This is a genomic window from Zobellia sp. 1_MG-2023 (genome assembly GCF_030549125.1).
Taxonomy (GTDB): Bacteria; Bacteroidota; Bacteroidia; order Flavobacteriales; family Flavobacteriaceae; genus Zobellia; species Zobellia russellii.
Genome location: NZ_JAUOSY010000007.1, coordinates 1 through 57671 on the forward strand (window position 1 = coordinate 1; position 57671 = coordinate 57671).

At 38.3% G+C, this 57671-nt stretch carries 33 protein-coding genes and 2 tRNA genes (1 of these 35 running past the window's edge); 19 read left to right on the forward strand and 16 right to left on the reverse strand.

Features of this window, described 5'->3' with window-relative positions:
* Positions 1-139 precede the first annotated feature (139 nt).
* From Q4597_RS14480 to Q4597_RS14530, 11 genes are all read left to right on the forward strand, one after another.
* Complete coding sequence (locus tag Q4597_RS14480) at positions 140-1555, forward strand: cytosine permease (RefSeq protein ID WP_215441578.1); 1416 nt, start codon at positions 140-142, stop codon at positions 1553-1555.
* Positions 1556-2110: 555 nt separating this feature from the next.
* Positions 2111-5161 carry a TonB-dependent receptor gene (locus Q4597_RS14485; protein WP_303406804.1) on the forward strand — a complete coding sequence of 1017 codons (3051 nt, stop codon included), beginning with the start codon at positions 2111-2113 and terminating at the stop codon, positions 5159-5161.
* Between the two features lie 11 nt (positions 5162-5172).
* Complete coding sequence (locus Q4597_RS14490) at positions 5173-6756, forward strand: RagB/SusD family nutrient uptake outer membrane protein (RefSeq protein WP_215441580.1); 1584 nt, start codon at positions 5173-5175, stop codon at positions 6754-6756.
* Between the two features lie 678 nt (positions 6757-7434).
* Positions 7435-10527, forward strand: coding sequence for a TonB-dependent receptor (locus Q4597_RS14495; protein ID WP_303406805.1), 3093 nt, complete (start codon positions 7435-7437; stop codon positions 10525-10527).
* Positions 10528-10539: 12 nt separating this feature from the next.
* The gene (locus Q4597_RS14500; RefSeq protein WP_303406806.1) at positions 10540-12138 is read left to right on the forward strand and encodes a RagB/SusD family nutrient uptake outer membrane protein; all 1599 of its coding nucleotides are present in this window, start codon (positions 10540-10542) and stop codon (positions 12136-12138) included.
* Positions 12139-12161: 23 nt separating this feature from the next.
* Positions 12162-12875, forward strand: a complete 714-nt coding sequence (locus tag Q4597_RS14505) for a hypothetical protein (RefSeq protein ID WP_303406807.1) — start codon at positions 12162-12164, stop codon at positions 12873-12875.
* A gap of 234 nt (positions 12876-13109) precedes the next feature.
* A complete protein-coding gene (locus tag Q4597_RS14510; protein WP_303406808.1) occupies positions 13110-14846 on the forward strand; it encodes a sulfatase in 1737 nt (578 codons plus the stop codon).
* A gap of 87 nt (positions 14847-14933) precedes the next feature.
* Complete coding sequence (locus Q4597_RS14515; RefSeq protein WP_303406809.1) at positions 14934-16370, forward strand: cellulase family glycosylhydrolase; 1437 nt, start codon at positions 14934-14936, stop codon at positions 16368-16370.
* Position 16371: 1 nt separating this feature from the next.
* Positions 16372-19257 carry a glycoside hydrolase family 2 TIM barrel-domain containing protein gene (locus Q4597_RS14520; protein WP_303406810.1) on the forward strand — a complete coding sequence of 962 codons (2886 nt, stop codon included), beginning with the start codon at positions 16372-16374 and terminating at the stop codon, positions 19255-19257.
* A gap of 47 nt (positions 19258-19304) precedes the next feature.
* A complete protein-coding gene (locus Q4597_RS14525) occupies positions 19305-21104 on the forward strand; it encodes a family 78 glycoside hydrolase catalytic domain (RefSeq protein WP_303406811.1) in 1800 nt (599 codons plus the stop codon).
* Positions 21085-22068, forward strand: coding sequence for an alpha-L-rhamnosidase C-terminal domain-containing protein (locus tag Q4597_RS14530; RefSeq protein WP_303406812.1), 984 nt, complete (start codon positions 21085-21087; stop codon positions 22066-22068). The genes Q4597_RS14525 and Q4597_RS14530 overlap by 20 nt, the downstream gene beginning before the upstream one ends.
* A gap of 131 nt (positions 22069-22199) precedes the next feature.
* On the opposite strand, the gene Q4597_RS14535 is transcribed toward Q4597_RS14530, so the two are convergent.
* The 7 genes from Q4597_RS14535 to Q4597_RS14565 all read right to left on the reverse strand — a co-directional run bounded on the left by Q4597_RS14535 (position 22200) and on the right by Q4597_RS14565 (position 33006).
* A complete protein-coding gene (locus tag Q4597_RS14535) occupies positions 22200-22838 on the reverse strand; it encodes a gluconate 2-dehydrogenase subunit 3 family protein (protein ID WP_303406813.1) in 639 nt (212 codons plus the stop codon).
* A 9-nt stretch (positions 22839-22847) separates the two neighbouring features.
* The gene (locus Q4597_RS14540) at positions 22848-24548 is read right to left on the reverse strand and encodes a GMC oxidoreductase (protein WP_303406814.1); all 1701 of its coding nucleotides are present in this window, start codon (positions 24546-24548) and stop codon (positions 22848-22850) included.
* A 413-nt stretch (positions 24549-24961) separates the two neighbouring features.
* Positions 24962-26356, reverse strand: a complete 1395-nt coding sequence (locus Q4597_RS14545; RefSeq protein ID WP_303406815.1) for a sulfatase — start codon at positions 26354-26356, stop codon at positions 24962-24964.
* Positions 26357-26379: 23 nt separating this feature from the next.
* Positions 26380-27831, reverse strand: a complete 1452-nt coding sequence (locus Q4597_RS14550) for a sulfatase (protein ID WP_303406816.1) — start codon at positions 27829-27831, stop codon at positions 26380-26382.
* Positions 27831-29234, reverse strand: coding sequence for a sulfatase (locus Q4597_RS14555; RefSeq protein WP_303406817.1), 1404 nt, complete (start codon positions 29232-29234; stop codon positions 27831-27833). Before Q4597_RS14555 ends, Q4597_RS14550 begins: the two co-directional genes overlap by 1 nt.
* Positions 29235-29639: 405 nt before the next feature.
* Complete coding sequence (locus Q4597_RS14560) at positions 29640-32159, reverse strand: hypothetical protein (RefSeq protein WP_303406818.1); 2520 nt, start codon at positions 32157-32159, stop codon at positions 29640-29642.
* Positions 32160-32187: 28 nt separating this feature from the next.
* Entirely contained in the window at positions 32188-33006 is an 819-nt protein-coding gene (locus Q4597_RS14565; RefSeq protein WP_303406819.1) for a hypothetical protein, read from the reverse strand.
* A 372-nt stretch (positions 33007-33378) separates the two neighbouring features.
* On the opposite strand from Q4597_RS14565, the gene Q4597_RS14570 reads away from it, so the two are divergent.
* Positions 33379-37464 (forward strand): two-component regulator propeller domain-containing protein, encoded by a 4086-nt coding sequence (locus Q4597_RS14570; protein WP_303406820.1) that lies wholly within the window; start codon positions 33379-33381, stop codon positions 37462-37464.
* 124 nt (positions 37465-37588) lie between these two features.
* Here Q4597_RS14570 and Q4597_RS14575 read toward each other — a convergent pair whose 3' ends face one another.
* The 6 genes from Q4597_RS14575 to Q4597_RS14600 form a co-directional block, all read right to left on the reverse strand.
* The gene (locus Q4597_RS14575; protein WP_215912359.1) at positions 37589-38098 is read right to left on the reverse strand and encodes a hypothetical protein; all 510 of its coding nucleotides are present in this window, start codon (positions 38096-38098) and stop codon (positions 37589-37591) included.
* Between the two features lie 89 nt (positions 38099-38187).
* Positions 38188-38664, reverse strand: coding sequence for an Hsp20/alpha crystallin family protein (locus Q4597_RS14580; RefSeq protein WP_215912360.1), 477 nt, complete (start codon positions 38662-38664; stop codon positions 38188-38190).
* A 412-nt stretch (positions 38665-39076) separates the two neighbouring features.
* Positions 39077-39442, reverse strand: a complete 366-nt coding sequence (locus tag Q4597_RS14585; protein WP_215912361.1) for a hypothetical protein — start codon at positions 39440-39442, stop codon at positions 39077-39079.
* Between the two features lie 511 nt (positions 39443-39953).
* Positions 39954-40028, reverse strand: a tRNA-Pro gene (locus tag Q4597_RS14590).
* A gap of 70 nt (positions 40029-40098) precedes the next feature.
* Positions 40099-40187: transfer RNA gene (locus Q4597_RS14595), tRNA-Ser, on the reverse strand.
* 184 nt (positions 40188-40371) lie between these two features.
* On the reverse strand, positions 40372-42420 hold the full coding sequence (locus tag Q4597_RS14600; protein ID WP_303406821.1) for an HD family phosphohydrolase: 2049 nt from the start codon (positions 42418-42420) through the stop codon (positions 40372-40374).
* A gap of 121 nt (positions 42421-42541) precedes the next feature.
* On the opposite strand from Q4597_RS14600, the gene Q4597_RS14605 reads away from it, so the two are divergent.
* Positions 42542-43714: an acetyl-CoA C-acyltransferase gene (locus tag Q4597_RS14605; protein WP_303406822.1), complete on the forward strand. Its 1173-nt coding sequence runs from the start codon at positions 42542-42544 to the stop codon at positions 43712-43714.
* Positions 43715-43739: 25 nt separating this feature from the next.
* Complete coding sequence (locus Q4597_RS14610; RefSeq protein ID WP_215912364.1) at positions 43740-44492, forward strand: C40 family peptidase; 753 nt, start codon at positions 43740-43742, stop codon at positions 44490-44492.
* Between the two features lie 74 nt (positions 44493-44566).
* Here the strand turns inward: Q4597_RS14610 and Q4597_RS14615 are convergent, their stop codons facing one another.
* Both Q4597_RS14615 and gyrA read right to left on the reverse strand, forming a co-directional pair.
* Positions 44567-45829: a tetratricopeptide repeat protein gene (locus Q4597_RS14615; protein WP_215440821.1), complete on the reverse strand. Its 1263-nt coding sequence runs from the start codon at positions 45827-45829 to the stop codon at positions 44567-44569.
* Positions 45830-45873: 44 nt separating this feature from the next.
* Positions 45874-48414: a DNA gyrase subunit A gene (gene gyrA, locus Q4597_RS14620; protein WP_289040758.1), complete on the reverse strand. Its 2541-nt coding sequence runs from the start codon at positions 48412-48414 to the stop codon at positions 45874-45876.
* 256 nt (positions 48415-48670) lie between these two features.
* Between gyrA and Q4597_RS14625 the strand changes: the two genes are divergently transcribed.
* Together Q4597_RS14625 and Q4597_RS14630 are read left to right on the forward strand one after the other, a co-directional pair.
* Positions 48671-51217 (forward strand): ATP-dependent Clp protease ATP-binding subunit, encoded by a 2547-nt coding sequence (locus Q4597_RS14625; RefSeq protein WP_289040759.1) that lies wholly within the window; start codon positions 48671-48673, stop codon positions 51215-51217.
* Between the two features lie 202 nt (positions 51218-51419).
* On the forward strand, positions 51420-51821 hold the full coding sequence (locus Q4597_RS14630) for an STAS/SEC14 domain-containing protein (protein ID WP_215912367.1): 402 nt from the start codon (positions 51420-51422) through the stop codon (positions 51819-51821).
* 77 nt (positions 51822-51898) lie between these two features.
* On the opposite strand, the gene Q4597_RS14635 is transcribed toward Q4597_RS14630, so the two are convergent.
* Positions 51899-53452 (reverse strand): NAD(P)H-hydrate dehydratase, encoded by a 1554-nt coding sequence (locus tag Q4597_RS14635; protein ID WP_303406823.1) that lies wholly within the window; start codon positions 53450-53452, stop codon positions 51899-51901.
* A gap of 379 nt (positions 53453-53831) precedes the next feature.
* Here Q4597_RS14635 and thrA point away from each other — a divergent pair, with 379 nt between their 5' ends.
* The 3 genes in view from thrA to thrC are tightly spaced (at most 2 nt apart) and all read left to right on the forward strand, a layout consistent with a single transcriptional unit that may run on beyond the window.
* Entirely contained in the window at positions 53832-56276 is a 2445-nt protein-coding gene (gene thrA / locus Q4597_RS14640; RefSeq protein ID WP_303406824.1) for a bifunctional aspartate kinase/homoserine dehydrogenase I, read from the forward strand.
* 2 nt (positions 56277-56278) lie between these two features.
* On the forward strand, positions 56279-57202 hold the full coding sequence (locus Q4597_RS14645) for a homoserine kinase (RefSeq protein ID WP_303406825.1): 924 nt from the start codon (positions 56279-56281) through the stop codon (positions 57200-57202).
* A protein-coding gene (gene thrC / locus Q4597_RS14650; protein WP_303406826.1) for a threonine synthase crosses the window boundary here: on the forward strand, positions 57202-57671 show its 5' portion. It continues 826 nt past the right edge of the window; only the first 470 of its 1296 coding nucleotides appear in the window; it begins with the start codon at positions 57202-57204; its stop codon lies off the right edge, out of view. Before Q4597_RS14645 ends, thrC begins: the two co-directional genes overlap by 1 nt.

A 57671-nucleotide genomic window follows, 5' to 3' on the forward strand; every position in this document is an offset into this window, starting at 1 on the left:
TGCGGGGCACTGGGAAACAAAGGCGGCGACCACACCATTGCCATGTTAAGGACGCAGTTCAAACAGGTCATGGACCAACTATGCTGCGAACGCGTAGAGGACTTACCTAAACATCTTATTCAACTAAACAACCAATAGTATGAGCCAAAACCATCACGAGGAAGAAATAATTGAGGAAATAGCAGGGGGAGAATTTGAAAGAGAGCCCGTACCCACCTCCAAACTAAAGGGGTGGAAGAGCTTTTTGGGAATGTATGCGGGAGAACATGCCGCAGGTACCGAATTTATGATTGGCCCACTGTTCTTAACTGCAGGTGTCAGTGCTTTTGACTTGATTGTAGGGCTTCTTATAGGTAACCTGCTAGCCGTACTGAGCTGGAGGTTTCTTACTGCAAAGATTGCCGTGGCAAACAGGCTAACCCTCTACTATCAATTCGAAAAAATATGCGGTAAAAAACTGGTCATAGGTTATAACCTGGCCAACGGTATCTTATTCTGTTTTCTTGCTGGTGCCATGATAACCGTTTCGGCCACCGCTGTGGGAATCCCCTTTGATATGGAAATGCCAAAATTGACGGATACCACACCTAATGGCGCTACATGGGTCATTATCGTAATCCTTATTGGAGCTGTAATCTCGCTCATTGCCTCAAAAGGATACGATACCGTATCCAAGGCCGCCAATTATATGTCGCCCATAATTGTACTGGCCTTCTTGGCTTCAGGTATTGTAGCCTTAAATCAATTGGGAGTAAAGAGTTTCGCCGATTTCTGGAATATATGGGGAGAAGGTTCAGAACCCTTCCCCGGACAGCTTAAGTACACCTTCTGGCACGTTGTTATCTGGTCTTGGTTTGCCAATGCCGCCATGCATGTGGGCATGTCCGATCTATCTGTATTCAGGTTTGCAAAGAATGCTAATGCGGGATGGACCACTGCTGCAGGTATGTATGTGGGCCATTACATGGCATGGATTGCGGCCGCACTACTCTATGCAGTCTACCTAAAATCCCCAGAAGCACAAGCATTTCTCTCCAATGGAGAGGCTCCACCGGTGGCACCAGGTCCTTTAGCCAACAACGCCATAGGCATATTCGGTATCATAGCGGTGGTACTTGCCGGATGGACCACTGCTAACCCTACAATATATAGAGCAGGCTTGGCTTTCCAGGCCATCTTACCTAAACTGTCTACCTTCTGGGTAACCATCATTGCCGGCACCATTGCAACCATAGCCGGGTTATTCCCCGCTTTTGCTATGAAACTCCTAGGATTTGTAGCTCTGTACGGCTTTATACTCGCACCCTTTGGCGCCGTTATTGTTTTTGAGCACTTCTTCCACAAGCAGGCCGGAATAGTTAAAAACTATGCTGAGATTGCCAATATCAAGTTCAACAGATCCGTATTTCTAGCATGGGCCATCAGCTTTGGATTATTTTATTTTATTTCAATTCAATTTGATGTGTTCCTTTCATTCGTGACCCTTCCTGCATGGCTACTCTGTGGGCTACTCTTCTTACTATTTAGCAAGAAGTTTCAGAAGACAAATCTTTAGGCATACCCGGATAGAATTCTTCAATACAATTTTAAAAAATAGCAGCTACATTAGAATCATGTAGCTGCTATTTTTTTGCTTTGTCACTCGTTTTACATCTCCTATTCTAATACATAAAATAGCCCTCAATATACTTTAGCATAGCCCTATATTTCCACATTAATTTCCTCTCTATTCTGGCATACGGAAAATCAAAAATAACTCAATTAAATCCATAGAACAGTTTTTCCAATACATACTACCATTCAACTTTTCAGGCTTTCCATGTACTTGTACACAACTACGTATTTCTTAAATTCTACACCATAATTCCTCATCCTTTAATACGGCAAACGAAGGAGGTATACATTCGTTCAGAAAAAGAGTAAAAAAGTACAAAACACCTTATTTACAGCATAGTACAGGTAAGTTAACTCATCCCGTTAACATAATATTGTCATGTTGTTAACAAAAGATTAAGAGTCATATTTTACCTCCAAATCAGCTCTAATATACGAGCCTTCTATTGCTTAAAAAACTTAACACCAATCGATTTAAACTCAAAAGGGAAAAGAAATGAAAGAACCTAATTTAAAGAAAATGAAATGGTTGTTGACACTGTTTCTATTGAACATTGCTAGCTTTTACGCTACTGCACAACAAACTAATGTAACCGGAACGGTAACCGATGTACAAGGCGTACCTATTCCCGGAGTAAATATTGTGCAAAAAGGGACAACAAACGGTGTTGTATCCGATTTTGATGGTAACTATACGATTAACCTTAATGATGGGTCCGATATTTTAATATTCACCTACATAGGATACCGGAGCACGGAAGAAGAAGTTGGTAGCAAAACTATAGTAAACGTAACCTTGAGCGAAGATACCCAAGCCTTGGACGAAGTTGTGGTTATTGGATACGGTACACAGCGAAAATCGGATTTGACCGGTTCCGTTGCATCCGTAAGTTCCGCAGACATTACCCAAGTACCATCTTCACGTGTAGACCAAGTACTTCAAGGTAGAGCCGCCGGTGTACAAGTTACGCAAACTAGTGGTGCGCCTGGGGCAGGTACCGTAATTAGGGTTCGTGGAGGAAATTCAATCACAGGAAGTAACGAGCCTCTTTGGGTAATAGATGGTATTGTAGTAGGAACCAATTTTAACCTCAACAATATTAATGCAAATGACATTAAATCCATAGAAATTCTAAAAGATGCATCTTCTATTGCCATTTATGGCTCAAGAGGAGCAAATGGTGTGGTGTTGGTAACTACTAAAAATGGTGCTGGAGCCGGATCAGGAAAACCTCAGGTTAGTGTAGGCTTATATACCAGTATGCAAATGGTACCTGAACAACCTGATATGCTTACCCAAGCAGAACAAATAGCGTTTACAAATGAAAGTGCCCGGTTTAGATCGGCCGCAGAGCCATTTCCTAACGCCCCATCTAGTTATCCGGATAATGACTGGTACGATTTGCTAATGGACCCATCTCCTATCTACAATGCGGATATTTCTATTGCCGGATCATCTGAAAATGGGAACGTAAACTATTACAACTCACTAAATTTTTTCGATCAAGATGGTATTATAAAGAGTTCTGGAATACAGAAATATATTTTCCGCTCAAATTTAGACATTAAGCTAAATGATAAACTAAAAACAGGATTTCGTATTAACTATTCTAGGATAAGTCAAGATAACGGAGTGGTAAGTTTTGGAAACGCCTTTGCCATATTACCCACTCAACCTATTTATAATGATGACGGAACTTTTAACGGTTTTGATGAAGTTATTGGTACCCCTTTCTCCAACCCAATAGCAAATATTGCTTTGAATACAAATGAAACCTTTACCAATAATCTATTGGCCACGGCCTATTTGGAATACAAACCATGGGAAAATTGGATGATCAGATCTACATTTAGTCCAGAATTCAATAACACCAAGCAAAATAGGTTTATCTCTAGCCAAAGTCCGGATTTACTTATAGTAGATGATTTGGGTAGAGCAAGTGTACGCACTGTTGCCAGTAACGGTTGGAACAATGAGAACACAATTCAATACCAATCAGATTTTAGTGAAAACCACAACTTAACCTTACTTGGTGGCGCTTCGTTTCAAAAAGTATCGACCGAAGTTACCGAAGCAGAAGCATTTGGTATTACTAGTGATGCTGTTGGATTCAACAATTTAGGTTTCTCCGATCCTACGAGATCTGTAATTAACAGTGACTATACTGGATTTCAGATTGCATCATTTTTTGGAAGAATCAACTATTCTTATAAGGATAAATACCTTTTCACCTTAGTGGGAAGAACAGATGGTAGCTCTGTATTTGCTTCAGGAAACAAGTATGAATTTTACCCTTCTGTGGCAGGAGCCTGGAAAATAAGTGAAGAAGGCTTCATGCAAAACCAAAGCTTTTTTAAGGATTTAAAGCTGAGAACAAGTTATGGCAAGTCTGGTAATCAAGCTATTGGCCCATATAGAACACTAGGGTTATTGACCGAAGCGAATACGACCCTGAACGGTTCCGAAATTCCTGGATTGACCCTAGGAAGACCTTCCAACCCCAGTTTAAAATGGGAAACTACCACTTCTTTTGATATTGCCTTGGAAGCATCAATGTTCGGTGGTGCTCTATTTACGGAGTTTAACTATTATCAGAAAGAAACAAACGACTTACTGTTAGACGTTACCATTCCTAGACAGACCGGTTTTACCAGCCAATTGCAAAATGTTGGATCATTGGAAAATAAAGGATGGGAACTTCTTGTAAACTCCAAAAATATCCAAAATGATAACTTTAGCTGGAACTCTACCTTAACATTGTCATCCAACAAAAACAAAATATTGGATCTTGGCGGCGTTGATTTTATAGATGTTACAGTCGATGAAATTTTGGGGTCAGGAAATACACGACTTATAGTAGGCCAACCGGTTCCAGTATTTACGGGAGTAAGGTATTTGGGAACCTGGAAAAGTCAGGAAGAAATTGATGCTTCGGGCTTGACTTCTCCACAAGTGGTTGGTGGATCCAGATTTGAAGATTTAAATGGAGATGGTATAATTTCAACCGAAGATAATGTTGTCTTGGGAGACCCTACCCCAGACCTGATTTTTGGACTACAAAATACATTTACCTATAAGAATTTGGACTTTTCCTTTCATTTTCAAGGAACTAAAGGCAATGAAGTATTTAACCTAAGAACACGTAACCACTACTTTAACCGTGGAGAAACCACAAAATTTGGAGACTTACGTAATCGTTGGACAGAAAGCAATACTACCTCAGATATTCCAAGAGCTGGTGCGGACTCTGTAACCAATACCCCTAGTAACTCGGAATATGTAGAAGACGGATCGCATGTACGACTTAAAACGGCAAGATTGGCATATAATTTTCCAATGGATAAAATGGGATGGGGAGACACAGTCAAAAACATGAGTCTTTATGTTTCCGGAAGTAACCTATTACTGTTTTCCGATTTTAGATTAATAGACCCTGAGACCAGTAGTTTTGGGAGAAACGGTCTGGGTAATATAGCCCAAGGATACTCTAATGGAGAATATCCTAATCCGCGAGTTGTAACACTTGGTCTAAACGTAACATTTTAACAACAACACAGATGAAAACAAAAACTATAATTTTATATGTCTTAGTAATCTTCTCAGGATTTAGCTGTGAGAAGTTTTTAGAAGAGGAGCCAAGAGCCCTTATTGCCCCCGAAACATTCTTTGCTTCGGAAAACGACGCAAGACAGGCTGTGAACGGTATATACGCAATTCTAAAGAACAACTCTATCTACGGGCAAGTAGGTCTAGATCATTTTTATGACAATGGCGCAGATATAATTGAGCCTAACCGTGCCGCTGATTTTGTAGAGCCTATTGGCAATTACTCCATGAATGAGGCATTGGCAGATGTTTCCGTTCAAAAAATGAGTGTTTCGGATACTTGGAAAGATTTGTACAGAGTTATTTTCAATACGAATATCATAATTGAAAGAGTAACGGGTAACGATGCAATATCCCAAGAAGCACAGACCAATATAATTGCCGAAACTACATTAATACGCGCTTTATGTTATTGGCATATTACCAATCTTTGGGGAGACGCACCATATTATACCGAAGCATTACCGTTGGACGAGGTTAGAGTTTTAGGAAGAACAGATGAGGCTACGATTATTAGTGGAGTCATGGCTGATTTAGAGTTTGCACAAGCAAACTTACCCAGTTCCTATAGCGGTGACGATAGCGGGAGAGCCTCTAAGTGGGTAGCAGCCATTATAGCTGCAAAAATCTACATGAAACAAAAAGACTGGAGACCTGCGTTGGATAAGTGTTTAGAGATCATTAACCAGTCCGGCCATTCATTATTGCCTACTTATGAAGAAGTTTTTGACCCCTCAAATGAGTACAATGCAGAGATTATTTGGTCCTTGGATTTTGCCAAAGATATTAGAGGCCAATTTGAAGAAGGTACGGTAAGGGCCGATGGTAGTTTACCTAGTGTTTTTGGTAACGGAAACTGGAGGCCAAGTATGTTTAGTCCACGTCTTAGAGACGAACCAAAGAACTCTAGTGAACGTGCCGCATTGGCGAGTGCTCTTTCTGCCAATGGCGAAGCTTTTAACGGAACTGGTTTACAAGTTGCATCAAAAGATTTTGCCGAAAAATTTCCTCTTAACGATTTAAGACGGCCTTTAAATGTGATGGACAATTATTTAGGGTTTGAACTTAACTTCCCTTACATGCCAAAAATCTGGAATTTAAACACATCTGATTCTCCTAGGTTTAATCACAAAGACAATAGGTTAATATTTAGGTTGGCCGATGTCTACCTTATGGCGGCCGAATGTGAAAATGAACTAAACGGCCCTGCAAATGCATATCAATACATTCATGCAGTTAGAGAGCGGGCTTATGCTACACAAGCTGAATGGGAGCTTGTAGGACTCAGCCAACAAGAATTTAGGGAGGCCATTTATGATGAGCGTAAGTGGGAGTTAGCGGGTGAGGCCCATAGACGGTACGATTTGATAAGATGGGGAATTTTAATGGATGTAGTCCAAAATTTGGAATACCGTTTCTGGCAACCTAATCTGAATATTAAACCTTACCATGTATTATTACCTATTCCATTACAAGAATTACAAATAAATCCTGCGTTATTGGAGTCAGATCCAACCAACAATGGGTACCGATAAAACATGAGCACTGTTTTACATTGTTGACAATTTTTTTTTTGAGTTGTTTTGAGTTAGTTGGTAAGAGGGGCAAATTCATTTTGTCCCTCTTTTTTATGCGCCTTTTTTACTGTATTTACACACTTTAAAACTCGAAAAGAGCATTTTATATCTATTGGCAAGCGAAAATATAATCCGCAACATTTTGAGATTAATGTGTAGAAGAAATGCAACGGCTCCATACCCATTCCAAAAAGGAACTGCACAACTCTATTCTTACGCTTTGGAGAACATTTTCATCAATCTTGGGATACCCAGCAATCAAACGTTATCACTCAGACCACAATCGGGAAAAGCACCAATTCCTCCTACAATACACTTGGCCTAAATTTGTATTAGACTATATCCACCCCCAAATCAATAACTTAAATTTTACCTTAAACATAAAAATTATTTTCTCGCTGTTATAGATGGTACACAATAATACTTCAAAGGGGTAAAAACGTACAAAACTACTGAATTTCAGCATGGTACAGGTAAGTACTTTTAATCCAAATAAGTATCATTGGTCAAGCGAATTTAATGGGAAAGGGAATATAGTTCTCTCTTAATAGGCGCCTAAGACCTGGTAGTAAAACTAAGACTGCTTCCTCCCCTGTTCGATTCAAACAAATACTCAACAAAACTAAATTTAACGAGATGAAAAGAAACTTTCACGAACATTTTAAACGCTTTTTGGCTCTGTCCATAATGTTCTTGGCCAGTTACTATGCCAGTGCCCAGCAAAAGACGGTCACTGGAACGGTAATTGCTGCGGACGGCCTGCCCATACCAGGTGTGAACATTGTACAAAAAGGCACTAACAACGGAGCGGTATCCGACTTTGATGGTAATTACAGTATTAAACTTTCCGACGGCAGTAAAACTCTAGTATTTTCCTACATAGGTTATAAAACCGTAGAACGATCTTTTAGTAAAAAAACGGTAATAGATGTTACTCTTGAAGAAGATTCACAAGCTTTAGATGAAGTAGTTGTAATTGGTTACGCTGCAGTTTCTCGCGAAAAAGTACTAGGTGCATTGTCTTCTGTAAAGTCTGAAGATATTGCCCAAGTCACCCCTACCAACGCTTTTGAAGGGGTACAAGGTCGTTTAGCGGGAGTTCAAATCGCATCAAACAGTGGCCCTGGTGGTTCTTTTGATATTAGAGTAAGGGGAACTTCTACCTTTAGCGCTGGCGGTACGGGTCCTCTTTATGTGGTAGATGGGCAGCAACTAGATAACATAGATAACATTGACCCAAATGATATTGCCTCCTTAGAAGTGCTAAAAGATGGAGCTACTACAGCTATTTATGGAACAAGAGGAGCAAATGGTGTAGTACTTATAACAACCAAGTCGGGAAAATCGGGGGAAGTAAACGTAGACGTAAATGTTGTAACAGGAATCAATACCTTAAACGGTGCAATTCCGGTATCCAATACAAGACAGCGCTTATTTTATGAAGATGTACGAAGAACACCCCAACAAAGGGAAACCCCTGCCGGTCGTGATAGGGATTCACTAAGCCTATTGGTGAGAAATTCTGCTGATTTGCAAGATTTAATTACAAAAGCCGGCATCCGTAATCAAATAAATGTTTCACTAAGTTCTGGCAGCGATAAATTAAAAGCCTATTGGAATACAGGATATTTAGAAGAGGACGGTATTGTCCTTAACAGTGATTTTAAAAGAATCAACACTAGATTTAAATTAGACTTTACACCAAGTAAAAAACTGACGGTGAGTACTTCATTTAATGGGTCTTTTGAAGAGCTTAACGGTTTAAGCGAATTTCAGGTTTTTACACAACTGGTGCAGCGTATTCCATACTACCCCCTCTTTCAGCCTGATGGCACTTACACACCTGATTTGTTCAGTAGACAAAACCCACTGGCAGAAGCTGAACTACGTACCCAGAAACTAAGAACTTGGCGAGGTCAAAGTTTTAATTCCATACAATATAAAATTACCCCTTCATTTTCCCTAAAATCTACACTGGGTCTAAACTTTAGGCTAAGAAGAGATAATATATTTTCTCCATTATTGGTATTGAGTAGAAGAGCAGTAAATGCAGAGGGAAGTTTTCGAGATCGAATAGATTACGACATCCAGCAAGAAAATTTCATGAACTACAACAACACTTTTGGAAAACATAGTGTATCAGGGTTCGCAGGTATGCAGATTCAGCGTCGTTTTGGAGAGAATTTTGGTCTTAACAGTACTGAATTTGTCTCTGAAGACATTAGGACATTTAATAATGCCATACCGGAAGACCTTGCAATCAATGCTGGGCAAACCTTCAACTCCCGAAGTAATCTGTTCTCTTTGTTCGGAGGGTTTAATTACGATTTTGACAACCGCTATCTCATAAGTGGTACTATAAGACGTGATGGTTCATCTCGTTTTGGTGACAATAAAGAATTTGGTTATTTCCCATCGGGTTCAGTAGGCTGGCGTGTTAGTAACGAGCCTTTCCTTAAGAATAGCGGTGTTGTTAATAATTTACTTATAAGAGCTAGTTATGGTGAGACCGGTAACGACAGGATTGGAGATTACGATTTTGTTTCGGCATTTTTACCAGGAGCCATTTATAACGACGTAAGTGGAGTTTCTCCTACTAGGCTCGGTAACCCGGAGTTAAGCTGGGAAAGCACCAACCAAACCAACCTTGGTTTTGATCTTGGTATGTTCAAGAACAGGTTAACGTTTACATTTGAAGCTTGGAGAAAAGATACCGAAGATTTGTTGGCAACCGTTCAATTACCGGAAGAATCTGGCTTTAACGGTATTCGCCAAAATGTTGGAGCCGTAAGGAACCAAGGGCTTGAGTTTAATCTTAGCGGTACCATATTAAGAACAAAAGACTTCAGTTGGAACAGTAACTTTAATATCACTATCCAAGAAAATGAAGTTACCAAATTAGCAGGAGGCACTCCTTTTAGAAGCGGTGATTACTTAATTGAGGAGGGACAGCCAATTGGTAACATTTCAGGATACAAAAACCTTGGTGTTTACCAATATGACGAGTCTAATGCGTATACCGATGCCGGCGTACAGCTTACACCTAATTTTAATGCATCCGGAGATTTTGAGAATTATACCCTAAACGGCCAGAACTATACGGGTAATGTTAACCAAATGAAAAATGGAGGAGCTACCCCACAAGGTGGAGACATCATATGGGAAGACCTAGACGGAGATTTTAATATTACTACCGAAGATCGCCAGACCATTGGAAATGGACTACCTACAACCTTTGGTGGTTTCTCCAATGATTTTAAGTACAAAGAACTGAGTTTAAGCTTCCTTTTGGATTACACCTTTGGTAATGACGTTTGGAAAAGATGGGACGAAGAACGTGATGATTTAAACAATAGTGTAGAAACTCCTGGTCCTTTTCGTATTGACGGTGCTTGGCAGAACCCAGGAGATGTTACCGTTTATCCTAGATTGACCCGAGTGGCACAGAACCGGGAAAGACCCAATAGCTTTTTTGTTGAAGATGGAAGTTTCATAAAACTAAGATTTGTTCGTCTTGGGTACGAGTTACCAAAATCAGTTTTGGACAAAATGAACATCTTTAAAAAGTGCGCATTCTACATATCTGCCAATAATCTGGTTACTTGGACAAATTACACAGGATTTAATCCAGAATTGGGAACACGCGGTAATCCACTGCAACCAGGTAATGATGGATTAAGATTTCCAAACGACCGTGAAGTAATATTAGGCTTAAATCTTAAATTTTAAAATTAAGAAATAATGAAATCTATATACACACATAAACATATACTAAAAATAGCCTTGGCTACTTTGGTTGTTTCATTTGCACTATCGTGCGACGATTTGGTAGACGAATCACCAATAAGTGAAATTAACCCAAATGGTTTTTTCAGGACCAACAAAGACGCTTTAGGCTCGGTAATAGGTACGTATGACGCCATGCAAGGTGCCGTGAGGCTCCAACATTTTTATTGGGGCGAGTTCAGGGCTGACAATTATGATCTTAATGAAGCCGCCAATCCAAATAACGCGGAACTTGCCAATAACAATGTAACCCAAGGAAATAATCAAGCTTTGGACTGGGGCAACTGGTACGATATGATCAATAGAGCAAATTTTGCCATTTCACAAATTCCAACTATACCAAATTTTGACGCCAACTTATTAGCGGAGGCACAAGCCCTTAGAGCTTTTGCCTATTTTCAAGCCATACGTGTTTGGGGCGATGTTCCTTTATTTATGGAGCCCACAGCAAGTGCCGAAGACATAGAGGCATTGGCCAAACCTAGAACGGATGCCAACACTATACTAAATGAGGTTATTATACCGGACATGTTGGCCGCTGAAGAAAATTTCACCATAAACAGATTAACCGACCCCTATAGGTTTTCCTTAACGAGCCTGTGGTCTCTACAAGCTGAAGTTTATGGTTATCTGGGCAACGATGAAGCCGCTCGTGAAGCACTTTTAAAAGTAGTGAACAGCAATAGGTTCAGTTTGACCAACACCCCGGAAGATTGGCAAAACCTTTTCCTGAACGACAATGGTCTAGAAGGCGATCAAGCAGGGCCGTTAAAATTCCAAACCGGTCCGGAATTGATTATGTCAGTTAATTATAACATTACAGAACCTGCCGGTGGAGGCAATGTAAACAGATCTGGAATTTTCAGCCTCTTTTTTGCAGGTGTACCCTCTTATTTAATGTCCACAAATTTAGAGAACAAATGGCGTGAAAAATTCCCTGTAGATTCTTTAGAGTGGGTTACAAAATATCCGGACACAGAACCCGCATTAGCAGAAACTATCATTATTACAGATGAAAACGGTACAGAAAGAGACTCTCTTGTTCCAATATATGGAGACTATCGCTTCTATTTTTCTAGAGAGGGAGGAACAGATTTAAGTGTGAGAGAAATTGGAGAGGCCAGAATGGCCAAATACAATAAGTCCAATTATAATGTTCAGTTTGATGATACGGATATTGTTCTATATAGATATTCCGGAACACTTCTGTATTTAGCCGAGCTGGAAAACAGGTTGGGCAATGATGCCAGGGCCTTAGAGTTGGTAAACGAAATCAGGACCGCCCGACAGCTTCCTCTTGTAGATGCAATGGAATTTGGAGTTTCCGTTGAAGAAAGGGAGCTTTTCATTCTAGATGAGCGTCAATTGGAGTTGTTTGGAGAGGCCCACAGATGGTGGGACCTTATACGAACAGGAAGAGCTATCGAAATTATGAACCCTATTTTAAGTAGTTCCGAAGAAGGAGTGCCATTAACAGAGGAGCGTTTGTTTCTACCAGTTTTTGAAGAACACTTGCTAGAAAATGAAAATCTGGAGCAAACTCCTGGCTATTAAACTGAAAACATAAAATTAAAAAAATGAAAAGTATACATATTCTTAAAACTTGGAGCATTCTAAGCATATTTTGCCTGTTCATAGGTTGCGACCTTCCTGTTCAAGAACGCTTCGTTTTTGAACCCGAAGTGGATATAGTAGATCCGTTTGCAGAAATTACAGCTTGGGAATTCATAAATTCTGGCCGAGCATTGGAATTGGATGATGAAGGTGAGTTAATAGGTGATAATTTCAACTATCTAAAGGCCGCAATTGAAGCTGCCGATATGGTTGATGAATACAATTCAGCCAATAATGAACGAACCTACCTTCTTCTCAATAACAACGCCTTCTTAGGAAATGGAGACGTTATAGATCTTATAACCGGTTCCGAAGAAATTGAGGAAGGAGAGACTCCTGAAGAAATAATGGCAAGGGCAGACTTAGATGTCTTACGATTAATTCTAAAGTATCATATCGTTACTACCTACATTACCCAGACCAATGTCTTATTAGAAACGGATGTTAGCGTTAAATTCCAAACCCTTATACCCGGGGAAGACGGTGTGATCTATATGAGACGTAACGCCCTGTGGAGCATTCAAATAAACCAAAACCCCGTTCCTTTACCCAACTCGGCGTTTGGAGGAGGCAACAACGAAACGGTAAGGAACCATAATTACGTATTCAATAATGGAATAGGTCACAGCCTTAACGACCCAGTTAGGAATAGGCCCTACCCTGCTCCAAATAACTAAACACTATCCATTAAGCACCCCACTATTCAAAAAATATCCTCTGGTCTATTTGTATGTATTCCGGAGGGTATTTATCCTAATAAAGATCTTTAAGGAGTTTTATTGACAGACGGGTACAAACCATATTTACCCTTAAATCAGCAGGACTTCTCTCTTTTACAAAAAGAAGCCAATAAAAAATTAAACAATTTTTTTCCTAGACTGGGGCTGATTTCTTAAAACCAAAAAATCCAAATGAAAATAGAAAAAAACAAAATAGGCCTGATTATTTTAGTTCTATCCATGGTGCATTCCATAAACTTTTGGGGACAAAAATCAGCAGACCAAAATCATGACAAACCTAATATTATTTTCATATTAACGGACGATCAGCGGTTTGATGCTTTGGGTTACGCAGGTAATGAACTCATTTCCACCCCGGAAATGGACAAATTGGCCAAAGAAGGCACCTATTTTAAGAACGCTATGGTCACCACGCCTATTTGTGCGGCAAGCCGGGCCAGTATCCTTACTGGGCTTTACGAACGTTCACACAACTACAATTTTAGTACAAAGAAAATTCGTGATGTATATATGCAAAATTCCTATCCTAAAATTTTAAAGGATAACGGATACTATACTGCCTTTTACGGAAAATATGGTGTACGTTATGATAAACTCAAAAACCAATTTAACGAGTTTGAATCTTATGACCGTAAAGATAAATACCCGGACAAACGTGGGTATTACTACAAAACTATAGGTAAGGACACAGTACACCTTACCAGATATACGGGTCAAAAAGCAATTGATTTTATAGATTCAAAAAATAGCTCTCAACCCTTTTGCCTGTCACTTAGTTTTAGTGCGCCCCATGCGCACGACTCAGCCAAAGACCAATATTTTTGGCAAGACGAATCGGATAAACTTCTTAAAAACACAATCATACCACCAGCAAAACTCTCTGATGACCTATACTTTAAATCACAGCCAGATTTTGTTAAATCCGGTTTTAACAGATTAAGATGGAGATGGCGTTACGACACACCTGAGAAATACCAGTATAGTGTTAAAGGATATTACCGCATGATTTCCGGCATTGACCGAGAAATAAAAAAAATTAGAAAAGAACTAAAAAAGAAAGGGCTTGATAAGAACACAGTCATCATTCTAATGGGTGATAACGGATACTTTTTAGGAGAGCGCCAAATGGCCGGTAAATGGTTGTTATATGATAATTCACTAAGAGTTCCACTGATTGTTTTTGACCCACGTGTAAAAAACCAGGAGGACAGTAAAGAAATGGTCCTTAACATAGACATTGCGCCTACAATTTTGGATTTAGCAGGAATTCAAATTCCACAAAATTGGCACGGTAAAAGTCTTATGCCCGTTGCCACAAAAGAACAAACCAGTTTGAAAAGAGATACCGTTCTGTTTGAACATCTCTGGGAATTTGAACATATACCACCCAGTGAAGGGGTACGCACCAAAGAATGGAAATATTTCAGGTATGTAAATAATATGTCGCTCGAAGAACTGTATCATATAAAAAACGACCCACAAGAAACAAAGAACCTAGCTAAAGACCCAGAATTTAAATCCGTTTTAGAGAAGCTAAGGACCAAGTGCAATGCACTTATAAATGAAAAAAGTGATACTTATTTCAATGGTCCTACAGCATTAAAGGTCAACATTACAGAAGCACCACAATCTATACCCGAATTTCAATGGCAGGTACCCACTAAAAACTTTGAACAAACCTCCTATCAAATTTTATTGGCTACCTCAAAGAAAAAATTAGACCAAAATATAGGTGATTTATGGAACAGTGGCCAAGTAATCCAAAAGGTTGCCAAAGCTTATAAAGATGGAAGAATATATCTAAAAGATGGCCAAACGTACTTTTGGAAAGTGAGGGTTTGGGATCAAGAAAATAGGTTCTCCAAATATTCAGAATGTCAAACCATTCAGCTTAATGGCTCCAAATAAACACGTGGCTATTGGCATAAGAACATTTATTAAACAGGATAGTACAAGATAGATATCACTATCCAAGAACGTATATTACCTCCGAAAATGAAAAATAAATTCCAAGCTATTATATCAAATAAAAAAATTGTTGGGTTACTAGCATTGCTCTTAACCTCTATGACCGCAATATCTCAAATTAAACACGGACTTAGAGATGATTCCGGCAGGCACGTTATTACACGGGGTTTTGTAATTAACACTAACGACCATAAAGGAGAAGTTTTTTTTGATTCTGACGATTATAAAAGAATGGTGCGTATGGGCGCCAACGCTCAGGTCATCCGTTTAGAGTTGGGCAAGTTAAGTTCCTTTCCTGGTGGAAGCCTAGACCAAACGTACTTAAAAAAACTAGACTCACTTGTTTCCCTAGGAAGAAACTCTGGCATGAAAACTGTCTTTAAGCTAACGGTCTACGGGGTTACCAGATTTTCATGGGAAGAGTTTTGGACAAACAAGAAAAATGAACACCAAACCTATATTAACGCTTGGAAAGTAATTTGGAAAAGATATGCGAACGATACCTCTGTTCTTGGCTATGACATTGTAAACGAGCCACGAAAATTGACCATGAATATTTCCTATGAGGATTTGACCAATACGTACTTAATACCATTATATCAAAAAATTATAGACGAAAGCCATAATATAAATCCTGATAAAAAGATATTGCTCCAATCCATTTTCATGAACAAAGGAGAAGGAATTGACAATAATCAATATGCAGAGATAACGGCACCCGTAAATCGGAAAAATATCATTTTCGCACCGCACATTTACCAAAACAAAATAGATTTCATCAAGCCTGTTATGAATAGGTTTGATAGGGAATCTGACATGCTTGAAGCGCCAATTTTAGTAGGCGAATGGGGCTTTCCCACCTTTGCTACTACAGACACTCTTACATCTGGTCACCTTGGCCAATTAGAGTACAGGGAGCTTTACATAAAAACAGCGGAGGTTTTTGACCGCATGGGAATAGGTTCTATAAAAGCTTGGTTTTTAGGAAACCGAAGCATGCAAAACTTCCTTCCTGGCGGCCCATCTACATGGGCGATTTTTAGTGATGAAACGGATGCGGGAACAGTAGAACGAAAATATATTACTGACATTATATCAAGACCTTTCCCCCAAGTAATTGCCGGAGATATACAATCTTTCTTATACAATTTTGCGACGCGTACACTCAATTTAAAGATAAAATCCAATAATAGTAAAGGAGCCTCTAAAATTTTCATTGGAGCAGACCGGCATTACCCTGATGGTTTCTCCATTATTATCAACGATGATTTTATACTGTATCACAACCCATTAAAAAACATAGGTCTTGAAGTCTACAAATCTCCTGAAAACGGAAATCCATCCGATTTTATTTGGGACGACTATAGCCAACAATTGGTAGTGCTAAAATGGCCTGTGGATAATTCCATGCTGAACATTAAAATTGTACCGGGTCTTCGGAATTTTGAACTTGTAAAAAAATAAGATGCAGCCAGCTCATTTCAACATACAAAAGTTAAGATGGCTAATTGCTTTTTCTTTATATCTTTTTTTTAACCCACAAATTAGCACTGCACAACAGACGCATCGGATATGGTTGTCCGGACAAGATGAAGCTACGGCGGTAAACTGGAATTTTATGATTTCAGGAGGTCGAAATAGCGGGTATTGGACCCAAATACCGGTTCCTGCCAACTGGGAATTTCACGGTTTTGGAAACTATACTTATGGCTATGGAGGAGATTTTGACAAAATGAATAAGAATCCTGAGATAGGATTTTACAAACAGAAATTTAATATTGAAGATAGCGACCGTGTGAATACACACATACGACTCGTATTTGAGGGGGCCATGACCGACACCCAAGTCAAATTAAATGGAAAAATAGTAGGAAAAATTCACCAAGGAGGTTACACTAAATTTAGCTACGATGTTACCGAATTTCTTCAGACCGGAATTAATGTAATAGAAGTTACAGTTCATAAAAACTCAAATAATGCCTCCATTCAAAATTCGGAACGCATTGGCGACTTTTGGATGTTTGGCGGTATTTACCGTCCGGTATATTTAGAGATTTTACCTCAAAAACATGTAAAGAGAGTGGCTATTGACGCTGATATGAACGGAGATTTAAAAATGGATGTCTATACCTCCCCCCTATCAAACGGAGATCAGATTGTAATAACAGTCTTAAACGATGAAAAACAAATAATCGGTAAACCTGTTTATACGAAAGTAAAAACTTCCAAAGATCAATTTTTGGTTAGAGCTAAATTCAACGCCCCAAAGCAGTGGTCTCATGAATTCCCCAACCTCTATTCTGCTAAAATTCAATTACAGAAAGGGACTAAAATTCTGCATGAATATTACCAGAAATTTGGATTTCGAACCTTCGAAATCAGAGACCATGATGGTTTTTACCTGAACGGTAAAAAGCTATTGCTCAAAGGTGCCTCCATACATAGTTTTCGTCCGGATTCGGGTAGAGCACTTTCAAAAGACGATATACTACAAAACGTTCTTTTGATGAAAGAAATGAATTTCAACACAGCACGTCCTTGCCATTACCCTCCCGACGATTACTTCTTTGATGTATGTGATTCTTTAGGCCTTTTGGCTTTTGATGAGTTACCAGGCTGGAAAATTCCTCTAAACAACAAAGAAGGAACACGTCTTGTCAAAGAACTGGTGGTGCGTGATGTAAATCATCCTTCAATAGTTTTGTGGAGCAATGGAAATCACATGTCTCACAATCCTGAGTTGGATAGTGTTTTTTTTACTTGGGATATTCAAAAAAGAAGGCCGTTGAAAAACGCTGCAAAAAATGAAGATATTTTTGCAAATTATTCACCAAACTTTGATATCGTAGACACAAGATATTATCCTTCATATGATTCATTAAAAAGACGATTAAAAGGAAAACATATTGTTTTGCCCAATGAAGCACTACATGCCTTGTATGATGGGGGTGGCGCTGCCGGACTTAAAGAGTATTACGATGCATTGGAAGCATCTAAAGTTGGTGGTGGATTAATGATATGGGCTCTGTTCGACGAAGGTATTGTCAATACAGACAAAGGAGGGGCTATTGATTTAAACGGTAACAGCGCAGCCGACGGTATCGTAGGCCCTTACGGTGAAAAGGAAGGGAGTTTTTACGCCATTCGCGAGATTTGGTCACCGATTCGACTTCTGGAGCTCAATGAAAGCATCAATTTTAACGGAACCGTACAGCTACAAAATAAATTTATCTTTACAAATCTCAACCAGTGCAAATTTAAATGGAAATTACAGAATTTCACTGGTCCGAACGAAGCCTCTGCAGGTCATAGAACTATCGTTTCCAATAAAGTAAATGTTCCTGATACTCCCCCAGGAAAAACAACTTCTTTAAAGTTAGAACTCCCAAAAAATTGGAAAGGTTATGAAGCTCTCGAAATCGAGGCCGTAAGCCCGAAAGGTGATGTAGTACTATCTTGGAGATTTCCCCTTAAAAAGAAAAGTCATTTTGCAAAAAAACTATCTCCTCCTATCAAATTACAACTAAGTAGAGATAAAAACAACCCATATACCTTCATAGCTGGCCGAATAAAATATAAATTCAACGAAAACACCGGAAGTTTGAAAGAGGTAAGTGTCGATAATAAAACACTTCCAATAAGTGACTTACCGTCAATTTTTGCTTCAAACACAAAAGACAGTCTCTCACTTTTCTCTTTGGGAAAGGTTTCCGTTCAAAAACACGAAAATTTTTATACGATTAAAAGTATTGGAGCCAATGGTTTCGATTCTTTCACTTGGATAATTGACCAAAACGGAACCTTGAGACTAGACTACAGCTATACACTTCCTACAGGAAACTATCATTATGCCGGCATCGGTATGAAAACCAATGCCAAGGCTATCATCTCTAAAAAGTGGTTAGGCGAAGGTCCATTCAGAATATATAACAACCGAACCAACGGAGGTCTATTGGATGTTTGGGATATAAAGAATACAGTTAATACTCCTGGAAAAATATGGGACGGACCAGAATTTGAAGGTTTTTTTGCTCCATGGTATTGGGCTGTATTTAGAACCACAAATGGTCAAAAATTTAGTGTAGCCTCCATATCCCAACAACTTGTATTGGGCGTTTTAAATCCAAAAAATGGAAATGACCCTAAAAATGCGGTGTGGCAGTACCCAAAAGATGAAGGTATCTTCTTCTTCAACCGTATTTCAAGTGTTGGGGAGAAATGGAAACCAGCAAAAGAGTTAGGATCATCAGGACAACCACATTACATTTCCAGTACCCTTACTGGTAGTTTACTGTTTAATTTTAATAATGATTCCTCTCAATCTTCTAATTTCAAATTAGAAATCGAATAAAACAAAACAATAGTCAACTCAACAAGAACAACTCAAACTCGCCGAAAATGAAACACAAGACAAAAATCAACTCTTTACTCCTTATTATTCTAACCATGGGACTAACGGCCTTCAGCATAAAAAAGGTCCAGGTGTTCCAGCTAGTTACAGAATATAAAACCAACCCTATTGGTATTGACGTCCTCAAACCCAGATTAAGTTGGCAATTGAACTCAGACGAGAGAAGTGTGACCCAGACCGCTTATGAAATTCGCGTAGCGGACTCAAAGGTTAATCTGCAAGAAGGTGAAAATCTTATTTGGACTTCAGGAAAAGTTGAAAGTGACCAATCCGTAAACGTAATCTATGAAGGACCTAAACTGCAATCTATGCAGCGAGTATATTGGCAAGTGCGGGTTTGGGACAACAAAAACAGAGCTTCGGTGTGGAGTACTCCCGCCTATTGGGAAATGGGTATTTTGGACAAAGCCCTATGGACTGCATCGTACATTGCTATGAACGACATTACTACAGAAAAAAAATCACATCCGTCGCAGTACTTTAGAACGGAGTTCCAAACGAATAAAACCATAGTTTCGGCCAAGGTACAAGCCACTTCTTTGGGAGTCTATGAACTTTACCTGAACGGGAAAAAAGTAGGTAATGACCTTTTTACGCCAGGCTACACTACCTATAACAAAAGGTTGCAGTACCAGACCTACGATGTAACGAATATGCTGAAAGACAATAATGCCATAGGTGCTATTGTAGGCGATGGTTGGTATAGAGGAAACATAGGCTGGAAAGGCGATTATGCCTTTTACGGAAACCAACTTGCCCTTTTAGTACAATTACATATAAACTATGCCGATGGAAGTAGTGAAACTATAGTAAGTAATGGTGATTGGAAAGTATCTTACGGCCCTATACTTGAATCTGATATGTACAATGGTGAAAAATACGATGCCCGACTAGAGATGGACGGTTGGAATCAAAACGGATTTGATGATAGTAATTGGAAAAAAGTGGATATCTTAAACCATTCCAAAGATATTCTGGTCGCACCACAAGGACCTCCGGTAAGAGCAACTGAAGAAATAAAAACCAAAAAGCTCATTACCACCCCCAAAGGAGAGTTGGTATTGGATTTAGGACAGAACATAGTGGGCTGGGCCAGAATGAAGGTTAAAGGTCCTAAAGGCCATAAGGTGACCCTTAAATTTGCGGAAGTCCTTGATAAAGATGGTAATTTTTACACCAAAAACCTACGAGCAGCTGAGGCAACAGACAGCTATATTTTAAAAGGTGAAGGAGAAGAAATTTTTGAACCACATTTTACCTCCCATGGTTTTAGATACATACAGGTCATAGATTACCCAGGCAACTTAAATCCTGACGCTATTATAGGAATTGTGATTCATTCGGATATCTCACCTACCGGAAGTTTTACAACTTCAGACCCAATGATCAATCAATTACAGAGTAATATTCAATGGGGACAACGAGACAACTTTTTAGATATTCCTACGGACTGTCCACAGCGCGATGAACGAGCGGGTTGGACAGGTGATGCTCAAGTTTTTAGCATGACTGCTGCTTTTAATTTTGACGTAGCTACATTTTATACAAAATGGTTAAAAGATTTAGCATTGGACCAGCACGATAACGGATCCGTGACCAACGTAGTGCCCGACATTTTAACGGGAGGAGAAGGCGTTAGTGCCAAAGGAGGCGCCACAGGCTGGGCAGATGCTGCGGTAATCATTCCTTGGACGGTATACCAGTCTTATGGTGACAAACGTGTTTTAAAAGAGCAATATGCCAGTATGAAAGGTTGGGTAGGATTTTATGGCTCAGAAATCAGGTGAGGACTATTTATGGAACGACCCCAAGCATTGGCATTGGGGAGACTGGTTAGCCTATAATGCGGACAAACCCGATTACAATGGTTCCGTAACCGAAAAAGATTTAATTGCTACCGCCTATGCTTATCATTCCACATCACTCTTTAGCAAAATAGCCGAAGTATTAGGAAAAACCGAAGACATTGAGAAATATGCTCAGCAAGCCAAAAACATAAAAAAAGCTTTTGTACAGGAGTATGTTACCCCAAACGGGCGTTTGGTCTCTCACACGCAAACAGCTTATGCAATGGCCCTTTCCTTTAATCTGATTCCTGAAAATTTAAAGAAAAAATCCGCTGAATACTTCACTCAGGACGTGAAAAAATTCGGGCATTTGACTACAGGGTTTTTAGGGACTCCCCTACTCTGCACAACCCTTTCCAAAATAGGACGCGATGATTTGGCCTTTATGTTACTCAACAGAAAGGAATTTCCATCCTGGCTTTATCCAATAACCATGGGAGCCACTACTATTTGGGAACGATGGGACACGCAAAAACCCGATGGGACTATTATTGAAGGTATGAACAGTTTTAATCACTATTCGTACGGTGCCATTGGAGAATGGCTTTATACCCATGTAGGAGGATTGAGAATAGACCCTAAAAAACCAGGTTATAAACACATCATATTTGACCCTCACCCAGGTGGAGGGTTGACAGCTGCAAAGGCTGAATTCATATCCCTTTATGGAAAAATAAAATCTGACTGGGAGATAAAAGATGGCGAATTTCATTATGAAGTAACCATACCCGCTAATACTACCGCATCTGTAACGTTATCGGGAGCTACACTAGAAAACATTAAGCTAAACAGCGCTAAGTTAAAAGCCGAAATGCAAAAAAACTTAAAGCAAACACAGCAAGGTGTACAGCTTGAACTGGGTTCAGGAACTTACCGCTTTTCGTATCCTCAACCGGCTAAATAAAATTACCCATTACTATTTGGGAAGAACAACAAAGCCCAGCTTTAAAAGCTGGGCTTTGTTGTTCTCGGATAAATGTGGCAATAAGTTGGTACTAAAAATGTAATTGACCAAGATATGGAGCATAAAAAAAGCTACAAAGACCAAGCTCTGCCTCCCGATACTTCCTGTAAATCTACACATCCTTTTTGCGCGCCCGGAATAGGGTCATAGGCCAAGACCTCTTCCCCAATAATTTTACTGACTTTAAAAGCTTCTATTCCCCTGTTTCGTAGTGAATTCAAAACAAAAAAATTAAAGGCATCATCGGATGGTAGTTGAGCTCCCTCCTTTTTGGAGGCAACTACCTCCATATTCCATTTCTTTTTATTCTCGGCATCAGCCTTAAAATAATGGGCCACCCTTTTTTCTATATCACCTTCCGTTAAATCAGTTGAAACGTTCTTTCCAGATTTTTCAAGGGTTGTAGACAAATACTGCCCTACACCTGCTTTAAATACAGTCTTTTCTTTTTCCGTAGATATAACATCTAGATAGCCATCTATAAATTGGGCCAAGTTCAAATCTGTTGCTCCAGGCACATCTGGAGTCTTAGGTATCATTACCTCTAAGGTCTTTGAAACAATATCAGCTTCATCGAGCGAAAAAAATACAGGGTTCCATGAAACCTTTTTTTCTTGGGTACAACTTTGAATAAGTGTGACTACGGCAGATGACATGGTTAAGGAACCTAGCGATAACCCAATGTTCTTTAGTGCTTTTCTTCTTTCCAAAACAGTTGTTTAAATATTCATTTTCTTTAATTCCTCTACAGCATGATTGGCTGCTCTTGCCGTTAGAGCCATGTATGTTAGTGAAGGATTTTGACATCCTGCAGAGGTCATACAAGCCCCATCGGTAACATATACATTAGGCACTTCATGCAGCTGGTTGTATTTATTCAAAACCGAAGTTTTTGGGTCCTTACCCATTCTAGCCGTACCCATTTCGTGAATACCGCCTCCCATGTACGATTCCCTTTTGTTGGCCCTGACATCTTTAAAGCCTGAATTTTCCAACATTTCTTGGGCCTGCTCTATCCAATCTTTTTTCATCCGTTTCTCGTTATCTTTGAACTCGGCATCAAAAACAATTGTAGGTAAACCGTAGTCATCAAGCTTATCATAATTTAATGACATATGGTTTTCATGATACGGCAATACTTCTCCAAAACCGCCTAAGTTAATTCGCCAACCTCCAGGTTCCAGCATGGCTGCTTTCAATTCTTCTCCGTAGGCATACTCAGGAATCAAAGTACTAAAGTCATTACGCCCGGCACTACCTTGGTATCCGTAACCCCGTATAAAATCTACTTTTTTAGAGGTGGAATCTACATTTCTAAACCTTGGTATATAAAACCCGTTAGGTCTTCGTCCTTTATAGTACTTATCATCATAGCCATCTATTTTTCCGCTTGCACCACCACCTAATTGGTGATCCATGATATTGTGTCCCAATTCACCACTGGCATTGCCCATACCGTTTGGAAAAACATCTGACCTTGATTGCATCAAAATTGCCGTAGAAGCCATGGACGAAGCACACAAGAAGACTATTTTAGATTTAAACTCTATTACTTCCTTAGTATTGGCGTCTACAATCTTGACTCCTGTAGCTTTTTTTGTTTCCTTGTCGTACAATACCTCGCAAACAATAGAATCTGGTCTTAGCGTCATATTTCCTGTAGCCTCTGCCATGGGAAGTGTTGATGAATTTGAGCTAAAATAACCACCGTACGGACACCCGCGTTTGCAACGGTTCCTGTATTGGCAGGTTCCTCTTCCTGCCCCCGGTTTTGACCCTTCCGTAATATGAGCAACCCTACCTATGGTTAGTACACGATCATCATATTTTTCAGAAATACCATTCTTTAAATGCTCTTCAACGCAATTGAGCTCCATAGGTTTTAAAAACACGCTGTCCGGTAAATGGGATAACCCTAGGGCCTCTCCACTAATACCTACATGTTTTTCCACATGCTCATACCATGGCTTTAAATCTTTATATCGAATAGGCCAGTCTACACCAATATCATCTTTGACATTGGCTTCGAAATCCAAATCTGACCAACGATAGGTTTGCTTGCCCCATATGAGGGAACGGCCACCAACCTGTGTACCTCGAATCCAATCAAATCTTTTTGTTTCATCATAATCATATTTTGAATCGTCATTAAAAAAATGACGTGTGGTTTCATCAAAACCCCAACGCGATTGTTTTGGATATTTTTCCTTTATTTTAGCTGGGGTCTCACCTCCATTTGGTAAGTCCCACGGATCAAGGTTCATAGTTGGATAATCAACTACATGTTGTACCATTCTTCCACGTTCCAGAACTAAAGTTTTAAGCCCGTTCTCGCAAAGCTCTTTTGCTGCCCATCCTCCACTGACTCCGGTACCCACTACAATAGCATCAAAAGTTGTTGTTTCTGGTTTAATTGACATTTATCTTTTTATTAGATTATTTTAATTCTAACCACAAATAGTTTTGCTTGACTATTTTTATCGGTAATCAATCCAAAGCATTTTTTTTAAGTCATCAAAAAAATTGCTTAGAAAAGAATTTAAAATTAGGCTTTTGCATAAAAAAAGGTGTCCTGCACTGTACTGTAAAGCTCGTTTGAGATATGTTATACACGCCCTTTATAAAAACTCCTTATTAAAAAACCACGGCTGTGTAGAACAAAAATTATTGCCGTTAAAAAAGAAAATCCTACTATAAAAACAGACATCATATTTACATTACTCTTTCCCATAGCAAAGAGCCGTTACTAGGTATTGAACGTGATACATTAAACTATTTCCTTAATTACTCTATCACTTATAAAACGAATAATCAGTTCTAGGGAAACGTTCTCTCAGCAAGGTTTTAATTTTTTTTCAACCCTTTTATGCGCTGTCTTGCCCGCAAGATTTTCCACAGCTATTGGATTGCCATCACTATGATTGTAAAGTTCTACTGATTTAACCTGTTGCGTTTGGCTATCTCGCCACTCCGTGTACCGCCATAAACCATCCGTAACGGTACAACCCATAATTTTCTCTCCTCTTGGATATAAACTATATGCACCATCATTCCACGTTACATCTGGATTTTTAAGTAACGGTAATAAACTCTTTCCGTCCAAATAAGGCATTTTTAGATTGCAGGCTTCCACAAGAGTGGGAAACAAATCAACATTTTCAACCAAGGCTTTTGACACCTGCATTTCTTGAGGGGCGCTACCATCGTAATTGTTGCTAATTATCAAAGGTACCCGTACATCCAATTCAAAATTGGTATGCTTACACCATGCTCCATACTCACCGATTTTATAGCCATGGTCACTCATAAAAACAACAAGGGTATTTTTTCTCAAATCTAAATCATTCAGCGTTGTCATTATCTTACCAACTTGAGCATCCATATAACTAATTGATGCATAATAGCCATGTATTAAATCTCTTGTAAGATTATCGTCTAAAGTACCTTCCTGGGGAATACCATAATAGGCACGTAGTTCGTTCCAATTCGTAAGGGCATTAGTGTACATATTTATAGGCTCATTCCGAGATGGTACTACGAACAAATCTTTATCATATAAATCCCAGTACTTTTTAGGTGCATTAAATGGTAAGTGAGGCTTTGTAAGTCCTACGAACATTACAAAATCATCATTCTTCAGTTCTTTTAAAGTTTGTATGGCATGTTGGGTTGCCCTGCCATCCTTATAACCTTCATCAGGTACATCTGCATTTTCAAAAGCAGGGCCTCTTGTGTTTTCTCGACCTTCCTTTTGAAATTTTTCGATAAGCTCTAGATTGGATTGGCTTGCCCATGAGTTGGGTTCTTTTTGAGTAAAATTGGTCCAGCTTTCTATATCGTCCCTCCCATGATGGTAGACTTTACCAATACTTACGGTTTTATAACCATGCTCTTTAAAATATTTAGGCACCGTTAACATCTCCTTATGTACTGACCTAAGCGGGGTAAACAAATCATAAATACCAACGGTTTCGGGACGTAACCCAGTTAATATACTTATTCGTGATGGAGCGCAGATTCCTTGCTGGCTATAGGCACGGGTAAATAGTGTACCCTCACTGGCCAACTTATCAATATTAGGGCTTTTAACCATATCGTTTCCATAACAGCCCAATTCTGTTCTTAAATCGTCTATTAAAAATACTAGCACATTTTGCTTCTCCTGAGCCTTTATACTATGTAGGGTCATTATTAACAATAGAACACTCCAAATCGTGTTATTTTTCATTTTTGTAAACTTCAGTTAATTTGTCATTCGCTTAAAAAATCTTTGCCCCATTTTTCCCTTAAGTCTTTTGAAAGCGCCTTCACCTTTTCCCTATATTCGGGTTTCTCTGCCAAATTATCAAGTTCTAAAGAATCTGTTGAATGGTCAGATAACATTCTTGCGTAGGCAGTACCATCATCTTTGATCCATTCAGTATAAAATAAATCGCCTTTGATATATGTAACGGCATCTTTGAATTTACTTACTGCCCAATCTTTACTAGATTTTTCACCTTTTAAAAGAGGGACAAAACTTTTGCCTTGTACGGTTTTTGGAACATTTTCAATATCAACAAGTTCTGCAATACTTGGGTAAATATCTATATATTCTGTTATAGCATCTGTTGTTTGACCACTGGTTTTTCCTGGAACTTTTAGTAGTAAGGGTGTTCTTAAAGCCGTTTCAAATGTGACATGTTTACACCATAATTTATGATCTCCTAAATTCCAACCATGATCTCCCCAAAGAACAACTATTGTATCATCTTCTAAATCTAAGCGTTTTAACTCGTCTAATACCAAACCAATTTGCGCATCAACATAACTTACGCAAGCATAATAACCATGTATGAGTTCTTTTGCTAAATCATCAGGGATTTCCCCACTTTTAGGAATGTTGCCATAGTTACGCAATTCTCCAAAATTATGAAAGGCTTCTTTAGGGGTTGTTTCTGGTTGCTCATAATTTTGAGGTAATTCTATGTTGTTTCTATCATAAAGGTCCCAATATTTCTTTGGTGCAGTAAACGGTAGGTGTGGCTTCATAAAACCTAGAGCCAAGAAAAAAGGTTTTTTCTCGTTTTTCAGCAATTTTAGGTCGGCAATACCTTTTTGGGCAATTTTACCATCAAAATAAGCGGTGTCATTAACTTCTGCCATTTCAAATGCGGTAGCTCCTGCAACAGCTAGATTGGCATTTCCGTTTTCTTCAATATTTTTTTTAAGTTGATAATTACGAATATTACCGTCAGGAAACCAAATGGCATCCCAAGCTAAACTATCATCATCTATTTGATGATAAATTTTACCGTTTGATCGTGTTGTATAACCATTTTGTTTAAGAAACTTAGGTAATGAAGTAGCAAAGGGTACGTCTACATCTGCTCTAGTGCTATAATCAATGAAACGATTTCTTGTAGGTCTCATACCGGTAAGCAAGCTCGCTCTTGATGCCCCGCATACCGGTATATTACAATATGCGCGGTTAAAGACTAAACTTTCACTGGCCAATTTGTTCAAGTTTGGTGAAATTATGTGTTTGGCACCATAAAAATTTAATTCTGGGCGCAAATCATCCACAGCAATGAACAATATGTTTTTCGGTTTTTTTTCATGGGTTACAATAGGTTTATTATTTTCATTTTTACATGAAAGCAACAAGGTTGCTACAAATAATATGTTATATGAAAATCTATTCATTTTAAATACTTTTATCATTACCAATGCTCAATTATTGTATAGTCTTCTTTTTGCAATGTATTTTTTAGTGAATCGGCAATTTGTCGTGTTGGCGTATCTTGATCTAACTTAAATCCTTTATTACCACTAGGGGTTATAATGGGCATATTACCGGCGATTTTATTAAGAATATCGCCTTGAGAATCCATCCAATTGAACATTTTCTTTGAAAGGGTGTCTTTTACGGGTTTTAGTTCTTGAACGTTGGCCAAGTTGTGCTGTTCAAATGGATCGTTCTGAATATCATATAACTCTTCAAAAGGTTCATTTTTAAACGTATTTGCCCCTCTTTTAATAAAGTAATCTACATATGTTTTTCCCGTGAGATTGTTCTCTACTACTTCTAGAGAATTAAAGTTTCTAATGTATTTGTATTTCTTGTTACGAATCATTCTTGAGGGGAAAATTTCTGAATTCAGTATATTTTGATTGGTTCTAACACCGTATACATATTCGTTTATTTCAACATCCTTACCTTGAAGTATTGGTAGAAAACTTTTACCATCCATATCTGGCATAGCTTTTCCGCCTGCAATATCCAAAAAGGTGGGTAGTACATCTGTGTAATGAACAAGTTGATCAGAGACTGATCCGGCCTTTATTACCTTTGGCCAACGTACAACAAAGGGTACTTTAAGGCCAATATCCTTAACAGTGAATTTGCCCGAAACACCATGATCTGCACTATAAATAAAAAGTGTATTGTTACTTAAATACGTGTCAACTAAATTTAAAACATCTTCTAGTTGCGTATTATCTTCTTTTATACTTCTATAGTAACCTGCTTTAGACTTTACATATTCTGGGTTTGTCTTTTTATCCTCATTAAAGGGATAAAATTTAATATCCTCTGCTTTAGGGTTATCAACTTCAAAATATTTTCCGTGCGGATATTTTGAGGTTATGAACATACAAAATGGTTTAGTCGTATTTTTTAAATAATTTTCTATGCTATCTAAGGGAATGTAATCTCTTGGTACGTTTTCCTTAGGCACTGGTTCCCATTCTCTATCCCATTGATAAACATTAGAGGGTTTTACATGACTTTTTCCGGCCAATACTACTTCATATCCCAATTTTTTCATGTGGTCGGTAACACTTTCAATAGTTGGTCTTGTAGCCGTATGATTGGCAAAACACCCATTTTTTAATGGATATTTTCCTGTAAAGAGTTGAGATCTACTTGGTGCACAAATTGCTTGACCGGTAAACGCGTTTGTGAACAATAAACCTTCTTGAGCTAAACGGTCTACGGCAGGTGTATGTACTTTTTCATTACCATAGCAACCATAATCATATACATCTTGGTCATCTGCCAAATAGAAAATGATATTGGGTGCTTGTTCATTATTTGTTTCAGTTTTTTTTAAACGATTAGTCATATTCTTAGCGTTACTGCCACAAGAAAAAGAATAAAGAATTAGACAAAAAAGACTAGTTTTTAGAATTAGGTTCATCTTATATTTTTAGTACACAACAATTCTTATTTGTAAATAGAAATCAAATTATTTTTCTATATCTGCTTTTTTCAATTTAAACTTGAGGGGTTTAACGATCCTATGACAATTAAGTTCTGACTAAAGACTGGAAATTTTACTTTTCTCTGCTTATCTTGTTACGAACCTTCGCTCTAAATTCTACTTAAAAAGCCGTTGGCTTCAGTTTTTCCTTTAGAAATTTTACTAGTTTTCCAAATCCTGTCTAACATATCATTAGGTCTAGTGATTTTCTTGATAACTTAAAATTGAATCTATTACAAGTCATACCAGAAACATGCTCGATGTTTATTACTCCGCGTCAAATTGTATTACCCCTCTCTTTAAAGAGTTTGACTTTAATTCTTTAGAACCCAATTTTAACACCTCTCCTTCTCCTATGTATAATACTATATTAGCACCATGAGCTTTAGCCGTCTTACGAACTACACCAAATCGCCCTTTGAAATACAGGTTCAATTCATCATTTTTATAAATGGCATTGTTCCTGTCCTGTACAATGATAATGTCGGTTATAAGCGAATCTTCAACTTTGGAGATTACAATGGCACCTACAATCTTATCTTCGTCCCATAATGGTTCTACCTTTTGAATACTAGCTTCTTTTTGAGTTGAAGGTTCAAATATTCCAATATAGGGTCTATCCCAAGCTTCGCCCTGTTGCCTAACGGCCAATACTTGCGTCTTTTTATCTATATACCCGTTTTTTGCTTCGCGAGTTGGAGGTGCCAATGCTTTGGTGTATTCCCTAGAAACTCCTTCTGGAATAAAAAGGTGCATGTAAGTATTGTCAAATTCAATATCAAACCTAACCTTTATTCCTTTTTTAGTAGCCTTAGTTGATTGTGTGTCCTCATAATAACGCCATCCGGGAGACTTCACTACGTCACCAATGTCATTTTGATAGCGGTCTGTTTTTTTTAGTGCCAATTCCTGATTTTCCAAAGTAAAAATTTGAGTTCTATCGCCTATATTATGATAGACATAATCATGGAATTTATTCTCATCATTGGATTTAGAGCGAAACATATCAAAATAATATCCCGTAGTTGCGCTAGTTCTTATAATACTTAAGGTACGTTCCTGTTTTGCATTGTTTACGGTATCATCCAAGAATTGAGTAGCAAAATTGAACTCTTTGGATATTCTTTCTTCCAAATGCTTGGGTTCCGCTGCGATATTTACCGTTTTATTCTGCCAAACATTAGCCTTGCCCTTCCATGAACCCTCGTCCCGCCCATGGGAAGAACCGTTCACGATTACTGTATTATTTCCCGCGTATAATCTGAAATAGTGTTCGTGCAAAGGAATTTTTCGCTCAGGAACAGAAGCCGGCAGACCCGCATTGGGCGCCATTATATAGCCCGCTCCATACAATTCCATACTTATTCCCGTAAGGTGACTATGTACGTAGTGAGCTCCGCCTATAATACCGCATAATCCATACGTTTCATTATTTTCATCAACATAATTTCGTTGAAGAGCTATACCCGCATGGTCTACAATAACGGTGGCTTTATCCAAGTTAACCGAGTCTTTTATTTTTTTGGGTACGGACTGCCCCCAAAATAGCTCCAACAAATTAAAATTATCAAAGACACTACCCGTGGATAGGTTTGGTCTATGACCTCCATTGGCCTCATAAGAATTTTTAAGAGCTAATTCCGCTTTATTCTGCAATGTCTTATATCCTTTTCTTGATGCAAGGTTCAATGTGTATCTATACAAATCCCCTGTAAAGTCATTATACCGTTTTGAATCTCCGTATCTAACAAAGGTCCTGTTGGGGTGCCGTAAATAATCGAATAGAAAGTTTCCTTCAAGAACATGTTTATAATCTGCCGCTACGTTCATTTCCGGTTTTACACTATCTACAATATTCAACACCATCATAATAATGGGCATAAAACTGTAGCTAAGTGATTCCGGCCAAATTCCTTGCCCCGAGAACATAGGCAAGATGGTGTTCTTGAACGAGTTTTGATGCGCTGTACCCTTCTCCCAAAAAGTTTTGAACAAACGCTCACGTTCCATGTCATCTTCAATACATAAAATTCCAAATAGTGCTCCAGGTGCGGTAAGTATAGGATGGTTGGAAACTCTCTTACCATGTACATCCGGCTTTCCATATTCTTGCAGAACATTGCCTACCATATTGGCAATTGCCTTTTGTGCTTTAGTATTATCAAAAGCAACTAAGTGACCCTTGTCTTTATCAAAGACCTTTACATTTTTTTGCTTTAAATAATTGTAGATAAAATCGTAGGCTACGGCAAATGGGGCATATGTAGTTCTTGGATCAAAAAAAGCATACCCGCATATAGTAGTGGTTTCGGGCGTTTTAATAAACAAAACATCTGTGTACACGGCTAAAATATCAGCTGCAAACTGTGCATATTTTTCATCTTGTGTTATGAAATATAGCGCTCCTGCATTAGCCGCTAGAGACAATACCTCGTTATGCGCAGCTGCTATTGGGCCGGCTTCTCTTTCTTTGTTCTCATGGTCATGAACCGCAAACGCGGGTATTCTATTTAAAATAATCAACGGATGGGTCTGATGAACTTCCAAAGCTCCATCTACATGTTCATGCAATTGAGAGACGACACTTTCTGCCCAATCATATTTTTTAATTTTCTCTAAAACAAAATCTCTTTCCTGTTGTGTTGTATAAATTATGGGATGTTGCAATGACTGCCCCTTAACCGTAATTGCCGTTAAAAAGAGAACTATAGAAATCCCTTTAAGAAATAGTTGATTTATCAAATAACATCCTGTAAGAGATTCTATACTAGATTTTCCATGCTCCATATTAAGTTTAGTTCAAAAATTTTTGATTTTAATTCTTATCTATGAAATCCAACAAAAGTGCTTTTACATTTTTTACAGTTCCCAACTCCAGTCCTCCGTTCGTTGCTCCAGTTATCCAGTACAAAATCATACCTGCATCCGAACAATCCCATTTTCCCTTTTGAAACTTAACAACATCATCAACTTCGGCAATTTTCCCCTGAAGCCAGATTTGTTGCAGTCTAGAATCCGGGTGGTTTTTGGCCCAATCCCATTCTGGCAATGCTACTTTTAAATGAGTGTTTTGATCCGGAATACGAACTTCTTCCACTCCAAAATCCAATATTCGCTGCCATGTGTAAAAGTCTCCCGCATTATCATTAGCTGGATGATGCGTTACTACTTTTACATATTTATGTTTTGGTTTTTCCGATGCATCTAGGGCCATTCCAATAATATCGGGCTCCCCTGCCTCGATAATCCAAAGCGGATCCTTTTCGGATGAAGCGTTAATTGCAGTTTTTAAATCGTTCACCGTTTTTTCTTTTTGCCAACTAGCATCTAAAAAAGTTAAGCCCGAAAAACCACCCCACCTTCTTGCCGTAACATCGCACGAACTCTGCATTAATGCATGTCTTTCATTTTCCGCTCGCTCAGAAATTCGGTCATCCCTAACCAAATCACAACTATGGGAATAATGCACAAGTCTATTATCTAGATTTGCAGCTCTTAATAGTGCCAAAGAAACAGCAGTACCCCCTAAATCATCAGGATCAGGGGAATTCCCATCTGCAACAATAGCAATGCGCCCCGCTGGTGGTTGAATCTCCGGAAACGTTTTTGACTCCTTTATATTAGTTTGCCCCATTAAGGTTCCACACAAAACCATGCAAAAAAGGAACAAGTAAACAACAATGCATTTTTTCATTTCCATTTGAAATCAATAGATATCTCTCAAAATTAACTTTCAAATAAAATGATAGCATCCTGTACTGTCCCGATGTAGTCATTTCTAAAACAGAATTAGCACTTCACCAAAAAAATAATTTTGGTAATTCCTTCTTTTCATTAATTTTGAAAACCGACATTGCTCCATTGTTAAAATTGCCCACTCCGTTTTTTGCATCATTTTAGGTTCCAAGGGTTTCCATAAAACCATATGGTTACCAAGAAAGATTAAATCATTTTTTTATAATACTTGCTTCATATCAAAACTGTGTCAAGAAACTAAAAATCACTCATGTCAACACTGAATCGTAACCGGTTTATGATTTTTTTTCTCCTCCTAGGAGAATGCCTTCTTGCGCAAGAAAATGATTTCCATTTTCGCCATTTATCAGTAGAGAATGGGCTTTCAAACAATTCGGTAATTGCTATTGAACAAGACCGTTTGGGGCAAATGTGGTTTGGCACCCGAAATGGCTTAAACAGATATAATGGCACCAACATTGACATTTTTAAACATGTTCCTGGAGATTCGACCAGTTTAAGCAATAGCGACATTTTATCTATAAATGAAGATAGTGATGGATACATTTGGGTAGGAACCTATAATGGGCTTAACCGGTACGATCCCGTTAAAAATACTTTTAAGAGCTTCTATAAAAGAAACGGTCCTGATGGTTTATGCAACGCTGTAGTTATTTGCAGTAAAGAAATAGGGAATGGAGAAATTTGGTTCGGTACGGCAAATGGAATATCAATCTTTAACAAATCTAAAAACAACTTTACCCATATACTGCACAAAGAAGGTGATGCCAATGGCCTGCCAGGCGAGAACATACAACGTATTTTTATTGATGAAAACAAACGGATCTGGATAGCGACTACAAAGGGCTTGGCCAGATTGGAGAGTAGGGACAATGATAGATTTACCTTTAAACAGTTTAACAACAATGATGGGACTGAAAACCTTTTCATTCAAGATATAAACCAAATAGATTCTACCACCTTAGGTATAGCAACCAAATACAACGGCTATATGCTGTTCAACACTGAGAATGAAAAATTTCTTTTACACAACGAACAGATTATTCCCCTCTCTGCAGATGTGCGCGTTGTTCAATCTTCCAATGATGGATCCGTTTGGCTAGGAACCTCACATGGGGTACGGGTCATAGGGCCCGAAAAAAAAATATGGGATTTAAAAAGTAACAATAGGGCAAAAAACTCATTAAGTCAAAATTTTATTAAATCTGCTTTTAAGGATAAAAATGGAACCATCTGGTTGGGCACATATAGTGGTGGTGTTAATATATGGACAGAGTCTAATGAAAACTTCGTGAATTTCGTCAATCATGATATTGATAATAATATAGTTAACTCAATTGTTTCAGATGATTCCTCTAATATATACTTTGGTACGGAAGGAGGAGATATTACCATCCTGAATCCAAAAAACAAAAAACTTGAGACCCTTAATTTATCGGATGCTGAAGAACTTAGACCTAACAACATTCAAACTTTATATCTTTCTAAAAAAAACATACTATGGGCGGGGGTTTTAAACTATGGTATTCTCGTGTATGATGTCCATTCAAAAAGAATGTTGCAAGATGTCATATCCAATGAACTTAAAGACTATCTCAAGAATACGGGTGTATACGTAATAAAAGAAGCAAAAGACCAAGTATACTGGATAGGTACGTTTGGCAAAGGGTTGGTCAGGTATGATTTAAAAACCAAAACTTTTAGAACCTATGGAAAAAAAGAGAAAACAGGGCCGGTACTCTCGTCAAACGTTATAAAGACCTTATGTATAGATAGTATGGGTAGGATATGGGCTGGCGGTTTGGGAGGCTTAAACCTAATTACATTTAAAGATGAGGAAGAAAACCAGTATGAAGTATCTCAATTCTTTAGAAGTACACTTTACGGAAATGATATTAAGACGGTAATCGAAGACGGTAAACAACAAATTTATGTTGGCACAAAAACCGAAGGTTTATTTAAGTTTAACGGTTTAGATTTTGAACAAATACCATTAAATAAAGAAAACTCCGTTTCTTCAGTATTCACTATTATTGAAAATGCCAAAGATGAATTTTGGCTGAGTACTGATAAAGGAATAGTTAAATACAATGCTAGCTCCAAAGAGTCTGTGGTTTACGACCAACGCTATTCATTAAATAGTAATGAGTTTAGCCCAAACGCAGGTTTGCGATTAAATGATGAAAAAATCTATTTTGGAGGTAACGAAGGGGTCACATTTTTTAATCCTAAAAAACTAATTACCAATACCTATGCTCCAAAAATTATCCTCTCGGATTTGCAAATAAAGAACAAATCCATACCCATAAATGATGAACGGAAAATATTAACGAGCACCATAACCTATTCCGATGAAATTACCCTGAATCATCAGAACTCTCATTTTTCCATTAATTATTCCATGCCAAGTTATATAAGCCCCAATAACAATAGTTATGCCTACAGGCTGGTTGGTTTAGATGACACATGGACATTCACAAAAAATACTGAAGCTTTTTATACACTTCAAAAACCAGGAGATTACCTATTTGAGGTAAAAGGTGCAAATAATGATGGTATTTGGAATGAAAGCGCAACACAGCTAAAAATCACCATTAAACCTGCCCCATGGAAAAGCAATTGGGCTTTTGCCCTATATGGTCTACTAATTGCTATTGGCTCTTTCAGTTTATACCTCATTGTAAAATCTCAGGCGCGGTTGAAACAGGATTTACGATGGGAGCAGTTGGAAAATAAGAGACAGGAAGAAAATCATTTAGCCAAACTGCAGTTTTTCACCAATATATCACATGACTTTAGAACTCCCCTAACCCTAATTTTAGGTCCCTTACAACAAATACTTGCAGATTATAAAGGTAGTAGCCTAATGTATAAAAAATTGTTGGTCATAGAAAGTAGTGCCAATCACCTACTTCAATTAATCAATAGGTTAATGGACTTTAGAAAATTAGAAGACCGCCAATCCAAACTGCAAGCCGCCGAAGGAAATATCATAAAATTTCTACGGGAAATATATTTGTCCTTTACAGAATATGCCAAGGATAAAAAATACACTTATACTTTTGAGAGTTCCCACGAAGAAATCTTAGTTTTCTACGATAGATATAAACTAGAGCAAGTTTTTTATAACCTCATCTCCAATGCATTTAAGTATACGCCAAACGGTGGCAAAATTGGTATCTATGTTTACAAAAACCATGAAAACATTTTTATAGATGTAAAAGATACAGGAATTGGTATTCCCTACCCCTATCTTAAGCAGGTTTTTGATAGGTTTTTTGAAGTACCCGAAGAAAAAAACGTAGGCCCCAATTATACAAAAGGAACAGGCATAGGGCTTGCCATTGCCAAAAACACCGTTGAGTTGCACCATGGATCTATAAAGGCTCTCAATAATGAAGGAAAGGGAGCCATTTTTAAAGTAAGTTTACCGCTAGGAAAAGAACATCTTTCAGAAGAGGAAATCATTCCTGATTTTAAGTTCAGTGATGATATTGCACAATACACCTCTCAATTAACCCATGGGGATAAAGAGTTAATTTTTGATGACCCAATTGAAAACCTTCGCCCAAACAATGAATTGCCCTTAATCTTAATTGTTGAGGACAATGACCAGTTACGATCATTTTTTAAAAATTTCCTAGGTAAAGAATATGCAATTAAAGAGGCTAAAAATGGAAAAGAAGGGTTGAAAAAAGCACTGAAATTTAATCCTGACTTGGTTATAAGCGATGTAATGATGCCTAAAATGTTCGGAACAGAATTATGTGTGCACCTTAAGCAAAATATTAAAACAAGCCATATACCCGTAATTTTACTTACAGCTCGTACCTCCTTAATATATAAATTTGAAGGTCTGGAAAGTGGTGCAGATGACTACATTAGCAAGCCCTTTAATATTAAAGAATTTAAATTAAGAGTACGAAACCTGTTGGAATCTTCAAGACGTTTGAGAGAAAAATTCTCAAGTGAAACCCATCTCTTGGCCAGTGAGCTAACCGTAACTTCCTTAGATGAAAAATTACTGGAAAAAGCCATGACAATTGTAGAATCCAACATTTCCAACGCCGAGTTTGATGTTGCTACATTTTGTAAAGAATTAGGAGTAAGCCGTACAATGTTATTCTCTAAAATAAAAGCATGGACTAATTTTACTCCAAAAGAATTTATTAGCGAAATAAGGCTAAAACGGGCGGCTCTTTACTTTGAACAAAGTAAAATGAATATTTCCGAAGTAAGTTATGAAGTAGGCTTTCGAAACCCTAAGTATTTTAGCAAATGTTTTCGTAAAAAATATGGGAAAACCCCTTCTGAATATATTAAGAAGTTTTCTTGATAGTTAAAGAAATAAGGTATCAAAGGGAAAATCAAATTACTAAAAAATGACGCTTTTAATTTTCAATTAAAAAAGTCCAGCAAAGAAATGCCGGACTTTTCAACTTAATTGTTCTTCCGTTTATCTACTGCCGTTTCGTTGAATCCTTATCGTCATCAGCCTCTATTAATGGTTTATACCGATTTAAAAAGTGTTTCTGCATCGCTTCCATTTGTTCGTGCATTTCGTCAATTCTCATAAAATCTTTGCCAAAATCACTTTCAAAAAAATCATCGCTAAAGAAACGTCTGGTAAAAAGTGAATCTTCTTTAAAGAAATCACCAAACCCTTCTTGGTCAAAGTTGAAGCTTGAGAAGTTCTTATAAAATCTTGATTGCATTGACTTTAGAACACTATCTCGGTCAAATGAGGCAAGCTCATCCAGATTGCTGCCAGACGAATAAGAGTAGATAGAATCATAACGAATTAAGTTTCCCGCTTCATCAAATTCCTTATTAATTTTCCAGCTACCCATAGGTGTATATGTCGTATTTTCTTTATTTTGAGCTATATGTTTATCTCTGCTCTCTTTCTCTTGACTATTGCAAGCGGTGCATAAGAAAGCTGCCAATAGCATCACAGTGTATTTTTTCATCTTTATAATATTTACGGTTATACAATCCTATTTTAAATATAAAAGATAAGAAAGGCCGGCATTGCCGACCTTGAATAAGCCATTTTAGGTTATGAAATTCTAATACTTCGTGGCGGTTTTTGTATAGCTTCTTCCTTTTTCGGAAGGTGAATCGTAAGTACTCCTTCTTTATAACCTGCCTTGATTTTATCTTCTTTTACCGTTTCAGGCAATGTGAAAGAACGTTTAAATGAAGAATATCCAAACTCACGTTGTATATAATTGTCATCTTTATGTTCATTACTTTTTTCAACTTCACTGGTAATTGAAAGTACCTTATTGTCAATATCAATTTCAAAGTCGGATTTTTTGAGACCTGGAACGGCCATATCCACAACATAAGCATCTTTAGTTTCTCTAATGTTTACCTTAGGCAAGGTCATTCCTAAGTTAAAATTAGAGGTAAAAACCAAAGGAAAATCTCTATTGAACACTTCATCTATCCAAGAAGACCAACTTGGGAGGCTAAGGTTGTTATAATTTGAATTAGCAAAACCTCCATTTTTTACATTCACTAGATTACTCATAGCTTTAATTTTTTTTAGTTAAACTTCATCCAAATGTGTGTACGGTAAGAGGCAAAATGAATGCCAAATAAAATGTATTCTGTCAAAATTTCAAAAACTGAAAAAATGACATATTACACTGATATTTAAACAATTAAACTTTCTATAGATAATAAATAGTATTTTATAAATGCAGAAATCAAAATCTGATGTTCTACTTGAATTATTTTGAAAACCTATCTAAAAAACTATTCTCCCTAGGAATAAGCAATACCATTAAGACGAGCATGCTAATCAACCCTAGAAGCAAAAAGAAATTTCCATAAGGGTAGTACCAAAGCTTTAGGGATGCCCCAAAAACAGTAGTAAAAAAACAAAACACCCCCAACCCTATTTGATATTTGGTTTTTTTCATAACAAAGCATATTAAGGGTTAAGCCGTATGTAAAGCCAATATTCGCTGCAACTCTGGCTTAAGAGTAGATTTAAATAAAGTCAGAGTCAACACTTCGTTCTTAAAAATTTGCTTTCCTATTTCATTGTATCCAGATTTGGGAAGATAGAAATCACAGACTAGAGGAAGCGCCAATGGCTTACTGCCGTCATCATTGCCGATGAGTTTGAGTCTAAGCTTATCATTCTTGATTTCAACGCTATAGTTGTTAGGCTTTAATACGGGGGAAGCGATACGAACTTGAATATATTCATCTTGCACGTTCATATCAAACTTTTCTACCCGGAAACGTTGCTGAGCACTTTCATGATTCATTGCTCGATTATCAATAGCTTGTGTTTGCATAACAGAAGATATTTAATATTAAACAATAGATTATGAAACTCACCCGTTGGTGAGCTGAAAAACAAAATACTTAATTTCCGATTTACAAAAAATATACCAAATTTATTGACAGGTCCAACTGTCAGTTTATGGTAAAATCAGGCTAGTATATTTACTTTTATTGCGTCATCCTGTTTTCTGGGAAAAGAGCTTTTTTAATAATATTGTACCATCTGTGAAATGAATCGCTTTCACTTTACCAGCTATTTGTTCAGCTTTTAATAAGCAATGGGTTTCTTAGTCTAGATACTATTGGAATTTAATCCTTATTTACAGATAAAATGCAAGTGTATACAAACTTGTCATGGCTATGGTTTTTCATTAAAAAAAGTTAAACGAAAGTCTAATTAATTTAAAAATTAAAAAGAAGTTGAAAACTATAAATTTAGTAACTGATTATTTGAGCCGCTATTCTATTAGAATTATTTTCTTTGAAAATAAAAAAACCAGTTCATTTCTGAACTGGTTTTTGTCGGGGTGGCAGGATTCGAACCTGCGACCTCCGCGTCCCAAACGCGGCGCGATAACCGGGCTACGCTACACCCCGAGTGGTTATCAATATTATTTCAATACTTGAGAAATTTTTCTGCCCTCGCAATTTGCTTTGACAGCTATTGCGGAGAGACAGGGATTCGAACCCTGGGTAAGTGTTTCCACCTACGACGATTTAGCAAACCGCTCCTTTCGGCCACTCAGGCACCTCTCCAGTAATCTCTTCAATGAACTTAATTTTAGTACGTCTCCGTGGCTAAAATTGCGGTTGCAAATGTATGTTTTTGTATTCAAGTTCGCAACTATTTTCTTTATTTTTTTCAATAAGTTTAAAACTATTTCTAAATGGCCTCTAAAATAATTTGAATCGCCTACTTTCTAATATTCATACCCCCTTATCATTCAGGATATTCCACTCGCAGATGGTAGATGTTTATCAATTTTTGCTTAAAAATCTTTTTTATCGCCTCTATCTCCTTAAAGGTAATATTAGCGTTCAAAAACTGTCCGGCGCTCATTTGGCCCGCTACAATTTTATCCACAAATTCTTCAATAATTCCCGAAGTAGGATTCTTTAAACTCTTGGATGCGGCTTCAACCGAATCTGCCATCATAAGTATGGCCGTTTCTTTTGAAAAAGGTATGGGCCCAGGATATCTAAAGTTAGCTTCATCCACATCTTCTTCCAACTCTTGTTGTTTTTTATAAAAATAATAAACCAAAGATGAACCGTGATGCGATCGTATAAAATCTATGACTCGATCCGGTATCTTGTTTTTTCTGGCCAGTTCAATTCCATCAATTACATGGTTGATTATTATTTTACCACTATCCTTTGGCGACAATTCATCATGAGGGTTTACATTGGTAATCTGGTTCTCCGTAAAATAAGTGGGGTGGTTCATTTTCCCAATATCATGATATAGCGCCCCTACTCTGACCAACATAGCATTTGCACCAATTTCGTTTGCTGCAGCTTCCGCTAGGTTCGCTACTTGTAATGAATGATGAAAAGTTCCCGGAGCTTTATTAGAAAGCTCCTTTAACAGCTTAGAATTGGTATCCGATAGTTCCAACAAAGACACATCGGAAACCAATCCAAAGACCTTTTCATATACATATATAAGTGGTTGCACAAAAAGGGTTATCATTCCGTTCAAAAAGAAAAGCCCCAACGTAAACCATTGAATATTGTCCAGATTTCCTTCATGTATGATATGAAAAGCTAAATAGCCCACAACATATATCAAAGTAATTTGCCCTACGGATATAAAAAGATTGGCTCTTTTATAAAGTTCGGATACCGTGAGTATAGTAACAATTCCCACAATTATCTGTAGAAAGATGTATTCAAAACTGTTGGGAACTACAAAGCCCAAAATAAGTACGGTCAACACATGAACAAAAAGACCTAACCTAGCATCAAAAAAGGTCTTAAGCACCAAGGGTAAAATGCAAATGGGCACTACAAAAACAAAGGCTTCATCATATTTAACTACCATAGTGGTAACAAATACCATGAACAGAATATTAAAGAAAATAAAGGTAACCTTAGTGCTATTCTCAAAATTCTCTCTCCTATACTTTTTTAGGAAGAGAAATAGCATCATGAGCACTAGGGCAACCAAAACGGTATAACCGAACAATATAAAATAATAGTTGTTGGCCGTCCATAATTCGGACTCATATTCCGTTTTTAGGGAGTTCAGCACATTTAAATTTTCGGCCTCAACAACCTCTCCTTTGGCTATAATGAGTTTTCCCTCATCTACCGTTCCCCTGGTATGTGATATGCCTGATAACGCTTCATTCAGCGCTTTTTCAGAGAGATTTTTATCATACGTAATGTTTGGCCTCACAATATCCAAGAACAAGTCTTGATATTCTTGAGCATATATGTCTAAATCTTTCTTTTGAAGAATTTTTTTAAGTACAGTTCTCAAGTCCTTAATCTGAACAAAATTGCTGACCGCAACACGCTCCGCTTGGTTATCATTTACGAGATAGAACTGTTCTTTTACCCCTGGTTTACTGTTTTTTGCCAGAACTCCGTTTTTATACAACTGTTCTAGGATATCCTTCCCCGCTCCATCCAAAGCTTCCAGGGCACTTGGACTAAATCGTTCGCCAGTAAATACCGTAGAAAATTTTTGCTCGTATTCTTGGGCTACTTCTTGTTTAACAGAAGTATCTAGTTTAAAATAATCTATTTGATTATTAAGAAGCTCGGTCTTTTCCTTAGAAATATCTTCATTACTTTTTTGTATGGAAAAGTCAAAAGGAGCATACAGATTCTCATACTGCCATGGTTTTCCTTTTTGAAACTCGTATTTAAATTTTCCCCCTTGGGGAAAGAATAAAACTATACAAACCACCGATACCAAGTATAGAAAATACTTATATAAAAGCGATTGGTTTTTAAAAAGTCTATCCAAAAAATTGCGCATGGGCCATGTATCTGAGTCAAAAATAGAAAATTATAAACTTCCGAGGGGCTTTTATCAAAACAACGAAATGTATTGCCTATTAATTTCTTAGTTTTGTGATACGAGAAATTCTTGTCTTAATATGAAAAAAGTAGTCATTGTATCTGCCACCAGAACTCCAATAGGTAGTTTTATGGGAGCGTTATCCTCAATTCCAGCTCCTAAACTTGGGGCTTCGGCCATAAAAGCGGCACTCGCTAAAATAAATCTTGAACCCAATCTAGTTGAAGAGGTTTTAATGGGTAACGTTGTTCAAGCAGGAACCGGACAAGCCCCCGCAAGACAGGCGGCAATTTTTGCAGGAATTCCTGATAATGTACCCTGTACTACCATAAATAAAGTCTGCGCTTCCGGTATGAAAGCCGTTATGCAGGCAGCTCAAGCTATTGCCCTAGGCGATATTTCAATTGCAGTGGCCGGAGGAATGGAAAATATGAGCCTTATTCCGCATTATGTTCATATGAGAAACGGACAAAAATTTGGCCCCACTACTTTGGAAGACGGAATGCAAAAAGACGGTCTGGTAGATGCTTACGACCAACAAGCTATGGGAGTTTGTGCCGATGCATGTGCAACAGAATACAAGTTTTCCCGAGAAGACCAAGATAATTTTGCCGTGCAGTCTTACAAAAGGTCCGCAGAAGCATGGAAAGACGGGAAATTCAACAATGAGGTAACGCCAATAGAAGTACCTCAGCGTCGTGGAGAGCCTGTAGTTGTTTCCGAAGACGAAGAATTCAAGAATGTGAGAATGGATAAAATTCCCGCACTGCGTCCAGCCTTTTCAAAAGACGGAACGGTTACCGCAGCAAATGCTTCTAGTATTAATGATGGAGCTGCTGCACTGGTTTTAATGAGCGAAGAAAAAGCGAAAGAACTAAACTTAAAACCCTTGGCTACTATTAAAAGTTATGCCGATGCCGCTCAAGAACCAAAATGGTTCACTACCGCACCGGCCAAAGCACTTCCAAAGGCTATTGCCAAAGCTGGTATTTCAATAGATGACATAGACTTCTTTGAGTTTAACGAAGCGTTTTCCGTGGTAGGATTGGCTAATATGAAACTATTGGGGTTAACGGATAAAAATGTAAACGTAAATGGTGGTGCCGTATCCCTAGGACATCCGTTAGGTTGTTCTGGGGCGCGTATTCTTATAACGCTGCTGAATGTCTTAGAGCAGAACAATGCAAAAATAGGGGCTGCCGCAATATGTAATGGCGGAGGTGGCGCTTCTGCAATAATTGTAGAACGATAAAGAACACCTTCATTCAACCAAACATATGCAATACGGAATTTGTCCCCTAAGTATAGTTTCCGTTCGTGTAAATGCCGATGAAACGTCAGAAATGGTTTCTCAATTGGTATACGGCGAACATTTTAAAGTCTTGGAGCGTAGAAAGGCTTGGAGCCGCATTCGCCTTGCTTTCGATAAATTTGAAGGATGGGTGAACAATCACCAAATGACCCTAATTTCCGAAGAGACATATAAGAGTATAGAGTCTTCTAAAAACGTAAGTTACACTTCAGACCTTATTTCTTTCGTAGAAACGGAAAACTCAGTTCTCTTACCCGTGATTCTGGGATCAACAACAAGTAATTGCTCTATACTTTCCCATACTTTTGACGGTAAATGCAACGGTAACAAAAAAGACAAAAGCCAAATCATACAGACGGCATTACTATACCTGAACGCTCCATACTTGTGGGGCGGAAAAACTCCTTTTGGTATTGACGCCGCAGGATTCACCCAAATGGTGTATAAAGTTAACGGGTACCGGCTACTTAGAAAAGCGGCCGATCAATCCGGCCAAGGTCATGCATTAAGTTTTATTGAGGAAACCGAAGCTGGGGATTTAGCTTTTTTTGACAACAATGAAGGTGAAATTTACCATGTTGGCATTATCATGGAAAATAACTACATCATTCACGTAGATGGAAAAGTACGGATAGATCGTATTGACCATACCGGAATATTCAATAATGAAACAGGTAGTTACACCCATAAACTTAGGGTAATCAAACAAATTGTTTAGACCCAAAAAAAAACGGCATAAAAAAAATCCCCTAGGAAATTCCTAGGGGATTTTTTGTGCTTATAAACAGGGGATTACTCTCCTAAAAGCTTCTTAACTCTTGTAAAGTTCTCCGTGTCGCCCATTGCGCCATAGATATTTTTCAACTGCGTTAAGATTCCTTGGTTATCTGGGTTCAACTTTAAAGCATCCTCCAATACAGTAGCTCCTTGAGTGAAAAGGTTATCTTTCTTTTCTTTTAGCTCATCATAACGAGCAATATCTTTTTTAGAATTGCCCAACGAGTTCATCTCATCAATTAGACCGTTACCTTCGTTAACGTAAGTTGTAGAAAGGTTTAACTGAGCATTAGTGTAACCAGGGTTGATTTCCAAAGCTTTCTTGTAAGAAGCTCTCGCATCTTCCAAGTTACCCTGCTCCATGTTAATTACCCCAATGTTGTAATGTAAATCTGGATTATCAGGAGCTACAGAAGCTGCTTCCGCCATTAACTCTTTAAACTTTTCCTTATCACCCATCTTGTAATACAGGTTGGCTTCGTTCAAGATCAGGTTTACATCCTCTGGATCGTTAGCTCTTGCCGCTTTATAAGCTTCCAAAGCTTTATCATCTTGTCCTAATTGAGTATAGATTAAAGCCGTATTCTTAACGATTTCAGCTTTCTTAGACGGAGATCTCTCATCTTTAGGGTCTTTGTAAGTTCCAGACTTTACCATCAAATCTCTTTGAGTTTTGTCCATCTCCTCTTCTTGACCTGTCTCTACATTAGTAGCTTTATAGATAACACCACTACCGTCGTAACCTATTTCTTGAAGTTCGTTATAGTAAGACAACGCCTCTTCATAGTGACCACCGTTTACAGCGCTACTTGCCGCATAGTAAAGGTAAGATGTATCCTTTGGGCTAATCTTGTAGCTGGTATACAACTTCTCTGCAGCTTCTTTAAACTTCTTGTTACCGTTATCTTCTACAGCAGAGTTTACCAAATCAGCACTTAAGGCAGACATGTGTTGTTGAGTTTCATCGGAATATTTTTTCTTTCCGCTTTTTTCCTCTACTTCAATCACTTTTTGAAAAGCATCCGCTGCTTTTTTGAAAGCACTGGCATCACCTTTTTTCGCTAAATCTGCATAAGCTTTACCGCTTACGAAATAGTATTGCGCCTGTAATTTTGCATCAGCTCCTGAAATGGAACCCGAAACAGCTTCAAGTGCGCTACTTGCAGAAGCAGCATCACCAGCTTTCATAGCCTTTTCGGCTGCTTTTATTTCGTTCTTCTGTGCGAATCCTACCATGCAAAAACAAAGGCTCGCAACTATTAAAAATCTACGTTTCATTTTCAATTTAATTAAATATTAGTGTTATAATTATAGTTCAAAATTTATTCTTCTTCTGTTCCTTCGGTATTGTCAATATCAAGAGCCGTGCCATCTTCTTCGGCCTTAACATCCATATCCAATACATCTGCATCCGTAAGATCGTCTTCGTCCTTCATCACCTTAGCTACTGCCGCAATAGAATCGTTACCTTTTAGATTGATAAGACGAACCCCTTGTGTGGCTCTACCCATAACTCGAAGATCCTCTACACTCATTCTAATAGCGATACCTGATTTATTGATAATCATTAGGTCATCCGAATCCGAAACATTCTTAATGGCAACAAGACCTCCCGTTTTTTCAGTTATAGAAATGGTCTTAACTCCTTTACCCCCTCTATTGGTTATACGGTAATCATCTATATTGGAACGTTTACCATATCCATTTTCAGAAACTACAAGAAGGTTATCTTCCATATCATGAACGGAAACCATGCCAATTACCTCATCATTATCGTCCGCTAGGGTAATACCACGTACACCGGAAGCGTTTCTACCCATAGGGCGTGTCTTACTTTCCTCAAAACGTATGGCCTTACCAGACTTCAAACCTAAGAAAATTTGGCTAGTACCGGTAGTCAATTTTGCTTCTAGCAACTCATCGTCTTCACGAATACCAATGGCATTGATTCCATTTTGCCTTGGACGTGAGTATTGTTCTAAGCTAGTTTTCTTAACCACACCTTTTTTGGTGGCCATAATTACGTAGTGGCTGTTTACGTACTCTTCATCCTTAAGATCTTGGGTACAGATAAACGCTTTAACGTTATCATCCTGCTCAATATTAATCAGGTTTTGGATAGCCCTACCTTTTGATGTTCTACTACCTTCTGGTATTTCATAAACACGCATCCAGAAACACTTACCTTTCTGAGTGAAGAATAGCATGTACTGGTGGTTGGTTCCCACAAAAAGATATTCCAAGAAATCTTCATTTCTTGTAGATGATGCTTTTTGACCAACACCTCCCCTGTTCTGTGTCTTGTACTCAGAAACTGGGGTTCTTTTAATATATCCAGCGTGAGAAATAGTAATTACTACTTGCTCATCCGGTATCATATCCTCAATACTTAAATCTCCACCGGCCAAGTTAATTTCGGAACGACGTTCATCTCCGTACTTCTCTTTTACCTCTAACAGCTCTTCCTTAATGATTTCCATTCTACGCTCTTTTCTAGCAAGAATATCTTTAAGATCGGCAATTGTCACAAGAATCTCATCATACTCAGCACGTAGCTTATCCTGCTCCAGACCTGTTAGTTGACGAAGTCTCATTTCCACAATGGCTTTCGCTTGAATCTCCGTTAATTTAAAACGTTCCATCAAGTTCTCCCTTGCCTCATCTGCATTAGAAGATGCCCTAATAATTGCAATTACTTCATCTATATTATCAGATGCAATAATCAGCCCTTCCAAAATATGGGCACGGGCTTCCGCTTTCTTAAGTTCAAACTCCGTACGCCTTACCACTACTTCGTGGCGATGCTCCACAAAATAATGAATCATTTCCTTTATGTTCAATAACTGCGGACGGCCATTTACCAACGCAATGTTATTGACACTAAAAGAATTTTGTAGTGCAGTATACTTATATAAGGTATTAAGAACAATGTTAGGAATGGCATCTCGTTTTAAGATATAAACAATACGCATTCCGTTTCTATCGGACTCATCCCTAATACTAGAGATGCCTTCTATTTTCTTTTCGTTAACAAGATCGGCTGTTTTCTTGATCATGTCCGCCTTGTTCACCTGATACGGAATCTCTGTAACCACAATGCATTCCCTACCCTGTACCTCTTCTACAACAGCCTTTGCTCTTATCTTTACCCTACCTCTACCGGTATGGAAAGCCTCTTTAACTCCATCGTATCCATATATAATACCTCCTGTTGGAAAATCAGGGGCTTTGATATGGGTCATGATTTCATCGATCTCTATATCATTATTCTCAATATAGGCTACGGTTCCGTTTACAACCTCTGTTAAGTTGTGGGGAGGCATATTTGTTGCCATACCAACCGCAATACCGGAAGCTCCGTTTACCAATAAGTTAGGTACACGGGTAGGAAGAACGGTAGGTTCTTTTAAAGAATCATCAAAGTTTAATTGATGATCTACGGTTTCCTTATCTATATCCGCCAACATGTCATCGGCAATCTTTCTCATTCTTGCCTCGGTATAACGCATTGCCGCAGGACTATCGCCATCTACGGACCCAAAGTTACCTTGGCCATCTACTAACATGTAGCGCAAGCTCCACTCTTGTGCCATACGCACCATAGAGTCATATACGGATGTATCACCATGCGGGTGGTACTTACCTAGAACCTCACCCACGATACGCGCAGATTTTTTATGGGAACTAGTGGATCGCACCCCAAGTTCGTACATCCCGTAAAGCACCCTTCTGTGAACTGGTTTTAAACCATCCCTGACATCAGGTAAAGCACGTGACACAATGACTGACATCGAATAGTCGATGTAAGCAGATTTCATTTCCTCTTCGATGTTAATCGGGATCAATTTTTCTCCTTCTGCCATTTTTAAATCCTAGAATTATTTTAGTTAAAAAACATGCCAATATACACAAAATGATAGCCTTTAAAGCACATACGACCTTCTTTATTAAACAATTTATCAACACTTTTTCAATACCAAAAAGCCACCCTTCTTACCCCAAGCACCTTTTAGGGGCATTCCTTTTTCAACATTTCCAGCTACTTTCTCTAATATTAGGTACACTATTTGCGTTAGATTGGTATAGTTTTACTAATTTTATAGATGAAAGGATAAATTTATGGATGATAATTTTTCACCGAGAGTAAAAGACGTAATTGCTTATAGTAAAGAAGAGGCGCTGCGGTTAGGCCATGATTTCATTGGTACCGAGCATCTAATGTTGGGGCTTTTACGAGATGGCAACGGCAAAGCAATTAGTATTCTTGACGCTATGGAGGTCGATTTAGATCATCTTAGGCGTAAGGTAGAAATTCTTAGCCCTTCCAACCCAAACCCGAACACTTTACAAAAAGATAAAAAGAACCTGCATTTGACGAGACAGGCAGAGCGCGCCCTTAAAACTACGTTTTTAGAGGCTAAGCTTTTCCAAAGTTCCTCGATCAATACTGCACATTTACTATTATGTATTTTGAGAAACGAAAATGACCCTACCACGAAGCTACTTCACAAACTAAAAGTAGATTACGATGGCGTTAAGGAACAGTTTAAATTTATGATTACAAGCGATGATGATATTGTAGACTCTCCAACCTCCGAATCATTTCCTAGTGATAATGATGACAGCGAAGGAAAAGAAGGAAGTTTTGGCACTACTGCCGGACAAAAAGGCAATAAAAAGTCTAAAACTCCTGTATTGGACAACTTTGGTCGTGACCTTACCCTTATGGCAGAGGAAAACAGACTGGATCCTGTAGTTGGACGAGAAAAAGAAATTGAAAGAGTTTCGCAAATTCTGAGCAGAAGAAAGAAAAACAACCCTTTATTAATAGGTGAGCCCGGTGTTGGTAAAAGTGCCATTGCCGAAGGTCTGGCTTTGCGCATCATAAACAAGAAAGTTTCACGTATTCTTTACAACAAAAGAGTAGTAACGCTAGACTTGGCCTCTTTGGTTGCCGGCACAAAATACCGTGGGCAGTTTGAGGAACGCATGAAAGCTGTTATGAACGAACTTGAAAAGAATGATGATGTTATTCTTTTTATTGATGAAATCCACACCATTGTTGGCGCTGGTGGTGCTACCGGTAGTTTGGATGCTTCCAACATGTTCAAACCTGCTTTGGCAAGAGGTGAAATTCAATGTATTGGTGCTACTACGCTAGACGAATACCGTCAGTACATAGAAAAAGATGGTGCTCTAGAAAGACGTTTCCAAAAAGTAATCGTAGAACCTACTACCGTTGAAGAGACTATTGAAATTCTTCATAATATAAAAGGTAAATACGAAGATCACCACAACGTAAACTATACGGATGAGGCTATTGTTGCCTGTGTAAAGTTAACCAACCGTTATATGACGGATCGTTTTTTACCGGACAAGGCCATTGATGCCCTAGATGAGGCCGGTTCTCGTGTTCATATTGTGAATATGGATGTTCCTAAGCAGATTCTAGAACTGGAAAAACAGCTAGAAGACGTTCGCGTATTGAAAAACAGTGTTGTAAAGAAACAAAAATACGAGGAAGCCGCTAAGTTACGTGATGACGAGAAGCGACTTGAGAAAGACTTAGCCACTGCGCAAGAAAAATGGGAAGAAGACAGTAAGCTCCATAAAGAAACGGTTAACGAGGACAATGTAGCGGATGTTGTTTCTATGATGAGCGGTATACCCGTAAACAGAATAGCGCAAACAGAAAGCAATAAATTAGCTGAATTGCCCAACCTCATAAAATCCAATGTAATTGGTCAAGATGATGCGGTTGCAAAGGTGGCCAAAGCCATACAAAGAAACCGTGCCGGACTAAAAGACCCTAACAAGCCTATTGGTTCGTTCATTTTCTTAGGTCAGACCGGGGTAGGTAAAACGCAATTGGCCAAAGTATTGGCTAAAGAACTTTTTGATTCGGAAGACGCTTTAATCCGTATTGACATGAGCGAGTACATGGAAAAATTCGCCATATCTAGATTAGTAGGTGCACCTCCGGGATATGTGGGTTATGAAGAAGGTGGCCAGCTGACGGAGAAAGTACGACGCAAACCTTATTCTGTGATCTTATTGGATGAAGTTGAAAAAGCGCATCCTGATGTATTTAACATGCTCTTGCAAGTTTTAGATGATGGATTCCTTACGGATAGTTTAGGACGAAAAATAGATTTCAGAAACTCTATAATCATCATGACCTCCAATATTGGAGCCCGTAAATTGAAAGATTTCGGTCAAGGCATCGGTTTTGGAACATCTGCCATGAAGTCCCAAGAAGAGAGTCACCAAAAGAGTGTTATTGAAGGTGCGCTTAAAAAAGCGTTTGCTCCTGAATTCTTAAACAGAATTGATGATGTTATTGTCTTTAATGCTTTGGAAAGAGCAGACATTCACAAAATCATAGATATTGAGCTTCGCAAACTATTCGCAAGAATTAAGGATATTGGATATGATTTAAATCTTACCGATAAAGCCAAAGATTATATCGCAGATAAAGGTTTTGATAAGCAATATGGAGCTAGACCTTTAAAAAGAGCCATCCAGAAGTATATTGAAGATGCTCTAGCCGAAGAAATAGTGAACTCTAAACTTGATGAAGGAGATACTATTTTGATGGATTTGGACGAGAAGAAGGAAGAGCTTACCATAGAAATCAAAAAAGCAGAAAAATCTTCTAATACATAAACTTAACGTAAGAAATGTTAGCAAAGGGAGTCAATTAATTTGACTCCCTTTTTTCTTATGATAAAACCTGGATGTAAGAAACACAACACATTTATTTTCCAGCAATAGCACTATAAACGATATTTACGCTTTTAGTCTATTATTTTTCGCAAAAGATTACGATACATCTACATTCGTCCCAGGACATTATAATATATTTAAGATGAAAGTGAGACGACCGAAAAAGACTGTTATAGTCAGGGAGTATCAATTAGATGTTGGAAAAATACAGGTTTACGAAAACTATATGGTTTCGCTGTTCGATGAAGGAGCAACACTTACATTGGAAAGAGTATACCAAATCATAGGAATTTCAGAAATACATTTTAGGGACAAAAATTTTGGTTACATAAGTCTAAGAAAAAATTCTTATGCCGTAGACCCTACCATATACACCTATTTGAGACAGTTAGACAACCTTAAGGCAATGGCTATTGTTTCCGTAAAGGAAATAGATATGCACAACTTTAAAATTGAAAAACTCTTCTACAAAAAACCAATGAAATTTTTTATTGAGTTTGATAATGCGGTAGCTTGGGTAAAAAGACGGGTTAAGACCAAATAATATTGTTTTATTCCATAAAAAAAAGCCTCAAGATTCTAGAATCTTGAGGCTTTTTTTTATGTCTTTCAGTCAGTTTATTATTCTGCTGACGCCTCTCCACCGCTCTGCTCAGGCCTATTTTCCGGTTGCGCAAACAAATCTATAAAGGCCAAACCAATTGCATCAACAACATGAGATGCCGTAAGTGCTTGATATCCGGTTTTTTCCACAGCTATATCTCCTGCTCTTCCATGTAAATAAACCCCAAATACGGCCGCGTTAAGTGGGTTGTACCCCTGAGCTATCAGACCCGTTATCACCCCCGTTAAAACATCTCCTGTACCACCTGTTCCCATTCCCGGATTACCCGTTGTGTTTACATATCCCTTTTCATCATAGATAGTAATTGTATGAGAACCCTTAATCACCAATACACAATCATATTTCTTTGAAAATTCTTTGGCTTTTTTCAGCTTGTCAAAATCATCTTTCCAGCTTCCAATTAATCGCTCCAACTCCTTTGGGTGCGGTGTTAACACGGTCTGAGCAGGAATTTTACCCAGCAATGCCTTGTTTTCTGAAAGAATATTAAGCGCATCAGCATCTATAACCAAAGGTTTTTTATTGTCGCCCAAAAACTCATCCAATGCTTTTACGGTACTCGCATCCTTACCTAATCCAACACCAATACCTACTACCGTGGGGTCAATATCAAATTCAATTTTTGAGATATGATTTTCATCGTTGTCGGTTAAAACCATGGCCTCTGGAAAATTGGTTTGCAACGGAATATATCCGCATTTGGGCACAAAAGCCGTAACCAAACCGCTACCCGCATACAAACAGGCTTTTGAAGCCAAGTGAACCGCTCCTATTTTTCCATAGCTACCGCCCACAATCAATCCATGGCCGTGGGTACCCTTGTGCGAGAACTTCTCTCTGGGAATGTAAACAGGAAGCATTTCATTTTTTCCTATCAGCTCATATTCCGTTTCTGTATTCACAAGAAATTCGGGGTCAAGACCAATATCTAAAACTTCCCATTGTTCCGTAAAAATGCCAGTTTCGGGCAAGAAAAAAACCAATTTGGGCACTTGAAAGCTCAAGGTATGGTTCGCTTTTACAACTGCTTTTTCGTCCTCCGGTACTCTATCCGTAAATAAACCGGAAGGAATATCCACAGAAAGCACAAAGGCTTTAGATTTTTCAATATGTTCAAACAAAATCACCACCCAAGAATCGGGAGCACGGTTAAGCCCAATGCCAAAAATAGCATCAACAATAATATCATCACGACCAATTTCCGGCAAAACCGAATTTTCTTCCAAAAATTCCGGCCATATTTTTCGGTCTTTTAATCGGTCTAAATTCACCAAAAAATCATCTGACCGCTTCTTGCTATAGTTTACAACATAGACTCCAATATTATAACCATGTTCTTGTAAATGCCGCGCCAACGCAATACCGTCTCCCCCATTATTACCTATTCCGCAGAACAAGTGAATTTTAACCGGTGCCCCTTGAATCCTAAGGTGCAACCAATTAAAAAGTTGAACGGCAACCCCTTCCATTAATTGGTCACTAGAAATATTGTTCTTTTTAATTGTAGCCTTATCAGCTTCATAAATTTGCTTTGACGAGAAGATTTTCATGTATAAAATTGTAGAATTATCTGGTTCTTAAGTATGTAACTAGTTCTATATAGTTAGCCGTTTTGCCGAAATATTAGACTTTAGCCATTAATTTTTTGCGAAAATCTCACAAAAATCTGAATAATGTAAGTAATTAACATTATCGCTCAATAACTAACAACAAAAATTTGATTAAGAATCCAAAAGTACTACTTTTGATGCTTTCATTTTTACAATGTACCAGCATATCGCAAACATATCAACTGAATTTTTCTTCACGACCAATGGTTCAATCAACACATTTGGCACCACCACCCCTTTGGGGTAGACAAAAACATATCAGTTCGTTTTCGCGTTATTTCGCATCCAATCTATTTTTTAAGAGTAAATTTCATCTAACATGAAAGTTTTAAAATTCGGCGGCACTTCTGTTGCCAACGCCTCTAACATATCATTAGTAAAAAATATTGTTGCTAACACAGAAGCCAAAAAAACCATTGTGGTAGTTTCGGCCTTTGGCGGTGTTACAGACTTATTATTGAATGCAGCGCACTTAGCCTCATCGCAGAGCCAAGGGTATAAATCTATCTTGAAAGAAATAGAAGATAGGCACTTAGATACGGTAAAAGCTCTCATTCACGTAAGTGCACAAAGTAAGGTATTAAGTAAGGTGAAGAGCGAATTGAACACTTTGGAGACCTTACTGGAAGGCGCCTCCTTAATTGGTGAGACCACTCCAAGACTTTCGGATAAAATTGTTAGCTATGGTGAACTTTTATCATCTTATATCATTAGCGAATACTTTTCACAGGAAAAGTTAAATGCTGGTTATGTAGATAGTAGGGAACTCATAAAGACCAATAATATTAATGGTAAGGCTGCAGTAAATTTTGACCTGACCAATGCTAATTGTGAGCAGTTCTTTAATGCGGACAAGCATCAAATCATTGTCATGGGAGGTTTTATTGCTTCCTCCGAAAATGGAAACTCCACTACTTTAGGACGTGGAGGATCGGATTATACCGCCGCTATTGTAGCTGCAGCAGTGAATGCGGAATTCCTTGAAATTTGGACGGACGTTAGCGGCATGTATACTGCTAATCCAAAACTGGTGAAACAAGCAAAGGCCATCCCGCACATATCATACGAAGAAGCCATGGAGCTATCGCACTTTGGTGCTAAAGTTTTATATCCCCCAACTATTCAACCTGTATTGGCCAAGGGCATTTCTATCGTAATCAAAAACACTTTTGAACCTAAAAACGCAGGTACCCTTATAACCAAGAACAAGAATAAACAAGGCAAGACTGTACGTGGTATCAGTCACGTTGAGAATATTGCCCTTTTATCTTTGGAAGGTCCAGGAATGGTAGGGATACCAGGAACTTCAAAACGGTTTTTTGAGGTGCTTTCCCAATCAGAGATAAGTGTAGTTCTTATTACTCAAGCTTCCTCCGAACATTCAATTTGTGTTGGTATTTCCGCGGATGATATCGATAAGGCGACAGAAGTGGTAAACACCGCCTTTGAATATGAAATTGAGCGCGGGAAAATCAAACCTGTCATTGCGGAAAAGGACTTGGCCATAATTGCATTGGTCGGTGACAATATGAAAAGCCACCAAGGTTTAAGCGGTAAAATGTTCAGCACCTTAGGTAAGAACAATGTTAATCTAAGGGTTATTGCGCAAGGGGCTTCAGAGCGAAATATATCTGCGGTCATCAAAAAAGAGGATGTTAAAAAGGCCCTGAATGCACTTCATGAAGAGTTCTTTGAAGAGAATATAAAACAATTGAACCTGTTTGTAATGGGTGTTGGTAACGTTGGCTCCAAATTTTTGAACCAGGTGCATCAACAAAAGAAATTTTTGAAGGAAAACCTAAAATTGAATATCCGGGTCATAGGTATGTCCAATTCCCGTACTATGGTTTTCAATGAAACCGGAATTCCCCTTAAAAACTGGGAATCAGAATTAGCTGCTGGTGAAAAAGCGGATAAAGTTAAGTTCATGCAAAAAGTGAACGAACTTAATTACCGTAATAGCATTTTTGTAGATAATACGGCCAGTGAAGAGGTTTCAAAAACATATAACACCTATTTGGGTAACAGCATTTCTGTTGTTACTTGTAACAAAATTGCTTGCTCGTCAGCTTTTGAGAACTATCAAGAACTAAAATCATTGGCTAGAACTTACAATGCTCCGTTTTTGTTTGAAACAAACGTAGGCGCAGGTCTGCCAATCATTGACACCTTGAAACATTTAATTGCTTCAGGTGATAAAATCCTCAAAATTCAAGCGGTACTTTCTGGAAGCTTAAACTTTGTCTTTAATAATTTTAATGACAAGACTACTTTTCACGATATCGTAAAACAGGCCCAGCAAGAAGGGTATACAGAGCCTGACCCAAAGATTGATTTGAGCGGTGTGGATGTCATGCGAAAAATATTGATTTTAGCTCGTGAAAGTGGAAATCAGCTAGAGATAACCGATATCGAAAACAAATCTTTCTTACCACAAGAAAGTTTGGATACCGATAATAACGAAGACTTTTTTGCTACCCTGATAAAGCATGAAGAAGATTTCCAGGCCATGTACAAAGAAGCTAACGACGCTAATAGCAAACTAAAATACGTTGCACAATTTGAAGATGGTAAGGCAAGCGTAGGTTTACAAGCCATTCCAAAAGGACATGACTTCTATAACTTGGAAGGAAGTGACAATATCGTTTTATTTTATACGGAACGCTACCCAAATCAGCCTATGATTATTAAGGGGGCAGGTGCAGGTGCCGATGTTACCGCTTCCGGTATTTTTGCCGATATCATCAGAATTGGAAATTTCTAATTATGGAGGAAATCAAAGTATTCTGCCCGGCCACAATTGCCAACATCTCATGTGGATTTGACGTATTAGGCGTTGCCCTTGATAATGTAGGCGACATTATGGTAGTTAGGAAAACCGAAGAAAAAGGCATTCGCATTACCAAACTGGAAGGTCAGGATTTACCTATGGAAACCGAGCAAAATGTTGCCGGTGTAGCAGGTTTGGCGCTTGTGGAAAAAAGTGATTATACAGGTGGATTCGAAATAGAAATCTATAAAAAAATTAAAGCCGGTAGTGGTATTGGAAGTAGTGCGGCAAGTTCTACCGGTGCCGTTTGGGCCATGAACGAGCTTTTGAACAGACCGTTCACGACAGCTGAACTGGTTACATTTGCAATGGAAGGCGAAAGGTTGGCAAGCGGTGTAGCCCATGCGGACAATGTAGCCCCCGCCCTATTTGGCGGGTTTACTTTAGTACGCAGTTATGCTCCATTGGATATTGTCCCCATTCATACGCCACCCGGATTGTACGCTACGGTAATACATCCGCAGATAGAAGTTAAGACATCTGATTCCAGAAAGATTCTTAAGACCAATATTACATTGGCCGATGGCATCAAACAATGGGGTAATGTAGGTGGTCTTATAGCCGGTCTATATACCGAAAATTACGACCTTATTGGACGTTCTTTGGAGGACCATATCGTAGAACCTATACGCTCCATTCTTATACCTGGTTTTGACCAGGTTAAAACCGAAGCTTTAAAATCAGGTGCCTTAGGTTGTGGCATCTCAGGTTCAGGGCCCTCAATTTTTGCATTCAGCAAAGGCATAGACACCGCTCACAAGGTAGGTGAAGCAATCAAAGAAGTATACAAGAACATTGGTATTGACTATGACGTTCATGTATCTAAAATTAATAGTGAAGGAATTAAGACCATACAGTAATGAATTTTTATAGTCTAAATAAAAAAGCACCCGACGTTTCATTTAAAGATGCCGTAATTAAAGGAATTGCTCCTGACAAAGGCCTTTATTTTCCAGAACGTATAGAACCGCTTCCAAAGCGATTTTTTGAGCATATTGAAGACCTTACAGATCACGAAATTGCTTTTAACGCTATTCATCAATTTGTATCCAAGGAAATCCCTAATAATAGACTTAGAGAAATTATAGCCAAGGTGCTAGACTTTGATTTCCCTGTTGTAGAAATTGAAGATAACGTAGCTACGTTAGAGCTTTTTCACGGTCCCACCATGGCGTTCAAAGATGTAGGCGCCCGTTTTATGGCCAACTGTCTCGGTTATTTTTCCGAAGGCGAAAAACAAGATGTGACCGTTTTGGTAGCGACTTCCGGCGATACTGGTGGTGCCGTAGCCAATGGTTTTTTAGGCGTAGAAGGTGTTCGTGTGGTAAT

What these genes read in the sequence shown, in the direction of transcription:
- thrA (WP_303406824.1), top strand. Translation starts at nt 53,832, where the DNA reads ATGAAAGTTTTAAAATTCGGCGGCACTTCTGTTGCCAACGCCTCTAAC.
- Q4597_RS14625 (WP_289040759.1), top strand. Translation starts at nt 48,671, where the DNA reads ATGGATGATAATTTTTCACCGAGAGTAAAAGACGTAATTGCTTATAGT.
- Q4597_RS14615 (WP_215440821.1), bottom strand. Translation starts at nt 45,829, where the DNA reads ATGAAACGTAGATTTTTAATAGTTGCGAGCCTTTGTTTTTGCATGGTA.
- Q4597_RS14605 (WP_303406822.1), top strand. Translation starts at nt 42,542, where the DNA reads ATGAAAAAAGTAGTCATTGTATCTGCCACCAGAACTCCAATAGGTAGT.
- Q4597_RS14565 (WP_303406819.1), bottom strand. Translation starts at nt 33,006, where the DNA reads ATGGGGCAAACTAATATAAAGGAGTCAAAAACGTTTCCGGAGATTCAA.
- Q4597_RS14490 (WP_215441580.1), top strand. Translation starts at nt 5,173, where the DNA reads ATGAAAACAAAAACTATAATTTTATATGTCTTAGTAATCTTCTCAGGA.
- Q4597_RS14525 (WP_303406811.1), top strand. Translation starts at nt 19,305, where the DNA reads ATGAAACACAAGACAAAAATCAACTCTTTACTCCTTATTATTCTAACC.
- Q4597_RS14585 (WP_215912361.1), bottom strand. Translation starts at nt 39,442, where the DNA reads ATGCAAACACAAGCTATTGATAATCGAGCAATGAATCATGAAAGTGCT.
- gyrA (WP_289040758.1), bottom strand. Translation starts at nt 48,414, where the DNA reads ATGGCAGAAGGAGAAAAATTGATCCCGATTAACATCGAAGAGGAAATG.
- Q4597_RS14545 (WP_303406815.1), bottom strand. Translation starts at nt 26,356, where the DNA reads ATGAAAAATAACACGATTTGGAGTGTTCTATTGTTAATAATGACCCTA.
- Q4597_RS14485 (WP_303406804.1), top strand. Translation starts at nt 2,111, where the DNA reads ATGAAAGAACCTAATTTAAAGAAAATGAAATGGTTGTTGACACTGTTT.
- Q4597_RS14575 (WP_215912359.1), bottom strand. Translation starts at nt 38,098, where the DNA reads ATGAAAAAATACACTGTGATGCTATTGGCAGCTTTCTTATGCACCGCT.
- Q4597_RS14570 (WP_303406820.1), top strand. Translation starts at nt 33,379, where the DNA reads ATGTCAACACTGAATCGTAACCGGTTTATGATTTTTTTTCTCCTCCTA.
- Q4597_RS14495 (WP_303406805.1), top strand. Translation starts at nt 7,435, where the DNA reads ATGAAAAGAAACTTTCACGAACATTTTAAACGCTTTTTGGCTCTGTCC.
- Q4597_RS14550 (WP_303406816.1), bottom strand. Translation starts at nt 27,831, where the DNA reads ATGATAAAAGTATTTAAAATGAATAGATTTTCATATAACATATTATTT.
- Q4597_RS14500 (WP_303406806.1), top strand. Translation starts at nt 10,540, where the DNA reads ATGAAATCTATATACACACATAAACATATACTAAAAATAGCCTTGGCT.
- Q4597_RS14560 (WP_303406818.1), bottom strand. Translation starts at nt 32,159, where the DNA reads ATGGAGCATGGAAAATCTAGTATAGAATCTCTTACAGGATGTTATTTG.
- Q4597_RS14480 (WP_215441578.1), top strand. Translation starts at nt 140, where the DNA reads ATGAGCCAAAACCATCACGAGGAAGAAATAATTGAGGAAATAGCAGGG.
- Q4597_RS14630 (WP_215912367.1), top strand. Translation starts at nt 51,420, where the DNA reads ATGAAAGTGAGACGACCGAAAAAGACTGTTATAGTCAGGGAGTATCAA.
- Q4597_RS14555 (WP_303406817.1), bottom strand. Translation starts at nt 29,234, where the DNA reads ATGACTAATCGTTTAAAAAAAACTGAAACAAATAATGAACAAGCACCC.
- Q4597_RS14635 (WP_303406823.1), bottom strand. Translation starts at nt 53,452, where the DNA reads ATGAAAATCTTCTCGTCAAAGCAAATTTATGAAGCTGATAAGGCTACA.
- Q4597_RS14520 (WP_303406810.1), top strand. Translation starts at nt 16,372, where the DNA reads ATGCAGCCAGCTCATTTCAACATACAAAAGTTAAGATGGCTAATTGCT.
- Q4597_RS14530 (WP_303406812.1), top strand. Translation starts at nt 21,085, where the DNA reads ATGGCTCAGAAATCAGGTGAGGACTATTTATGGAACGACCCCAAGCAT.
- Q4597_RS14610 (WP_215912364.1), top strand. Translation starts at nt 43,740, where the DNA reads ATGCAATACGGAATTTGTCCCCTAAGTATAGTTTCCGTTCGTGTAAAT.
- Q4597_RS14580 (WP_215912360.1), bottom strand. Translation starts at nt 38,664, where the DNA reads ATGAGTAATCTAGTGAATGTAAAAAATGGAGGTTTTGCTAATTCAAAT.
- Q4597_RS14515 (WP_303406809.1), top strand. Translation starts at nt 14,934, where the DNA reads ATGAAAAATAAATTCCAAGCTATTATATCAAATAAAAAAATTGTTGGG.
- Q4597_RS14600 (WP_303406821.1), bottom strand. Translation starts at nt 42,420, where the DNA reads ATGCGCAATTTTTTGGATAGACTTTTTAAAAACCAATCGCTTTTATAT.
- Q4597_RS14540 (WP_303406814.1), bottom strand. Translation starts at nt 24,548, where the DNA reads ATGTCAATTAAACCAGAAACAACAACTTTTGATGCTATTGTAGTGGGT.
- Q4597_RS14645 (WP_303406825.1), top strand. Translation starts at nt 56,279, where the DNA reads ATGGAGGAAATCAAAGTATTCTGCCCGGCCACAATTGCCAACATCTCA.
- Q4597_RS14505 (WP_303406807.1), top strand. Translation starts at nt 12,162, where the DNA reads ATGAAAAGTATACATATTCTTAAAACTTGGAGCATTCTAAGCATATTT.
- Q4597_RS14510 (WP_303406808.1), top strand. Translation starts at nt 13,110, where the DNA reads ATGAAAATAGAAAAAAACAAAATAGGCCTGATTATTTTAGTTCTATCC.